This window comes from Nocardioides marmoraquaticus (genome assembly GCF_054777915.1).
Genome location: NZ_BAAHAA010000021.1, coordinates 1 through 57,671 on the forward strand (window position 1 = coordinate 1; position 57,671 = coordinate 57,671).

Below are 57,671 nucleotides of genomic sequence, written 5' to 3' on the forward strand. Positions count from 1 at the left end.
CAAGCTCACCCCGATCGAGTTTGAGACCATCTACACGGCCGCTGACGCGGCCTGAAACCACACACCCCAAGTGACAACCAGACCTTCAGCAGTCCCGGTGGTAGTGCCGGGATTGGTGTCGGTGGTGCGGCCGGACATGAGGTCGAGGGCGTGCTGCGGGTCGGCCAGGATCCCCACGGCGGTCGCGCGTCGTTCGTCGCGGGTCGAGGTGTCGCCGAGGTCCCTGAGGTCGGCTGCGATCCGGGAGACGGTGGCGTCGAGGAGATCGGCGTCGTCGGCGTCGAGGGTCATGTTCACGTCGACCACCCCGGGGGCGCGGTGGTCGCGCCGCAGCCACACGCCACGCCGGGTGGCGGCGGCTTCCTCGTCCGCGACGGCGCGGTCGGGGTCGGCGGTCAGCCGGGCTTCGTGCACGAGGCGGGCGGCGTCGACGGCTGCGATCTTCTGCGGGACGGCGGTGACGAGCCGGTCGGCGTGCAGCGCGGCGTCGTAGGTCAGGTCGTGGGTCTCCCGGCTGATCTGCCGGGCCAGCCACACCGGCACCCGACCCTCCTGGGTCAGCGCCCACAGCCGTGGCAGCCGGAACGCCAGCTCGAGGGCGTCGCCGATGAGCTGGCGGGCGTGGTCGTGGGACCGGTCGAGCGCCGCACCGAGCTCGAGCGGCGCGAGCGGGTGCACCAGGGGTGCGCCGGGGCCGGCGATCGGGATGAGCACTCGCGACTGGTCGGTGGCGAGCAGGCCGGGCTCACCCCAGCCCGCGTAGTCAGCCACGACGCCGTCGGCGTCGACCTCGGCCGGGTGAGCGAGCGCCCACTGCACCGCCATCCACACCTGCCGCACCTCGGCTGCATGCACCTGCGCGCGGGCGGTCAGGAGCTCGTCGATGATCGCCGCCCGCACGTCGACGTGTGCCGCGGCAGCGGCCTCGTCGATGCCGGGCAGGGGTGCGATCTCCATGACTGGAGTCTACCGTCAGGCACTGACAATCGAACAGGTGATCGACAGGATCTGGACGGGTGAGAGGGCGTGCGAACGCGGGTACGTCGCGCGGTCTCGCGGCTCGTCGCTGGCGCTCCTCGCACCTCGCACCTCGACCAACCCAGGTCGGTCGGCGCTCCTCGCACCTCGACCAGCCGAGGGCGGTCGGCGCTCCTCGCACCTCGACCAGCCGAGGGCGGCCGGCGCTCCTCGCACCTCGACCAGCCGAGGGCGGTCGGCGCTCCTCGCACCTCGACCAGCCGAGGGCGGCCGGCGCTCCTCGCACCTCGACCAGCCCTGTGGCTGCTCCTCGCACCTCGACCAGCCGAGGGCGGCCGGCGCTCCTCGCACCTCGACCAGCCCTGTGGCTGCTCCTCGCACCTCGACCACCCCAGGGCGGCCGGCACTCCTCGCACCTCGAACAGCCCGGGTCCGCCGGGCGCCGGGCCTCCCAGACGGGGGCTGGGCGGCACCCGGCCCGGGGGAGCGGAGGGCCCTCGCTAGGGTTGACGCTCGCCGTCGGCACCCAGCCGTCGGATCGCGACCCACCCCCAGGAGCTGACTCCCCGTGGCCAAGCCGCCCCCCTCGACCGTCGACCACGTCGTCTCGCTGGCCAAGCGCCGCGGGTTCGTCTACCCGTGCGGCGAGATCTACGGCGGCACCCGCTCGGCGTGGGACTACGGCCCGCTGGGCGTGGAGCTGAAGGAGAACATCAAGCGGCAGTGGTGGCGCCAGGTGGTGCAGGCGCGGGAGGACGTCGTCGGGCTCGACTCCTCGGTGATCCTGCCGCGGCAGACGTGGGAGGCGTCGGGGCACGTCTCGACGTTCACCGACCCGCTGACCGAGTGCCAGTCGTGCCACAAGCGCTTCCGCGCCGACCACCTGCAGGAGGAGGCGGCCGAGAAGGCGTCCAAGAAGGGCGACGACGTCGACCCCGACGACGTCGACCTCGCGACGCTGGCGTGCCCCAACTGCGGCACCCGCGGCGCCTGGACCGAGCCGCGCCAGTTCTCCGGGCTGCTCAAGACCTATCTCGGCGTCGTCGAGGACGAGTCGGGCCTGCACTACCTGCGTCCCGAGACCGCGCAGGGCATCTTCCTCAACTTCACCAACGTCGTGACCAGCGCGCGCCGCAAGCCGCCGTTCGGCATCGCCCAGATCGGCAAGAGCTTCCGCAACGAGATCACGCCGGGAAACTTCATCTTCCGGACCCGCGAGTTCGAGCAGATGGAGATGGAGTTCTTCGTCAAGCCGGGCGAGGACGAGGAGTGGCACCAGTACTGGATCGACGAGCGCACCCGCTGGTACGTCGACCTGGGCATCGACAAGGACAACCTGCGGCACTTCGAGCACCCGCAGGAGAAGCTGTCTCACTACTCCAAGCGCACCGTCGACATCGAGTACCGCTTCCGCTTCGCCGGCTCCGAGTGGGGCGAGCTCGAGGGCATCGCCAACCGCACCGACTTCGACCTGTCGACCCACGCGCAGCACTCCGGGCAGGACCTGTCGTACTTCGACCAGGCCGCGGGCGAGCGCTACGTCCCCTACGTCATCGAGCCGGCGGCGGGCCTCTCGCGCAGCCTGATGACCTTCCTCGTCGACGCCTTCACCGAGGACGAGGCGCCCAACACCAAGGGCGGCGTCGACAAGCGCACGGTCCTCAAGCTCGACCGCCGGCTCGCGCCGGTCAAGGTCGCCGTGCTGCCGCTGTCGCGCAACGAGGCGCTGACCCCCAAGGCCAAGGATCTCGCCGCCGAGCTGCGCCAGGTCTGGAACGTCGAGTTCGACGACGCGGGCGCGATCGGCCGTCGCTACCGCCGCCAGGACGAGATCGGCACGCCGTACTGCGTCACCGTCGACTTCGACACCCTCGAGGACGGCGCGGTCACCGTGCGCGAGCGCGACACGATGGACCAGGAGCGCATCAGCATCGAGGGCCTGCGCCGCTGGCTCGGCGAGCAGCTCGTCGGCTGCTGACCCCGCCGGGGTAGGTGTTTCCGGCCGCGGCGGGGCTCCGCGTCGGCCATGATGTGCGCGTGACGACGTACGCCGCCCGCCTGCTCGCCCCGGTCCTCGTGCTCGCGCTGACCACGGCGGCCTGCGGGGGCGACGACACCTCGGAGCGCCCGAGCGAGGCGGAGAGCTCGCCCAGCGTGGCCCTGCCGACCGGCGACGTCGAGGTGCCCGAGGGCGTCGACCTCACGCCGTCCGGCACGGCGCTCGACTTCGGCGACACCGCGACCGTCGCCTACGAGGCCGGCCGCGACCGCGGCTCGGTGCTCGAGCTCACCGTGCTCGGCGCGACCAAGGGGCGGGTGCGCGACCTGTCGGCCTTCCAGCTCGACGACGCGACGCGGGCCTCGACGCCGTACTACGTGCGGGTGCGGGTCGCCAACGCCGGCCCCGACGACCTCGGCGGTGCCGCGGTGCCGCTGTTCGCCGTCGACGGCCGCGACACCCTCGTGCAGCCGTCGTCGTTCACCGCCGAGTTCGAGCGCTGCCCCTCCACCCCGCTGCCCGAGAAGTTCGTCGCCGACGCGAAGGCGACCCGCTGCCTGGTCTACCTGTTGCCCGATAAGGGCACCCTCGAGGCCGTCAGCTACCGCCCGCTGCAGAGCTTCGAGGCGATCACCTGGACCGGAGACGTGGCCCGTCCCCGACGGTGAGCGCGCCGGGCCGTCTCGGCCCGACTTGAGCGCGCCCCGGTGCGCCACGGACACTGGCGGACGTGACGTTGCGACTGGGTGCACTCGAGGTGGCGGTGCCGGTGGTGCTGGCACCGATGGCCGGCGTCACCAACGCGGCCTACCGCACGCTGTGCGCCGAGCAGGGCGCCGGGCTCTACGTCTGCGAGATGATCACCAGCCGCGGGCTGGTCGAGGGCGACGAGACCACGCTGCGGATGCTGCGCTTCGACGACACCGAGACGGTGCGTTCGGTGCAGCTCTACGGCACCGACCCGGCGTACGTCGGCAAGGCGACCGAGATCCTCGCGACCGAGCACGGCGTGGCCCACGTCGACCTCAACTTCGGCTGCCCGGTGCCCAAGGTCACCCGCAAGGGCGGCGGTGCCGCCCTGCCGTGGAAGCGCCGGCTGCTGGCCGAGGTGCTCGAGGCCGCCGTGGCCGCGGGGGAGCGTCACGGCGTGCCCGTGACCATGAAGACGCGCAAGGGCATCGACGACGACCACCTGACCTACCTCGACGCCGGTCGCATCGCCCAGGAGAGCGGCGCCGCCGCAATCGCGCTGCACGGGCGCACGGCGATCCAGGGCTACAGCGGCGAGGCCGACTGGGACGCCATCGCCAGCCTCGTCGAGCACGTCGACATCCCGGTGCTCGGCAACGGCGACGTCTGGGAGGCCGACGACGCCCTGCGCATGGTCGAGCGGACCGGGGCGGCCGGTGTGGTCGTCGGGCGGGGTTGCCTGGGGCGGCCGTGGCTCTTCCGCGACCTCGCCGCCGCCTTCCGCGGCGAGCAGGTCGCGACCCTGCCCACGCTCGGCGAGGTCGCGGCGATGATGCGCCGCCACGCCGAGCTGCTGGTGCGCTTCGTCGGCGACGAGCTGGGCGGCTGCCAGGAGTTCCGCAAGCACGTCGCGTGGTACCTCAAGGGCTTTCCCGCCGGGGGCGACCTGCGCCGCTCGCTCGCGCTGGTCGAGACGCTCGACGGCCTCGACGTGCTGCTCGCCGAGCTCGACGCCGACGCGCCCTTCCCGGTGCAGGAGCTGGGCAAGCCCCGCGGCCGTCAGGGAGGCCCGCGCAAGTCCGTCGCGCTGCCCGACGGGTGGCTCGCCGACACCGACGGCGGCACCCTCGGCGGCACCCTGCTCGAGGACGCCGGGGAGACGAGCGGCGGCTGACCGGGCCCTGAGAGGTCCGTCACGCCGGTTTGGGCCCCGCCCGCCACCTGTGGCAGGGTCGATGCCCGGTCGGGCGGACCGGATCTCGGGGGAACCGCCGCGTCGCACGCCTCGCGTGAAGCCGACCGTGCCCTGCTCCCGACGTACAGGACCCTCCACGTGCCCCGTCCCACCCGCACGCACCTGCTCGCCACCGGCGGCGCGGCCCTCACCACCGCCGGCGCGGTCGCGCTCGGCGTCCTGGTGACCGCGCCCGCCTCGACCGCCGACCGCACGAGTGCCGCCTCGGTCTCCGACGCCGCCGCGGTCGCCGACCTCGTCGGCGACGAGGAGCGCACCATCGGCACCTCGCGCTCCACCGAGCGCGCCCCCGCGCTGCAGCTGCGGGTCCCCGACGTCGAGCGCACGCTGTGGACGACCGCCCCGCTGAAGCTGCGCGTGCAGCCGCGCGAGCAGGCGCGCAGCGCCGGCACCTTCGACGACGTCAAGAGGATCGGCGTCACCGGCAAGCGCACCAACGGCTACGCCGAGGTCGTCGTCGACGACACGGTGCGCTGGGTCAGCGCCCGCTACCTCGCCGCGAAGAAGCCGAAGCCCGAGCCCGCCACCGGTGCCGCCGCCGGCGTCGACACCTCGCCCTGCGGCAAGTCCGCCTCCGGCGGGCTGCAGCCGAGCGCCCAGCTGGTGATGAACGCCGTGTGCCACGCCTTCCCCGACATCACCACGTACGGCGGAGCGGCCGGTCGCGGCGAGCACGGCACCGGCCTGGCCATCGACATCATGGTGAGCGGCGCGCGGGGCGAGCAGGTCAAGCAGTTCCTCTACGCCAACGCCTCGCAGTTCAACCTGTCGAACATCATCTGGGCGCAGACCATCTGGTCGGCGGAGCGCTCGGGCGAGGGCTTCCGCGGCATGGAGGACCGGGGCTCGACCACGGCCAACCACTACGACCACGTGCACGTCCTGGTCAACGGCTGAGCCGGTGACCGAGGCCGCCCGCCACTAGGAGCCGAGCGACTCCCGCAGCCGCGCGACCGCGTCGGGCGGACCGTCGAGGTCGGCCCGGTGCTCGCGGCGCCCCGACAGCGCCAGCGCCAGCTCGGCGGGGTCGCCGCTGACGACCACGGGGTCGGCGCCGCGGGCGAGCGTGGTACGCCGCTCGCCCCAGCGCGCCTCGACCGGCACGCCCGCGGGCCGCACGGCGGCCTTGCCGAGCGCCCCGAGCTGGCGCCACAGCGAGCGCAGCTCGGCCTCGGGCAGCTCTCGCGGCGACCAGCCCGGCTGGGCCCGGCGCAGGTCCTCGTGGTGGATGAAGTGCTCGAGCCCGTTGGCGAGCCGGTCGACCGGCGGCAGCACGAACGGCGACCACACCGGCGGGCCGGTGCGGACCCGCTCGACGAGCGCGGTGAAGTCCTGCTGGGCGAGCTTGCGTGACTTGCGGCGGGTCAGGCCCGACAGCGGGGCGACGGCGATGCCGACCGCCGCGATGGGGTCGCGCTCGCGCACGAGCAGGTGCACCACCAGGTCGGTGACGTCCCAGCCCTCGCACAGCGTCGGCGCGTCGGGACCGAGCTCGAGCGCGGTGTTGCACAGGGCGGCGCGCTCGGCGCGCGACAGCGGCGGCATGCCCCGACAGTAGGACCTCGCCCCGCCGGGCGGAACCGGCTCGTGCCCGCGGGGAGCGTGTGCCTACGCTGGGGTCGTCGTGCCGAGTCAACCACCGCCCCGTCGTGTGACCTCGAGCCTCGGCGACGGGTTCCGCGTCCTCGGCGCGGGCATCCGTCGCGAGCCCTGGGTCTTCACCCTGTCCACCCTCGGCAGCGTGCTGTTCGGCGCGCTGACGGTCGCCGACGCCTGGGTGCTCGGGTGGGCGACCGACGAGGTGCTGATCCCCGCCTTCGACACCGGCACCACCACGGTGCGCGCGCTGCTGGCCATCCTGGGGCTCTTCGTGGCCGTGGCGATCCTGCGCGCCGTCGGCATCGTCGCCCGCCGGCTCGGCGCCGGGATCATGCAGTACCGCGTGATGGCGGCGTACCGCCGCGAGGTCACCCGGCAGTACCTCTCGCTGCCGATGTCGTGGCACGCTCGCCACCCGACCGGCGAGCTGCTGTCCAACGCCAACTCCGACGTCGAGGCGGCCTGGGCGCCGATCGCGCCGCTGCCGATGGCCGTCGGCACGCTGGCGATGATGCTCATCGCCGTCGTGCAGATGTTCCTCACCGACGTCGTGATGGCGCTGGTCGGCCTGCTGGTCTTCCCGGCCGTGATGCTGGCCAACCTGGTCTTCCAGCGCATCTCCTCCCCGATCTTCACCCGCATCCAGGCGCTGCGCGCCGAGCTGAGCGAGGTCGCCCACGAGTCCTTCGACGGGGCGCAGGTCGTCAAGACCCTCGGGCGCGAGCAGGAGGAGACCGACCGGTTCCGGGCCAAGGCCCACCAGCTGCGCGACGAGGCCGTCCACGCCGGTCGGGTGCGCGCGGCGTTCGACCCGCTGCTCGAGGGCCTGCCCAACCTGGGTGTGCTCGCGGTGCTCGGCGTCGGCGTGGCCCGGGTCGGCACCGGTGCCGCCGACCCCGGTGACGTCGTCGTCATCGCCTACCTGCTGACCATCGTGGCGTTCCCCATCCGCTCCATCGGCTGGGTGCTGGGCGAGTTCCCCCGCTCGGTCGTCGGCTACGAGCGGGTCCACCGGGTGCTCGACGAGACCGTCCGCACCGACTACGGCGAGCAGCGGCTGCCGGCACCGCGCGACCGCGGAGCGCTGCTGCGCGTCGAGGGCCTCCGCTTCGGCTACGACCCCGACCACCGGGTGCTCGACGACCTCGAGCTCGACCTCGCGCCCGGTCGCACCGTGGCGGTCGTGGGGGCGACCGCGTCCGGCAAGAGCACCCTGACCTCGCTGGTCACCCGGCTGGTCGACCCCGACGAGGGCCGGCTCACCCTCGACGGCACCGACCTGCGCGAGCTGGCGCAGGGCGAGCTGGCCGAGCACGTGGCGCTGGTGCCGCAGAGCGCGTTCCTCTTCGACGACACGGTGCGCGACAACGTCACCCTCGGCGCCGACGTGCCCGACGAGGAGGTCTGGGAGGCGCTGCGCACCGCCCAGGCCGACGGCTTCGTCGCCGCGCTGCCGCGCGGGCTCGACAGCCGGCTGGGGGAGCGTGGCACGTCGCTGTCCGGCGGGCAGCGGCAGCGGCTGTCGCTGGCCCGCGCGCTGCTGCACCGGCCCCGCCTGCTCGTCCTCGACGACGCCACCTCCGCGGTCGACCCGGAGGTCGAGGCCCGCATCCTCGAGGGCGTCCGGCACCGCTCCGGCGAGACCACGATGCTGCTCGTCGCCTACCGCAAGGCGACCATCGCCCTGGCCGACGAGGTGCTGTTCCTCGCCGACGGCCGGATCGTCGACCGCGGACCCCACGCCGACCTGCTCGTGCGCCGCCCCGACTACGCGCTGCTCGTCAACGCCTACGACACCGAGGACGTGGTCTCGTGAGCACGACGACCGGCCCTGCCGGCACCAGCGTCGACAGCGGGGAGGAGATCGGCGGCTGGGAGACCCTGCGCCGCGGCATCGCCCACTCCCCGGAGCTGGCCGACGGGTTCAGGCTCACCCTGCTGCTCGCCCTCGTCGGCACCGCCGGCCGCGTCGTCGTGCCGATCGCCGTGCAGCAGACGCTCGACAAGGGCCTCGGCGCGCCGGGCGGCATCGACTACTCGTTCGTCGGGCTGATGGCGGGGGTCGCCGCTCTCGCCATCGTGCTGACGGGCGCGTCGTCGTACCTCATGACCACGCGGCTGTTCACCTCCGCCGAGCGCGGCCTCGCGACGCTGCGCACCAAGGCCTTCCGCCACGTCCACGACCTGCCGCTGCTGACGCAGGACACCGAGCGCCGCGGCGCCCTGGTCTCCCGCGTCACCAGCGACGTCGACCAGGTCTCGCAGTTCCTCGTCTTCGGCGGCGTCTTCGGCATCGTCAGCGTCGGCCAGGTGCTGCTCGCCACCGTGGTGATGCTCTTCTACTCCTGGCAGCTGACGATCCTCGTCTGGGTCGCCTTCGCGCCGCTGTTCCTCTCGCTGCGCTTCTTCCAGCGCCGGCTCTCGGTGTCGTACGGCGTGGTGCGGCGCTCGGTGGGCAGCATGCTGTCGGCCATCTCGGAGCCGGTCGTCGGTGCGGTGACGGTGCGCACCTACGCCGTCGAGGACCGCACCCAGCGCCGCATCGACGAGGCCATCCGCGCCAACCAGGTCGCCGCGACCCGCGCGCAGGGCCTGACCGCCTTCTCGTTCTCGCTCGGCGGCCTCTCCGCCGGCCTCGCCAACGCCGGCGTGCTCATCCTCGGCATCCTGCTCGGCATCGACGGCCAGGTCACCGCGGGCCAGGTCGTCGGCTTCGCGTTCCTCGTGACCCTCTTCGTCGGGCCGGTGCAGATGGGCACCCAGGTGCTCACCGACGCGCAGAACGCCATCGCCAGCTGGCGCCGCGTCATCGGCATCCTCGACACCCCCGCCGACGTCACCGACCCCGGGCCCGACGGCCGTGAGCTGCCCCGCGGCGCGGTCTCGGTCGACTTCGACCACGTCGACTTCGCCTACCCCGACGGGCCGCTCGTGCTGCGCGACGTGCACGAGCACGTCGAGGCGGGCCGCCGCGTGGCGGTGGTCGGCGAGACCGGCTCCGGCAAGACGACCTTCGCCAAGCTGCTCACCCGGCTGATGGACCCCACCGCCGGGGCCGTGCGACTCGACGGCGTCGACCTGCGCGAGGTGACCTTCGCCTCGCTGCGACGACGCGTCGTGCTGGTGCCCCAGGAGGGCTTCCTCTTCGACGACACGCTGCTCGTCAACGCGCGGTACGGCGACCTCGCGGCCTCCCGCGCCGACGTGCGCCGTGCGGCCGAGGAGCTGGGCCTCGGCGACTGGCTGGCCGGGCTGCCCCACGGCCTCGACACCCGCGTCGGCCAGCGTGGCGAGTCGCTCTCGGCGGGGGAGCGGCAGCTGGTCGCGCTGCTCCGCGCGCACCTGGCGGACCCCGACCTGCTCGTGCTCGACGAGGCCACCTCGGCGGTCGACCCGGCGCTGGAGATGCGGATCGGCCGGGCCCTCGAGCAGCTGATGCGCGGCCGCACCAGCATCACCATCGCCCACCGGCTCTCCACCGCCGAGCAGGCCGACGAGGTCGTCGTGATGGACCGTGGCCGCGTCGTGCAGCGAGGCCCCCACGCCGCCCTGGTGCAGCAGCGCGGCGACGACGGGGAGCCGTCGGTCTACCAGCGGCTGCACGCGTCGTGGGTGGCCCAGCGGGTGCTGTGAGCGGCTGGGACACTGGTGGGGTGAGCCCGCTCGACCCCGCCATCGCCGCCCGCCTCAAGCGCGACCCCGCGGGGCTGGTCCCCGCCGTCGTGCAGCAGCACGGCAGCGGCGAGGTGCTGATGCTCGGCTGGATGGACGACGAGGCCCTCCACCGCACGCTCACCACCCGGCGCGGCACCTACTGGTCGCGCTCGCGCCAGGAGTACTGGGTCAAGGGCGAGACCTCCGGTCATGTCCAGCGCGTCGTCGAGGTCCGCCTCGACTGCGACGGCGACACCGTGCTGCTGAGCGTCGACCAGACCGGCCCGGCCTGCCACACCGGCGACGCGACCTGCTTCGACGCCGACGTCCTGCTCGCGGCCGATGGCTGACCCCACGACCGCGACCCGCGCGCGGACCCGCATGGGCCCCGTCGTGCTCGCCGGTCTCGCCACCGCCGGTCTGACGGCGGTCGCGTCCACGCGCCCCTGGGTCGACCTCGGCGACGCCGCCCCACCCGGCCTGTCCGGCGGGGCGATGCCGGGCACCTCGTCAGGGGCCGCGGACCCCACCACCTTCCCGCTCGGCTCGGCGCTGAGCCTCGTCCTGCTCGCCTGCTGGGGCGTGCTGCTCGTGACCCGCGGCCGGGTGCGCCGCGCCTTCGCGGTGCTGGCCGCGCTGACCGCGGTCGGCCTCGTCGCGGCCGTCGCGACCGCCGCCGCCACGCTCCCGGAGAGCGCCGTCGAGTCGGTCACCACCGCCGGCGGCCCCACGGCCGAGGCGTTCTTCACCGCCTGGTTCGTGGTCGCCGCCGTCGGCGCCCTCGCCGCCGTGCTGCCCGCCGTGCTCGCCGTCCGCCTCGCCCCCACCTGGCCCGAGATGGGCGGCCGGTACGACGCCCCGGCCGCCGCGTCCGAGCGGGCCGAGCAGGTCGTCGCTGACCCCGAGGCGGGCGGCGGCGCGGCCACCGAGCGCGACCTGTGGCGCGCGCTCGACGAGGGGCTCGACCCGACCGACCGCTCCCGCCGCGACCAGGACCCCTAGGATTGCCCCGACTCGTCACCGCACCACACCCGAGGAGCCACCTTGTCGGACAACCACGGCAACACCCCGGCCGCCTGGACCACGGTCACGCTGGTCCTCCTGGCGTTCGTGGTCGGTGGCATCGGCCTGATGATCTACAGCTGGCCCGTGTTCTGGATCGGCGTGGCGCTGGCCCCGATCGGCGTCGTCGCCGGCCTCGTCCTCGCCAAGCTGGGCCACGGGGGCGGTGGCGGTCGTCGCCTGCACACCCCCGAGGAGGCCCAGGAGGCCCGTCGGCGGGCGCGCGACGTCCCCTCGTCCTGACCGGCTCCTGAGCGACTCCTGACCTGGGGTCCCGCTCGCCCGTGTGAGAACCTGGGGGGAGCCTGACGACCCTCGGGAGGGGTGTTCCATGTCCGTGCTCGACGACATCGTCGCGGGCGTCCGCGAGGACCTCGCGACCCGTCGTTCGGCCACTCCCGAGGCCGCCGTCGCCGAGGCGGCCGCCGCCCGGCCCGCCGCGCTCGACCCGATGCCCGCGTTCGCCGCGCCGGGGCTCTCGGTCATCGCCGAGGTCAAGCGCCGCTCGCCCAGTAAGGGCCACCTCGCCGAGATCCCCGACCCCGCCGCCCTCGCCTCCGCCTACGCCGCCGGCGGCGCCGACGCCATCTCGGTGCTGACCGAGGAGCGACGCTTCGGCGGCAGCCTCGATGACCTGCGCACGGTGCGCGCAGCTGTGCCGACGCCGCTGCTCCGCAAGGACTTCGTGGTCGACGGCTACCAGCTGCTCGAGGCCCGCGCGGCCGGAGCCGACCTGGTGCTGCTCATCGTCGCGGCGCTCGACGACGTCCGGCTGCGCGACCTGCACCAGCAGGCCGACGAGCTCGGCCTGACCGTGCTGACCGAGGTGCACGACGAGGTAGAAGTGGAGCGTGCGCTGGCCGTCGGTGCCCGCCTCGTCGGCGTCAACGCCCGCAACCTCAAGACCCTCGAGGTCCACCCCGACACCTTCGCGCGCCTCGCCGCGCTGCTGCCCGACGGCGTCGTGCCCGTCGCCGAGTCCGGCATCGCCGGGCCCGACGACGCGGCCGCCTACGCCGAGCAGGGCGCCAGGGTCGTGCTCGTCGGCGAGGCCCTCGTCAAGGACGGCGACCCCGCCGCCGCCGTCGCCGCGATGCGTGCCATCACCACCACCCCCACCCCCTCGTCCGGAGGACGACGATGAGCCTGACCGACGACCGACCCACCACCGCTGCCGGCGCCACCGACATCGGCCCCGACGCCGAGGGTCGCTTCGGCGACTTCGGCGGCCGGTTCATGCCCGAGGCGCTGATGGCCGCCCTCGACGAGCTGACCGCGGCGTGGCGCGAGGCGATGGACGACGAGGCGTTCACCGCCGAGTTCACCCACCTGCTGCGCGACTACGCCGGCACGCCCAGCCGGCTCTACGACGCGACCAAGCTCGGCGAGCGGGCCGGCGCCCGCATCCTGCTCAAGCGCGAGGACCTCAACCACACCGGCGCCCACAAGATCCGCAACGTGCTCGGCCAGGCGCTGCTCACCAAGCGCATGGGCAAGACCCGCATGATCGCCGAGACCGGGGCGGGCCAGCACGGCGTCGCCACCGCGACCGCAGCGGCGTACCTCGGCCTGGAGTGCACCGTCTACATGGGCGAGGTCGACACCGAGCGCCAGGCGCTCAACGTCGCCCGCATGCAGCTGCTCGGCGCCGAGGTGGTGCCGGTGCGCTCGGGCTCGCGCACCCTCAAGGACGCCATCAACGAGGCCATCCGCGACTGGGTCGCCAGCGTCGACCACACCGCCTACTGCTTCGGCACGGCGGCCGGTCCGCACCCGTTCCCCGCGATGGTGCGCGACTTCTGCCGCAGCATCGGCGACGAGGCCCGCGAGCAGGTGCTCGACCTCACCGGCGCGCTGCCCGACTCCGTGGTCGCCTGCGTCGGCGGCGGCTCCAACGCCATCGGCATCTTCACCGCCTTCCTGGGCGACACCGACGTCGAGCTGGTCGGCGTCGAGGCCGGCGGCGAGGGCGTGAGCACGCCGCGCCACGCCGCCACCATCGGCGGTGGGCGCCCCGGCGTCCTCCACGGCGCCCGCACCTACGTGCTGCAGGACGAGGACGGCCAGACCAGTGAGTCGCACTCCATCTCCGCGGGGCTCGACTACCCCGGTGTCGGCCCGCAGCACGCCCACCTCGCCCACACCGGCCGCGCGCGCTACGTCGCCGCCACCGACGCCGAGGCGATGGAGGCGATGGCGCTGCTGGCCCGCACCGAGGGCATCATCCCGGCCATCGAGACCGCCCACGCCGTCGCCGGCGCGCTGAAGCTGGCCGGGGAGCAGCCGGGCTCGACCATCCTGGTCAACCTCTCCGGTCGCGGCGACAAGGACATGGGCACCGCGATCGAGTACTTCGGCCTCGGCCGGGTCGACTCTGACGGCCGCCCCTCCCGCGCCACCACCGAGGAGATCGGCGAGGGCGCGAAGTGACGGCGTCGACGGGCGTGCACAGCACCTCCGGCGCCTTCGAGAAGGCCGCCGCCGACGGGCGCAGCGTGCTCGTCGGCTACCTGCCCGCCGGGTTCCCCGACCGCGACCGCTGCGTCGAGGCGGTGCGCGTCATGGTCGAGCACGGGTGCGACGTCATCGAGGTCGGCCTGCCCTACAGCGACCCGGTCATGGACGGGCCGACCATCCAGGCCGCTGCCCAGCAGGCCCTCGAGGGCGGCTTCCGCACCGCCGACGTCATGCGCACCGTCGAGGCGGTCGCCTCGACCGGGGTGCCGACGCTCGTCATGACCTACTGGAACCCCGTCGAGCAGTACGGCGTCGAGCGCTTCGCCGCCGACCTCGCCTCGGCCGGGGGAGCGGGCCTGATCACGCCCGACCTCACCCCCGACGCGACGGCGGGGGCCGACCGCTGGATCGCGTCGGCCGACGAGCACGGCCTCGACAAGGTCTTCCTCGTGGCGCCGTCCTCCACCGAGACGCGGCTCGCCGCCACCACCGCCGCGTGCCGCGGCTTCGTCTACGCGACCGCGGTGATGGGCGTGACCGGGGCCCGGGCCGCGACCTCCGACCTCGCCGGCCCGCTCGTCGGCCGCACCAAGGCCGTCACCGACCTGCCCGTCGGGGTCGGCCTCGGCGTCTCCGACGGGGCGCAGGCCGCCGAGGTGGCGGCGTTCGCCGACGCGGTGATCGTGGGCTCGGCGTTCGTGCGCGCCCTGCTCGACCACGACGGCACCGCGGCCACGCGGGCGCTGGCCGACCTCACCGACGACCTCGCCGCAGGCGTGCGGGGGGAGCGGGCGTGAGCCTCCCCGACCTCGCGCTGCTGCCGCTGTCGATCCCCAGCCCGTCGCAGGGCGTGTGGTATCTCGGTCCGGTCCCGCTGCGGGCCTACGCCCTGGGCATCATCCTCGGCGTGGTCGCGGCCGTCTGGCTCGGCGGGCGTCGCTGGGAGGCGCGCGGCGGTCGTCGCGAGGACGTCGCCGACGTCGCGCTGTGGGCGGTGCCGGCCGGTGTCATCGGGGCCCGCATCTACCACGTCGCCACCGACCACCAGCTCTACTTCGGCGAGGGCCGCAACCCCCTGGGTGCGCTGGAGATCTGGAACGGCGGACTCGGCATCTGGGGCGCGATCAGCGGCGGGTTCCTCGGGGCGTGGTTCGCGTGCCGCCGCCGCGGCATCCGGATCCTGCCCTTCGCCGACGCGCTCGCCCCCGGCCTGCTCCTGGCGCAGGCCATCGGCCGCCTCGGCAACTACTTCAACCAGGAGCTCTTCGGGCGGCCCACCACGTTGCCCTGGGGCCTGGAGATCTCGCCCGCCAACCGACCGGCGGGCTACGAGCAGTTCGCGACCTTCCACCCGACGTTCCTCTACGAGCTGGTGTGGAACCTCGCGGGCGTGGCGCTGATCATCGCCCTCGACCGACGCCTCCGGCTCGACCACGGCCGGGTCTTCGCGCTTTACGTCATGGTCTACACGGCCGGCCGCGGCTGGATCGAGATGCTGCGCATCGACAGCATCGAGCTCGACGACGTGCTCGGCCTGCGCTGGGGCGTGTGGATGTCGATCGCGCTCTTCGCCCTCGCGGCGGCCTGCTTCGTCGTGGCCGGTCGACGGCACCGCGGCCAGGACGCCCGCGCCGACGTCTACCGCGAGGGCCGCCGACCCGAGCCGGAGCCCGCCGACACCTCCCACGCCTAGAGCTCATCGCTCCGAGGCGCCCTTCGTGACGCCTCATGGAGCGGTCGTCGCGCCCAGAGCTCCTCCGCTCCCTGAGGTGCGAGCGGAGCGAGCCACGAAGGGGCGGCGCCTCAGCGGGTCGGCAGGGGCTTGCTGCGGGCCTGCTCCAGCGCCTCGTCGAACCCCGCGCCCCGCACGAGCAGGGGCCGGAACTTCATCACCCGGCCGGCCACGTCGCGGCCCAGGACGCCCGTCAGGGCGTCGCCGCGTCCGTAGAGCACCAGCCAGGGGCCGTCGGCGGCGCCGAGCACCTCGGTGCGGTCGGCGTCGCGGGCGGTGCCGAGCAGCTGCACCTTGGCGTCGTGCACGTCGGACCAGACGTAGGGGACGGTGACGTGGTCGCGCAGCGGCTCCTCGCGAGCGGCCGCGACCACGTTGGCGCCGACCAGCAGTCCCTGCTCGTGGGCGTTGGTCCAGTGCTCGACGCGACGGGTGCCGTCGGCGTCGCGCACCCGGGCGACGTCGCCGGCGGCCCACACGCGGGGGTCGCTGGTGCGCAGGGTGGGGTCGACGACGACGCCGTCGTCGAGCGCGAGCCCGCTGCCCTCGAGCCAGCCGGTCGCCGGGGCCGCCCCGACGCCGACGACCACGAGGCCGGCGTCGACGACCGTCCCGTCGTCCAGCTGTACGCCGCTCACGCGGCCGCCGCGGGTGGCGAACCCGCTCACGGTGACACCGGTGCGCAGGTCGACGCCGCTGTCACGCGTCAGGGCCACGAGCAGCTCGGCCGCCTCCGGTCCCACCGACCGCGCGAGCGGCCGGGGGGAGGCCTCGAGCACGACGACCTCGGCGCCGCGGGCCCGCACCGCGCTCGCGACCTCGAGGCCGACGAAGCCGGCCCCGACCACGACGACGCGCTCGCCCTCGTCGAGCGCCGAGCGCACCGCGACCGCGTCGTCACGGGTGCGCAGCACCACGACGCCGGGGGCGTCGGCACCCTCGAGGTCGAGGGTGCGGGCGTGCGCGCCGGTGGCGACGACGAGGTCGTCGTACGGCGCGTCGTCGTCCCCGACGCGCACCGTGCGCGCGGCGAGGTCGACGCCGGTGGCGGGGGAGCCGAGCCGGAGCGTCACCCCGAGCTCGGCCAGCGCGGCCTCGTCACGGTAGGGGCGCAGCGCCGTCCCGGGGTCGCCGTCGGGGGCCAGCAGCTGCTTGGACAGCGGCGGCCGGTCGTAGGGCAGGTGCGGCTCGGCGCCGACGAGGGTGACCGGGCCGTCGTGCCCGGCGCGGCGGGCGCCCTCGACGGCGCGGAGCCCGGCCAGCGAGGCCCCGACGATGACGAGGTGGCGCCCGGTCACCTCAGCCCTCGACGGTGAGCGCGGAGTTGGGGCAGGCCTCGCAGGCCGCGACGATCTCGGCGCGGCGGGACTCGTCGGGGGACTCCTCGTGGATCTGCAGGTAGCCGTCGTCGTCGAGCTCGAAGACATCGGGCGCGAGCGACTCGCACATGCCGATGGAGGTGCAGGCCGAGGTGTCGAGCAGGATCTTCACGGTGGTCTCCCGGGCTGGTGGGCGAAGGACCAGTTTGACATCCGACCGCGGGATGTAAAGCGGGCGTGACCGGCGACACACCGGCCCCGTCCCGCGGTCGGGCCCCGGTGGCCGGCAGGACGGGCGACCCCCGTGCCTGGGATAGGCTGACCCGGCACGGGCCAACGTCGTCCCAGCACCAGCATGCGTACAACACCGCCGCACGCGTCGACGAGGCGTCCGGAGCCCCGGCACCATCTCGGGTCCGGCACCGGGAACCCGCTCCTCGTCGTGTGCACGAACCACGTTGGGAGGAGCGCGCGTGACGGCCTCACCTATGTCTTCCGCACCGGCGCCCCAGGGGCTCTACGACGGTCAGCACGAGCACGACGCCTGTGGCGTCGCCTTCGTCGCGACCATGTCCGGCGAGCCGAGCCACGCGATCGTCGCGCAGGCGCTGACCGCGTTGCGCAACCTCGAGCACCGGGGCGCCGCGGGCGCCGAGGCCAACTCGGGCGACGGCGCGGGCATCCTGATGCAGGTTCCCGACCGGTTCCTGCGCGAGGTCTGCGCCGAGGCCGGCTTCGAGCTCCCGCAGCGCGGGTCCTACGCCGTCGGCACCGCGTTCCTGCCCGGCGACGCCGACGCGGTCGCGAAGACGCGCACCCGCATCGAGGAGATCGCCGCCGAGGAGGGCCTCACCGTCGTGGGCTGGCGCGAGCTGCCCACCGACCCGAGCTCGCTGGGCCGCACCGCGGTCGACTGCATGCCGAGCTTCAGCCAGCTCTTCGTCTCCGCCACCGGCACCCGCCTCCTGGGCATGGGCCTCGAGCGACTGGCCTTCTGCCTGCGCAAGCGCGCCGAGCGCGAGACCGACGTCTACTTCCCGTCGCTGTCGAGCCGCACCATCGCCTACAAGGGCATGCTCACCACCGACCAGCTCGACCACGTCTTCCCCGACCTCGTCGACGAGCGCGTCGAGTCGGCGATCGCGGTCGTGCACTCGCGGTTCTCGACCAACACCTTCCCGAGCTGGCCGCTGTCGCACCCGTTCCGGTTCATCGCCCACAACGGCGAGATCAACACCGTCATGGGCAACCGCAACTGGATGCGGGCGCGGGAGGCGCTGCTGGCCTCCGACCTCATCCCGGGCGACCTCGACCGGCTGTTCCCGATCTGCACCCCGGGCGCGAGCGACTCGGCGTCCTTCGACGAGGTGCTCGAGCTGCTGCACCTCGGCGGGCGCAGCCTGCCGCACTCGGTGCTGATGATGATCCCGGAGGCCTGGGAGAACCACACCGAGATGGACCCCGCCCGGCGGGCCTTCTACCGCTTCCACTCCTCGCTGATGGAGCCGTGGGACGGCCCCGCCTGCGTCGTGTTCACCGACGGCACCCAGGTCGGCGCCGTGCTCGACCGCAACGGCCTGCGTCCTTCGCGCTACTGGGTCACCGACGACGGCCTCGTCGTGCTCGCCAGCGAGGTCGGCGTGCTCGACATCGCCCCCGACAAGATCGTGCGCAAGGGTCGGCTGCAGCCGGGCCGGATGTTCCTGGTCGACACCGACGAGCACCGCATCGTCGAGGACGAGGAGATCAAGTCCGGCCTCGCCGCCGAGCACCCGTACGACGAGTGGCTGCACGCCGGCCTCATCGACCTGCCCGACCTGCCCGACCGCGAGCACGTCATCCACTCCCACGCCTCGGTCACGCGGCGTCAGCAGATCTTCGGCTACACCGAGGAGGAGCTGCGTGTCCTGCTGACCCCGATGGCCAACACCGGCGCCGAGCCGATCGGCTCCATGGGCACCGACACCCCGGTCGCGGTGCTCTCGAGCCGGCCGCGGTTGCTCTTCGACTACTTCGTCCAGCTCTTCGCGCAGGTGACCAACCCGCCGCTCGACGCGATCCGCGAGGAGCTGGTCACCAGCCTGAGCGGCGCGATCGGGCCGGAGTCCAACCTGCTCGCGCCCTCGCCGGCCTCGTGCCGCCAGGTGGTGCTGCCCTTCCCGGTCATCACCAACGACGAGCTGGTCAAGATCCGCCACATCAACCGCGACGGCGACATGCCGGGCTTCATCGCCCACGTCTCGCGCGGACTGTACGACGTCGAGGGCGGCGGCGAGGCGCTGGAGGCCCGGCTGGCCGAGATCTGCTCCGAGGTCAGCGCCGCCATCGCCGACGGCGCCCGCGTCATCGTGCTCTCCGACCGCCACTCCGACGCCACCAAGGCGCCGATCCCGTCGCTGCTGCTCACCGCGGCGGTGCACCACCACCTGGTGCGCGAGAAGACGCGCACCCAGGTCGGCCTGGTGGTCGAGGCCGGCGACGTGCGCGAGGTGCACCACGTCGCGCTGCTCGTCGGCTACGGCGCGGCCGCGGTCAACCCCTACCTCGCGATGGAGTCCGTCGAGGACCTCGCCCGTGACGGCTACTACGTCACCGCCGAGCCCGAGAAGGCCGTGGCCAACCTGGTCAAGAGCCTGGGCAAGGGCGTGCTCAAGGTGATGTCGAAGATGGGCGTCAGCACCGTCGCCTCCTACACGGGTGCCCAGATCTTCGAGGCGCTCGGGCTCTCGCAGGAGCTCGTCGACGCCTACTTCACCGGCACCACCTCCAAGCTGGGCGGCATCGGGCTCGACGTGGTGGCCGAGGAGGTCGCCCGCCGGCACCGCACGGCGTACCCCGTCGGCGGCATCGCCCCGGCGCACCGCTCGCTCGAGGTGGGCGGCGAGTACCAGTGGCGCCGCGAGGGCGAGCCGCACCTGTTCGACCCCGAGACCGTCTTCCGGCTGCAGCACGCCACCCGCGCCGGCAAGTACGAGGTGTTCAAGCAGTACACCTCGCGGGTCAACGAGCAGTCCGAGCGGCTGATGACGCTGCGCGGCCTGTTCCGGTTCAAGGACGCCTCGGTGACCGGCCGCGAGCCGATCGACGTCTCCGAGGTCGAGCCCGTGGAGTCGATCGTCAAGCGCTTCTCCACCGGTGCGATGTCCTACGGGTCGATCTCGGGCGAGGCGCACGAGACGCTCGCGATCGCGATGAACCGCCTCGGCGCGAAGTCCAACACCGGCGAGGGCGGCGAGGACGCCGACCGGCTCTACGACCCCGAGCGCCGCAGCGCGATCAAGCAGGTCGCCTCGGGCCGCTTCGGGGTGACGTCGGAGTACCTCACCAACGCCGACGACATCCAGATCAAGATGGCGCAGGGTGCCAAGCCCGGCGAGGGCGGCCAGCTGCCCGGGCACAAGGTCTACCCGTGGGTGGCCAAGACCCGGCACTCCACGCCCGGCGTGGGCCTGATCAGCCCCCCGCCGCACCACGACATCTACTCGATCGAGGACCTCGCCCAGCTGATCCACGACCTCAAGAACGCCAACCCGTCGGCGCGCGTGCACGTCAAGCTCGTCGCCGAGGTCGGGGTCGGCACGGTCGCGGCCGGCGTCTCCAAGGCGCACGCCGACGTGGTGCTCATCTCGGGCCACGACGGCGGCACCGGTGCCTCGCCGCTGACGTCGCTCAAGCACGCGGGCGGGCCGTGGGAGCTCGGCCTGGCCGAGACGCAGCAGACCCTGCTGCTCAACGGCCTGCGCGACCGGATCGTCGTGCAGACCGACGGCCAGCTCAAGACCGGCCGCGACGTCGTCGTGGCGGCGCTCCTCGGCGCCGAGGAGTACGGCTTCTCGACCGCGCCGCTGGTGGTCTCGGGCTGCATCATGATGCGGGTCTGCCACCTCGACACCTGTCCGGTCGGCGTCGCCACCCAGAACCCCGTGCTGCGCGAGCGCTACTCCGGCAAGGCCGAGTACGTCGTCAACTTCTTCACCTACATCGCCGAGGAGGTGCGCGAGCTGCTCGCCGAGCTCGGCTTCCGCACCCTCGACGAGGCGATCGGCCACGCCGACGTCCTCGACGCCACCGAGGCGGTCGACCACTGGAAGGCGGCCGGCCTCGACATCGCGCCGGTCTTCCACGTGCCCGAGCTGCACGAGGACTCCGCGCGGCGCCAGGTCCGCGGCCAGGACCACGGCCTCGACAAGGCGCTCGACAACGAGCTGATCGCCCTCAGCGAGCCCGCCCTCGAGCGCGGCGAGCCGGTGCGCGCCCAGCTGACGATCCGCAACGTCAACCGCACCGTCGGCACGATGCTCGGTCACGAGGTCACCAAGCGGCACCGCGCCGAGGGCCTGCCCGAGGGCACGATCGACACGACCTTCACCGGCTCCGCCGGCCAGTCGTTCGGCGCCTTCGTGCCGCGCGGCGTCACGCTGCGCCTCGAGGGCGACGCCAACGACTACGTCGGCAAGGGGCTCTCGGGCGGCCGGCTCGTGGTGCGGCCCGATCGCGACGCGACGTTCGCGGCCAACGAGCACATCATCGCCGGCAACACGCTGGCGTACGGCGCCACGTCGGGCGAGATCTTCGTGCGCGGCGGGGTCGGCGAGCGGTGCGCCGTGCGCAACTCCGGCGCGCACCTGGTCACCGAGGGCGTGGGCGACCACGGCTGCGAGTACATGACCGGCGGCCGCGTGGTCGTGCTCGGCAAGACCGGGCGCAACTTCGCCGCCGGCATGAGCGGCGGTGTCGCCTGGGTGCTCGACCTGAAGGACTTCCGCGTCAACAAGGAGCTCGTCGAGCTCGGTCCCGTCACCGACGAGGCCGCCGAGGAGCTGCACGCGCTGGTCCGGGCCCACGCCGAGGAGACCGGGTCGGTCGTGGCCACCGAGCTGCTGGCCGACTGGGAGACCTCGCTGACCCGCTTCACCGAGATCATCCCGCGTGACTACCGCGTCGTGATGGACGCCAAGGCCAAGGCCGAGGCCGACGGGCTCGACGACCGCGAGGTGGCGAACAAGATGATGGAGGCCCTCCATGGCTGAGTCGCTGACGCACCGCACCGACCACGAGGGAGGTCACCGTGGCTGATCCGAAGGGGTTCCTCAAGCACGGCCGCGAGGTCGCCGACCGGCGCCCGGTCGAGGAGCGCAAGCAGGACTGGAACGAGGTCTACCCGGGTGGGCCCGGGCGCGCCCTGCTGCCGATCATCCGCACCCAGGCCTCGCGCTGCATGGACTGCGGCATCCCGTTCTGCCACCAGGGCTGCCCGCTGGGCAACCTCATCCCCGAGTGGAACGACCTCGTCTACCGCGAGGACTGGGACGCCGCGATCGAGCGGCTGCACGCGACCAACAACTTCCCGGAGTTCACCGGGCGGCTGTGCCCGGCGCCGTGCGAGACCGCCTGCGTGCTCGGGATCAACCAGGACCCGGTGACGATCAAGAACGTCGAGGTCTCGATCATCGACCGCGCCTGGGAGTCCGGCGCAGTGCGTCCGCAGCCGCCGGAGTGGCTCACCGGCCGCACCGTCGCGGTCGTCGGCTCGGGTCCGGCCGGTCTCGCCGCCGCCCAGCAGCTGACGCGTGCGGGTCACACGGTCGCGGTCTACGAGCGTGCCGACAAGATCGGCGGGCTGCTGCGCTACGGCATCCCCGAGTTCAAGATGGAGAAGCAGGTCCTCGACCGGCGGCTCGACCAGATGCGTCGCGAGGGCACGGTCTTCCGGGCCGGCGTCGCGGTGGGGGAGACCCTGACCGGCGACCAGCTGCGCGAGCGCTACGACGCCGTCGTGCTCGCGATGGGCGCGACCGCGGCGCGCGACCTCGACGTACCGGGGCGTGAGCTCGCCGGCATCCACCAGGCGATGGACTACCTGCCGCAGTCCAACCGGGTCTCGGTCGGCGAGCAGGTCGACGACCAGGTCCGTGCCGACGGCCTCGACGTGGTCATCATCGGCGGTGGCGACACCGGTGCCGACTGCCTCGGCACCGCCATCCGCCAGGGCGCCCGGTCGATCACCCAGCTCGAGATCATGGGCAAGCCGGGCGACGACCGCCCCGCCAACCAGCCGTGGCCGACGTACCCGATGCTCTACCGCGTCGCGTCGGCGCACGAGGAGGGCGGCGAGCGGGTCTACTCGGTCTCCACCAAGCAGTTCCTCGGCGACGACGAGGGCCGCGTGCGGGCCCTGCAGCTGGTCGAGGTGCGCTTCGTCGACGGCAAGCTCGAGGAGGTGCCGGGCACCGAGCAGGAGATCCCGGCTCAGCTGGTGCTCTTCGCGATGGGCTTCGTCGGTCCGGAGAAGCCGGGGCTCGTCGAGCAGCTCGGTGTCGACCTCGACCCGCGCGGCAACGTCGCGCGCGACCAGGGCTACCAGACCTCCGTCGAGGGTGTCTTCGCCGCGGGTGACGTGGGCCGGGGGCAGTCGCTGATCGTGTGGGCGATCGCCGAGGGGCGCGCCGCGGCCGCCGCGGTCGACACCTTCCTCAGCGGCTCGACCACCCTGCCGGCGCCGATCCCGCCGACGGAGCGCCCGCTCACCGCCTGACGTCGTTCACCCGGCGGTCGCCGTACGGTTTGGATCGATCAAACCCCGAAGCGCTAGGGTCGGGGGGTGCGTAGAGCCAAGATCGTCTGCACCCTCGGCCCAGCCACCTCCAGCCTCGAGCAGGTGCGAGAGCTCGTCGCCGCCGGCATGGACGTCGCCCGGATGAACCTCTCCCACGGCGACCACGCCGACCACGAGGATGTCTACCGCAACGTGCGGCAGGCCTCCGACGAGTCGGGGCACGGCGTCGGCATCTTCGTCGACCTCCAGGGGCCGAAGATCCGCCTCGCGACCTTCCGCGAGGGCTCGGCCCGGATCCACGCGGGCCAGGCGTTCACCATCACCACCCGCGAGGTCCCGGGCGACAACGAGGTCGCAGGCACGACGTACGCCGGTCTGCCCGGCGACGTGGGCCCGGGCGACCAGATCCTCATCGACGACGGCAAGGTCCGGCTCCGCGTCAGCGAGGTCGACGGCCAGGACGTGCACACCGTCGTGGTCGTCGGTGGGCGCATCAGCAACCACAAGGGCATCAACCTGCCCGGCGTGCCGGTGAGCGTGCCGGCGATGTCGGAGAAGGACATCGCCGACCTGCGCTGGGGGCTGCACCTCGGCGTCGACTTCGTCGCGCTGTCCTTCGTCCGCAACGCCCGTGACGCCGAGGACGTGCGCGACGTGATGCGCGAGGAGGACATCCTCGTGCCCGTCATCGCCAAGATCGAGAAGCCGCAGGCCATCGACAACCTCGACGAGGTCGTCAAGGCCTTCGACGGCTTCATGGTCGCGCGCGGCGACCTCGGCGTGGAGTGCCCGCTCGAGGACGTGCCGTTCCTGCAGAAGCGCGTGGTGGAGAAGGCGCGGCGCAACGCCAAGCCCGTCATCGTCGCCACCCAGATGCTCGAGTCGATGATCAGCGCGCCGGCCCCGACCCGTGCCGAGGCCTCCGACGTCGCCAACGCCGTGCTCGACGGCGCCGACGCGGTGATGCTCTCGGGCGAGACCAGCGTGGGGGAGTACCCCGTCGAGGCCGTGCTGACGATGGCCCGCATCATCAGCTCCACCGAGGACCACGCGCTGCACAGCATGGCCGCGATCGACTGGCAGCCGCGCACCAAGGGCGGTGTCATCGCCAAGGCCGCGGCCGAGGTCGCCGAGCGCGTGGGCGCGAAGTACCTCGTCGCCTTCACCCAGAGCGGCGACTCCGCCAAGCGGCTCTCGCGCTACCGCGGGCCGGTCCCGGTGCTGGCCTTCACCCCCGAGTCGCAGGTGCGCTCGCAGCTCTCGCTCACGTGGGGGGTGGAGACCTTCCAGACCGCGGCGGTCGAGCACACCGACGAGATGGTGCGCCAGGTCGACGAACAGCTGCTCGCCATCGGCCGCGTCACCGAGGGCGACCTCGTCGTCATCATCGCCGGCAGCCCGCCCGGCATCCCCGGCTCCACCAACGCGCTGCGCGTGCACCGCATGGGCGACGCCATCAACGAGACGGCGCCCGCCTACCGCCGCTGAGCCGACGTCGTCGGGGGCGCGGCACGAGTGCCCCGGGTGGGACTCGAACCCACACTGGACGGTGTTTGAGACCGCTTCCTCTGCCGTTGGGATACCGGGGCCACGGGCGCTGCTGGCAGGGCGGCGGACACGCTATCCCACGCCCACTACGCTGCTCCCCGTGACCGTCCCCCCTGCGTCGTCTGGCTCGCCCGTGCGCCGTGTCGTCGTCGCCGACGACGAGGGCCTGATCCGTCTCGACCTGGTCGAGATGCTGGGCGAGCTGGGCTACGAGGTGGTCGGCGAGGCCGCCGACGGCGAGCGCGCGGTCGAGCTGGTCCAGTCCGAGCGACCCGACCTCGTGCTGATGGACGTGCGCATGCCGCGCCTCGACGGCATCGCGGCGGCCGAGCGGATCGCACGCGACCGGCTGGCGCCGGTGGTCATGCTGACGGCCTTCTCGCAGCGCGACCTGGTCGAGCGTGCGCGCGACGCCGGGGCGATGGCGTACCTCGTCAAGCCGTTCTCGCGCGACGACCTGGTGCCCGCCATCGAGATGGCCGTGAGCCGGTTTGCCGAGGTCACGCAGCTGGAGGCGGAGGTCGCCGACCTCCAGGACCGGCTCGAGACGCGCAAGGCGCTCGACCGGGCCAAGAGCGTGCTGCAGGAGCAGCTCGGCGTCAGCGAGCCGGAGGCGTTCCGCTGGATCCAGAAGACCGCGATGGACCTGCGGCTGAGCATGCGACAGGTGGCCGAGGGGGTCGTCGAGCACGGTCCCGCCCTCCGCGGGAGCTGAGTCGTAGGTCACGAATCGGCAACGACGCGAGTCGTGACCATCTCGTGCTCCCGGCGACGGTCGTGCAGCGGATAACTTGCGTCCCGCAGAACACTTGCCCGGACGTCGTCCGGACCGACCTAGTGAGCCCGGAGGCCACATGACCCGCACATCCCGTGCCATCCGCCTGGGAGCCCCGCTCGCCACGGCGCTGCTCGTCCTGTCCGCCTGCGGCTCGGGCGGCAGCGGCGACGGTGGCTCCGACAGCCCCGACGCCGGTGCGTCGGAGTCGGCGAGCAGCGACTTCGAGCAGGGTGACGGCACCCTGACCGTCGGATCGCTGCTGCCGCAGACCGGTGACCTCGCCTTCCTCGGCCCGCCGGAGTTCGCCGGCGTCGACCTCGCGATCCAGGACATCAACGAGGCCGGCGGCGTGCTCGGCCAGGACGTCGTGGGCGTCAAGTCCGACTCCGGCGACGGCACCCCCGACATCGCGAGCGCCTCGGTCGACGAGCTCTTCGCCAAGAACGTCGACGTCATCGTCGGCGCCGCGGCCTCGGGCGTCTCGGTCAGCGTCATCGACAAGATCACCGGCAACGGCACCGTCCACTTCTCCCCGGCCAACACCGCGGCGGGCTTCGACACCTACGAGGACAACGGGCTCTACTTCCGCACCGCCCCCTCCGACGCCCTCCAGGGCAAGGTGCTGGCGCAGACCGCGATCGAGGACGGCTTCAGCAACGTCGCGATCATGGCCCGCCAGGACTTCTACGGCGAGGGTCTCGCGAACCAGGCCGAGTCGTCCCTCGAGGAGGGCGGCGCGACCGTCGCCGACAAGGTGCTCTACTCCGCCGACGCGCAGAACTTCACCGCCGAGGTCAACCAGATCGCGGCCACGAGTCCCGACGCGCTGATCCTGGTGGGCTTCGAGGAGACCACCAAGATCGTCCCGCAGCTGATCTCCAAGGGGATCGGTCCCCAGGACATCCAGATCTACTTCGTCGACGGCAACCTCGCGGACTACTCCGACGAGAACTTCGACCTGAGCGGTGTCAAGGGCACGGTGCCCGTCGCGGCCGACCCCGACCCCGGCTTCACCGACCGCCTGCTGGAGATCGACCCCAAGCTCAAGGACTTCAGCTACGGCCCGCAGTCCTACGACGCCGTCATCATCAGCGCGCTGGCGGCCGTCGCGGCTGGCAACGACAACGGCGAGGCCGTCGGCTCGGAGATCATCAACGTCACCAAGGACGGCACCGAGTGCACCGAGTACGGTGAGTGCGCCCAGCTGCTCGAGGACGGCGAGGACATCGACTACCAGGGTGCCTCCGGTCCGACCGACATGAACGACACCGGCAGCCCCGCCGCCGGCACGATCGGCATCAACGAGTACAAGAAGGGCAACACCTACGAGCAGATCGACACGGTCTCCGGCACCACCGACTGAGTCGAGCACCCGCTCGCAGCCCTGCTGAGACGAGCCCCCCGGCCCCACGTGGGCCGGGGGGCTTCGTCGTGCAGAGGCAGCGGCGGCGGGGGCAGCGGCGGCGGGGGCAGCGGTGGTGGGGCCGGGGACGACGAGAGCCCCCGTCCGGGTGGGACGGGGGCTGTCGGCGTCGTGGAGCGGGTGACTACTCCTGGCCGAGCGTGCCGAGGTAGAGCTCGATGACCTTGGGGTCGTTGGCGAGGCCCTGGCCGGTGCCGGTGTAGGCGTTGCGGCCCTGGTCGAGCACGTAGCCGCGGTCGCAGATCTGCAGGCAGCGCTTGGCGTTCTGCTCGACCATGACCACGGAGACGCCGGCGCGGTTGATGTGGCGGGTCTGCACGAAGACCTCGTCCTGCATGACCGGCGACAGGCCGGCGGAGGGCTCGTCGAGCAGCAGCACCGAGGGGTTCATCATCAGCGCGCGGCCCATCGCGACCATCTGCCGCTCACCGCCCGAGAGCGACCCGGCGCGCTGCGCGCGGCGGTCGTGCAGGGCGGGGAACAGGCTGCCGACGAACTCGAAGCGCTCCTTGAACGACGAGGGTCGCTGGTAGGCACCCATCTCGAGGTTCTCCTGGATGGTGAGGGAGGGGAAGACGTTGTTGGTCTGCGGCACGAAGCCGATCCCCTTGGTCACCAGGGCGTCGGCACGCTGGTTGGTGATGTCCTCGCCCTTGAGCGTCACCGAGCCGGTCTTGACCTTGACCAGGCCGAAGAGCGCCTTGAGCAGCGTCGACTTGCCGGCGCCGTTGGGGCCGATGATGCCGACGAGCTCGCCCTCCTTGCAGTAGAGGTCGGCGCCGTTGAGGATGTTGACGCCCGGCAGGTAGCCGGCGATCAGCTCGTCGGCGCGCAGCACGGCGCCCTCGGCGGCCTCGACGTGGGCGCTGCGGTCGACGGCGGGTGCCTCGGTCACGGGGTCTCCTCGGTGTGCTCGGCCTCGATCTCGGCCTGGGCCTCGGCCCGGATGCGGTCCTCGACGTCCTCGCTGAGGTCCTGGTCGTGGTGCGAGCCGAGGTAGGCGTCGATGACGCGCTGGTCGCTCATCACCGCGTCGGGCGGGCCCTCCGCGACGACCTTGCCCTGCGCCATGACGATGACCCAGTCGGAGATGTCGCGGACCATGTCCATGTCGTGCTCGACGAAGAGCACCGAGCGACCCTCGTCGCGCAGCGACTTCACGTGGCCGAGCAGCGACTGCTTGAGCGCAGGGTTCACGCCGGCCATCGGCTCGTCGAGCATGACGAGCTCCGGGTCGGCCATCAGCGCGCGCGCCATCTCGAGCAGCTTGCGCTGGCCGCCGGACAGAGAGCCAGCGAAGTCCTCGCGCTTCTTGTGCAGCAGGAAGCGCTCGAGCAGGTCGTCGGCGCGCTCGGTGTTGGCGGCCTCCTGCCTCGCCCACAGCGGTCGGAACATGGCCGAGAACAGGCCCTCGCCCTTCTGGCCGGTGGCGCCGACGCGCATGTTCTCGATGACGGTCAGGCGCGAGAGCACCTTGGTCAGCTGGAAGGTGCGCACCATGCCGCGCCGGGCGATCTTGTACGCCGCCACCTTGTTGAGGTCGCGGCCGTTGAACGACCAGGTCCCCTCGTTGGGCCGGTCGAAGCCGGTCAGCAGGTTGAAGAAGGTGGTCTTGCCGGCGCCGTTGGGGCCGATCAGGGCGGTGATGACGCCGCGCTGCACCTCGACGTGCTCGACGTCGACGGCGGTGAGGCCGCCGAACTGCCGCTTGATGCCGTGGGCGACGAGGATCGGGTCGGGCTTGGACGCGCCCGGCTCGTGCTCGACGTCCTTGAGCGCCGCGCGCGCGGCCTGGGTGGTGCCGGTACCTGTCTCAGCGGGCATCGATGGCCAGCTCCCTCCGGTCGCCGAAGATTCCCTGGGGTCGGAAGATCATCAGCAGCATCAGTCCCAGGCCGAGGAAGATGAAGCGCATCAGGCTCGCCTGGTTGGGGTCCATGATCGCGTTCGGGATCAAGGGGTCGGTGCCCGACGTCGCCTGGGAGAAGAAGCCGCCCAGCAGGCTGATCAGGAACCAGAAGATGACCGCGCCCGCGACCGGGCCGAGCACCCGGGCCGCACCACCGATGAGGAGCACGGTGTAGGCGAAGAAGGTGACGTCGGTGGCGAAGAACGACGGGCCGACCGCCGCGGAGCGCAGCGCGACGGCGAAGCCTGCGAGCGCACCGAAGACACCACCGATGACGAGCGACTGCATCTTGTAGGCGTAGACGTTCTTGCCGAGCGATCGCACGGCGTCCTCGTCCTCGCGGATCGACTTCAGCACGCGGCCCCACGGGCTGCGCATCAGCAGCCAGACTATGACGCAGCTGACGGCGACCATCAGCCAGCCGACGGTCATCACCCACAGCGTGTAGGCGTCCCAGCGGAACATGCCGGGGATGCCGATGCCGTCGGAGTACGGGTTGGCCTGGCGGAAGCCGCGGATGAAGTCGGTCAGGCCGTCCTGGCCGCCGAAGGTGCCGGAGAACGTCGCCGCGCTCACGGTCTGCCGGATCACCTCGGCCGCCGCGATGGTGACGATGGCGAGGTAGTCGGCTCGCAGCCGCAGCGTCGGGACGCCGAGCAGCAGTGCCAGCAGGACGGCCAGGATGATGCCGACCACGACGCCTGCCCACAGCGAGGTGGAGAAGATCGTGACGGCTCCGGCGACGGAGTAGCCGGCGACCATCATGAAGCCGGCCTGGCCGAAGTTGAGCAGTCCGGTGTAGCCGAAGTGCACGTTGAGGCCGATGGCGGCGAGGCAGTAGATGATCGCCGTCGGCCCGAGGGCTTGCTGGATCGCGCTGCCGAGCAGGCTCAAGAAGTCCATGTGTCTCTCTCCCTCAGCCGATCCGCTGAGCCTTGCCGAGGAGGCCCTGCGGACGGAACAGCAGGACCACGATGAGCACCAGCAGGGCACCGACGAACTTGAACTCCGCCGGGATCACCAGCGTGGTCAGCTCGGTGAAGAGCCCGATGATGAAGGCGCCGAGGATGGCGCCCCAGATGGTGCCGAGACCGCCGAGGACGACCGCGGCGAACACGAGCAGCAGGATCTTGAAGCCGATCTGGTAGTCGAAGCCCTGCGTCAGGCCGAGCAGGGCGCCGGACAGGCCCGCCAGCGCGGCCCCACCGATCCAGACCAGGTTGATGACGCGCTCGACGTTGATGCCGGTCGCGCTCGAGAGCGCCGGGTTGTCGGAGACCGCGCGGGTCGCCTTGCCGACGCGGGTGTAGCGCAGGAACGCCGTCGCGCCCACGAGCGTCAGCATCGCCACCACGAAGACGATCAGCTCCTTGGGCGTCACGAGCACGGGCCCGATCTCCCACGGCGTGACGCTGGCGTACTGCGAGTAGTTGCGGCTCTGCGCGCCGGCGAAGTACTGGTAGAGGTTCCGCAGGAAGATCGACAGACCGATGCTGACGATCATCATGGCGATGACGCCCGTGCCGCGGCTGCGCAGCGGACGCCACAGCGCCGCGTCGTTGAGCCAGCCGAAGGCCCCGGACACCAGGAACGCGACGACCACGGCGACGACCACGGTGATGTTGGCGCCGCCGATCGAGATCTGGCCCGGCAGCCGGTCGACGGCGAAGGCGACCAGGGCCCCGAAGGTGATCAGCTCGCCGTGGGCGAAGTTGGTCAGCCCCGTGGTGCCGAAGATCATCGACAGGCCCAGAGCAGCCATCGCGAGCAGCGCCGAGAAGACGAGGCCGCCGACGGCCAGCTGCAGCGCCCGGACGCCGACGCTGCCCTGGCCGGGCAGCGGGTCACCGATGGGGAAGGTGACGGTCTGGTCCTGGTCGGTCGAGATGCTGACGGTCAGCTCGACCTGCTCGGGGTTGCGGAGCGCGGCGCCGTCGGGCAGCGAGTCCTCGTCGATGGCGACGGTGAACTCCTTGCCGAGGGCGCTGATCGGGTCGCCGGGGATGGCGATGTCGAAGACGCCGGACTCGTCGGTCTCGACCGAGTCGACCTCGGCGCCGCCGACCTCGGTGACGGTGACCGTCACGCCCGGCACGGGGGCGGGCGGGTCCTCGCGGGTGTCGCGCAGGCAGCCCCGGATATGGATGGAGTCGTCGGACTCGTCCTTCTCCGGGTACTGGCAGGCCTGCCCGGCGGCGGCCGCCACCGGCGCCACCGACGCGGGTGTCGCGGGCGACGCGGCGTGCGCGGTCAGGGGGGCGAGCACGGCGAGCGCCGTGACGAGCAGCGCCCCGACCACCCCGAGGAGGTGCCTGAGGGGTCGAGATCGTGGGGAGTGCAATGTTCCTCCGTTCGACACCGAACCGGGGTCTGCCGGTCAGTCCGGTGCTGGACAATACAGAGCGCGACCGCCGTTGCCGCCCGCCCGAGCGCCCCCGTTGCCAGAGCGTTACCTACAGGGCGGAGGTCAACCAGACCAGCAGCGGCGCGACCACCAGCGCGGGCAGCAGGTCGGCTACCTTCACCTGCTTCAGGTCGAGCAGCCGCATCGCGACGCCGACGAGCAGCAGACCGCCCGTGGCGGTCAGGGCCGCGAGGTGGGCGTCGGGGACGACGTCGCCCAGTGCCGCGCCGACCAGTGTGAGCCCGCCCTGCACCACCACCAGGGCGAGCACCGAGGCGGCCACGCCCCAGCCGAACGCCGCGGCGAACGCGATCGAGGCGAAGCCGTCGAGCGCCGACTTCAGCAGCAGCTGCTCGGCGCCGCCGCCGAGGCCCTCCTCGATCGAGCCGAGGATGGTCAGCGGGCCGACGCAGAAGACCAGCGAGGCGACCACGAAGCCCTGCACGAAGCGGGCGCGCGCCGCGTCGGCCCCGGTGCCTGCTGCGGTGTCGGGGGCGGTGTCGGGGGCGATGTCGGGGGCCGGCGCACGGGTGAGGCGGCGCTGGAGGACGACGCCGAGGTGCTCGAGCCGGTCCTCGAGGCGCAGCAGCGAGCCCACGATGCCGCCCAGGAGCACGGCACCGAGAACGACCAGCACCGGGGCGCTGTCACCGACCGCCTCCGCGAGGGCGGGGTCGCCGACGGCCAGCGCCGAGGAGGCGGCGATCAGCAGCGTCACCAGCCCGAGGCCGTCGGTCACGACGGTGCGCGTACGCTCGGGAAGGCGGTCGCCCGCGAGGGCCCCGATCGTGGTGCCCACCAGCACGGTGGCCACGTTGACGACGGTGCCGATCCCCGGGAACAATCGATCTCCTTGATCCTGCAACTACAGCGTTGCGCCCCCCAACTCTCCCTCACCACCGCCCTGACCGTCATGGCGGCCCGTCACCGCCGAGGAGGCCCCGGTGCGCCAGGCGCCTTCCGTGCGTGAGGCCGAGCCCGACGACGCGACCGCCCTGCTGCTGCTCTGGTCGAGCGTGGCCCCGGCGACCGAGACGGGGGAGCAGGCAGTGGTCGACGCGGCCCGGGCGCTGGCCAACCTCGCCGCCAACCCCGACGAGCGCCTGCTCGTCGCGGAGGAGGGTGAGGAGATCGTCGCCGCCCTGCACCTCCAGCGCGGCACCATCTCCCCGCTGTCGCTCGAGACCGCGGTGCACACCAGCTACCTGCTGGTGCGGCCCGACTGCCGGCGCCACGGCCACGCCCACGCCCTGATGGAGGCGGCGGTCTCGTGGGCGGAGGAGAAGGATGTCGCCCAGGTCACGGCCTTCACCGACGGCAGCCGCGAGAACAACCGGTTCCTGGCACGCCTGGGCCTGGCCACGGTGGCCACCGTGCGGCTGTCGAGCACGGGCGGGCTGCGCAAGAAGCTCGCCAGCGACCGGGCCGGCGCCGCCCGTCCCGGCAACCGCCACCTGGTCGAGGTGCTGGCCGCCCGGCGCAGCGCGCGCCGACGGCAGGGCAGCGCCTGACACGCGCGCGGAGGGCTGTCGCAACCCGGCGTTAGGGTCGCCACGTGGTCCCCCCAGCACCCGCCTCCTCGTCCTCTGCCGAGCGTCCGCGCCTGCTCCTGCTCGACGGCCACTCGCTGGCCTACCGCGCGTTCTTCGCGCTGCCGGTGGAGAACTTCTCGACCGCCTCGGGACAGCACACCAACGCGGTCTACGGCTTCACCTCGATGCTGGTCAACGTGCTGCGCGACGAGCAGCCGACGCACGTCGTCGTGGCCTTCGACCGCTCGCGGCAGACCTTCCGGCTCGAGGAGTACGCCGACTACAAGGCCAAGCGCAACAAGACGCCCGACGAGTTCAGCAGCCAGCTCTCCATCCTGCGCCAGCTGCTCGACACCTTCGCGATCCGCCACCTCAGCCACGCGGGCTACGAGGCCGACGACATCATCGCGACCCTCACCACCGAGGCCCTCGACGACGGCTTCGAGGTGCTGATCCTCACCGGCGACCGCGACTCGCTGCAGCTGGTCACCCCCGACTCCACGGTGCTCTACCCGATGCGGGGCGTCTCCGAGCTCGCCCGCATGACCCCCGAGGCGGTCGAGACCAAGTACGGCGTCCCGCCGCACCGCTACCCCGAGCTCGCCGCGCTCGTCGGCGAGGACGCCGACAACCTCCCGGGGATCCCGGGCGTCGGCCCCAAGACCGCCGCCAAGTGGATCGACACCTACGACGGTCTCGACAACCTGCTCGCCCGCGCCGAGGAGGTCAAGGGCAAGGCCGGCGACAACCTGCGGGCGCACCTCGACGACGTCATGCGCAACCGTCGCCTCAACGCCCTGGTCCGCGACCTCTCCCTCGAGCTCGGCACCGACGACCTCGGCCGTCAGGAGTGGGACCGGCAGGCGGCCCTCGCGCTGCTCGACGAGCTGGAGTTCCGCGGCGAGCTGCGCACCCGCATCCTCGACACGCTGGCACCCGAGCAGGAGCCGGTCGCCGAGGAGGGCTTCGAGCTGGTCGGCCGCACCGTGCCGGCGGGCGAGGTGGCAGGCTTCCTCGAGGGTCTCGACCGCGAGCCGGTGGGCCTGCACGTCCGGGGTGCGTGGGGCGCCGGCACGGGCCGGGTCGACGGTCTGGCGCTCGCCCTGCCCGGCGGCGAGGCGGCGTACGTCGACCTCGCGGGGCTGACCCCCGACGACGACGCCGCGCTGGGGGCGTGGCTCGCCGACGTCGAGCGGCCCAAGGTGCTGCACGACGCCAACGGCGCGCTGCTCGCGATGGGCGGCCAGGGCCTGGTGCTCCGCGGCCTGGCGACCGACACCGCGCTCATGGCCTACCTCGTGGCGCCCGACCAGCGCGCCTACGCCCTGGCCGACCTGACGCTGCGCTACCTCAAGCGCGAGCTGCGCCAGGAGTCGACCGAGCAGCAAGACGCGTTGTTCGAGACCGGCGACGAGGTCGCCGAGACCGCCATGCTCCATGCCCGCGCGACGCTCGACCTGGCCGAGGTGCTGCGCGAGGAGCTCGACGCCCGCGGGGGGTCGACGCTGCTCGCCGACATCGAGCTGCCGCTGGTCGAGGTGCTCGTCGACCTCGAGCGGGTCGGCATCGCGGTCGACGCCGACTTCCTCGCCGGTCTCGAGTCCGACTTCGGCGACGGGGTCCGCGAGGCCGCCGAGGCGGCGTACGAGGTGATCGGGCGCGAGATCAACCTGGGCTCGCCCAAGCAGCTGCAGGTGGTGCTCTTCGACGAGCTCGCCATGCCGAAGACCAAGCGCACCAAGACCGGCTGGACGACCGACGCCGACGCGCTGGCCACGCTCTACGAGAAGACCGAGCACCCGTTCCTGCAGCACCTGCTGCGCCACCGTGACGTGATCCGGCTGCGCCAGACCGTCGAGGGCCTGCTCAAGACCGTGGCGGGCGACGGCCGCATCCACACCACCTACAACCAGACCATCGCCGCGACCGGCCGGCTGTCGTCGACCGACCCCAACCTGCAGAACATCCCCGTGCGCACCGAGGCGGGGCGACGCATCCGCGAGGGCTTCGTGGTGGGGGAGGGCTACGAGTCGCTGCTGACCGCCGACTACTCGCAGATCGAGATGCGGATCATGGCGCACCTGTCCGAGGACGCCGGCATCATCGAGGCCTTCCGCTCCGGGCACGACTTCCACTCGGTCACCGCCGCCCGGGTCTTCGACACCGAGCCCGACGCGGTCACTGGCGAGATGCGCGCCAAGATCAAGGCGATGAACTACGGCCTCGCCTACGGGTTGTCGGCCTTCGGCCTCTCCCAGCAGCTGCGCATCGACACCTCCGAGGCCCGCGGGCTGATGGACGAGTACTTCGAGACCTTCGGCGGGGTGCGCGACTACCTCGCCGGCGTGGTCGACGAGGCGCGCCGCTCCGGGTTCACCGAGACCATCTTCGGCCGGCGCCGCTACCTGCCCGACCTCACCAGCGACAACCGGCAGCGGCGCGAGACCGCCGAGCGCATGGCGCTCAACGCCCCGATCCAGGGCTCGGCCGCCGACATCATCAAGGTCGCGATGCTGCGGGTGCACGAGGCGCTGCAGGCCGAGGGCCTGCGCTCACGCACGCTGCTGCAGGTGCACGACGAGCTCGTGCTCGAGGTCGCGCCGGGCGAGCGCGAGCCGCTCGAGGCGCTGGTGCGGGCGCAGATGGCCTCGGCGGCCGAGCTGACCGTGCCGCTCGACGTCTCGGTCGGCTTCGGCCGGTCGTGGCACGAGGCCGCCCACTAGCGCGCTACGGGCGCCGGGCGGGCTCGGCCTGCGGCTCGACGACCTCGGCGGTCGTCTCGGTGTCGCGTCGCAGACCGGCGACCAGCAGCACCGCCAGCACCACGGAGTCGACGGCCAGCACGACCAGGGCGAGGTCGGTCGCGTCGCCGACCCCGCGGGAGAGCGCGACGACGGCCACCAGCCCGGCCCACACGGCGTACACCGCTCTGCGTGCCTGGCGTGCCACGACTCCGTAGACGAGCAGCTGCAGCATCGCGAGCACGGTGCCGAGGATGGCGAAGAGCCACAGGCGGTCCTGGATCTCGACGTACTGCGGACCGCCGACGAAGACGAGCGCGACCCGGCTCAGCAGCCACGACGCCAGCACGCTGCCCGCGCCCAGCACCAGGATCAGGGCGAGGCTGCGCAGCAGGGCCCCGCGGCGCTCCTCGTCCTCCGACATGGTCGGGAACGCCACGATGACGACGAACTGCGGCAGGAACAGCACCGCCTTGACCAGGATCAGCCCACCGGCGTAGAGGCCGGCGTCGTGGGCGTCGAGCACGTCGCGCGCCACGATGATGTCGGCGTTCGACAGCGCCAGGAACGCCAGCAGCGCGTGGGAGTTGCGGAAGGTCTCGCGCAGCACCTGGCCCGCGGAGTGGTCTCCCGTCGAGGTCGGGACGCGGCGGTGCGCGGAGCGGCGCAGCGCCCACCACCCGACCAGCACGGGGGCCCAGAAGGCGACCGCGACGCCGAGGGTGGCCATCGACTCCGACGGCTCCACCAGCAGCAGCAGGGTGCCGATCACGAGCCGGGGCAGCCCGGCCGCGACGTAGAGCAGCGCGAGGGAGGTCCAGCGTCGCTCGCCCTGCAGGATGCCGGCCTGCCCGCCCATCAGGGTCATCGGGAACGCCGTCACCGCGACGAGCAGCGCGGTGGGCAGGCTGCCGAGCCGCAGCAGCCCGTCGATCAGCGGCGAGAACGCCAGGCACACCACGGTGAGCACCGCCGAGGCCCCCACCGAGACCCGGACGACGCTGCGCTCGACGGCGGCCACCGAGCCCGGCTCGGCCGCGACCCGGCGGGCGCCGGTGGTCTGGAGGCCGAGCTGCAGGACGCTCAGCACGAGCAACAGGCCCATGACCGCGGCGAAGGCCCCGTACGGGCCCGGGCCCAGCAGCCGGGCGGCCACCATGGTGTAGCCGTAGGTGGAGACGTTCATGACCACCAGGGCCACGGCCATCACGGTGCCCGTCGCGTACCACGGGGCGCGGGCCCCTGCGGTCGTGCTGTCGGACCTCGTCACACCCGGAGCCTACGGGCACCATGTCTCCCGTGCTGTCGGAGCGGGGACGTGAGGTCGTGGTCGGCGCCTGGGTCCTGCTGCTCTGCGCGCTGCTCCTCGGACCAGCGCTCGCACCGGGCTTCCTGCTGACCTTCGACATGGTCTGGGTGCCCGACCTGGCCCTGACCCGCGACGCGGTGGGGGTCGGCAGCGCGCTGCCCCGGGCCGTGCCGTCCGACGCCGTCGTCGCGGTGATCGACCAGGTCGTCCCGGGCTCGCTGCTGCAGAAGGTCGTGCTCCTCGGCGCGCTGGTCGGGGGCGGCGTCGGCGTGGCCCGGCTGCTCCGGCCCGAGCTGCTCCTGGCCCGCCTCGTCGCCGCCGCGGCGTACGTCTGGAACCCGCTCGTGGTCGAGCGCCTCGTGATGGGCCACTGGCCGCTGCTGGTCGCGCTGGGGGTCGCCCCGTGGCTGTGGGTCTGCCTGCGCTCCTGGCGCTCCGGTCCGCCGCCCGCGGCACTGTGGTGGCTCGTGCCGCTGGGCAGCCTCGCGGCGAGCTCGGGGCTGACCACGGCACTGCTCGTGGCCGCCGCGACGCCGTGGCGGCGAGCCCGGGCCGTCGGCCTGCTGCTCCTGGTGGGCAACCTGCCGTGGATCGTCACCGGGCTGCTACATGCCGGCAGCGCCACGACCGACCCAGCGGCCGCGGCTCGGTTCGCGCTCGCCGAGGAGGGTGTCGTCCCCGGGCCGGTCGCGGCGCTGACCCTGGGTGGGATCTGGAACTCCGAGGTGGTGCCGGGGTCCCGTGAGGGCGCGCTGGCCTGGCTGGTCCCGGTCGTGGTGCTCCCGCTCGCCGTGGTGGGGCTCCGGTCCCTCGCGGCGGAGCTCGACCGGCGCACGTGGTGGGCCCTGGTCGGGTGCTGGGCGGTCGGGTGGGTGGGCGCGACCCTGACCTGGGCGGCCCCGAGCGTCACGGCGACCGTCGCCTCCGCCGTCCCGGGCGGCGGCGTGCTGCGCGACGGCGGCCGGCTGCTGGTGCTGTGCGCCCCGCTGCTGGCGCTCGCGCTCGGGCGCGGCGCCCAGGCCGTCGTCCTCGCGCTGCCCTCGGCGGCGCGGGTCGGCGCCGGGCTCGGCCTGCTCGCGCTCCCGGTCGCCCTGCTGCCGGGGGTGGCCTGGGGTGCGGGCGCGGGCCTGCGGGCGGTGTCCTACCCCGCGGACCACGAGGCCGCCCGGGCCGTGGTGGCCGACGTGGAGCGGCGGGGCGACACCGTCCTGCTCCCGTTCACGTCCTACCGTGCGCCGAGCTGGAACGGAGGTCGTAAGGTCCTGGACCCCACCGGTCGCTACCTCGGGGTCGACGTCGTCCAGGACGACGTCCTGGCGATCGACGGCGAGCCGCTGGCGGGGGAGGACCCGCGGGCCGCGACGGTGCGGGCCGCCCTCGAGGACGCCGCCGACCCGGTCTCCCGCCGTGCGGCCCTCGAGCGGCTGGGCATCGGGGTCGCGGTGACCGACCTCGGCGCGGGCGCGCCACCGGACGTCGAGGGGACGGTCCTGCTCGACGGCGACACGCTGCTGGTGCAGCGTCTGCCCGGTGCCGTCGCGCCTCCCGGACCGCCGCGGTGGTGGTGGCCGCCCGTCCTGGTGGCCTGGGCGGCGTACGCCGCCGGGCTCGCGGTGCCGCTGGCGCGGGCGGCCAGACGCGGGTGGCGCAGGCACCTCGGGCACGAGGTCTAGACAGCGGTGGAGGTCGGGAAAGGATCGGCCGCGCCGGATGCGGCGCGTGCTCGTACCCGGTGGTAACGTCCCCGGCTGAGTCCCAGGGAGGGAAATCACCGTGTTCACGTCAGTCCTCACCACTGTCGGCAGTGTCATCGCAGGTGGCGCGATCGCCGCCGTCGGCGTCGTCGGTCTCGTCAACAGCCAGACGTCCGCGCCCGAGCAGTCGCCGACCAACGTCGACCAGCCCGTCGTCGTCGACTACGGCTCCAACTGACGCACGGGGCCCCCGCCCCGGCCTCGTCATGAGCCCGTCGTCCACGGCGCCGCTCGACCACTCCCGTCACGACCTCGACGGCACCCAGGTGGTCTTCCTCAGCTGGCGTGACACCCGCAACCCCGAGGGTGGGGGAGCCGAGCGCTACCTCGAGCAGGTCGCCCGTGGGCTGGCCGCCCGCGGGGTCCGCGTGACCGTGTTCTGCGCCGCCCACGAGCAGGCGCCGGGCGACGAGGTCGTCGACGGCGTCCGCTTCGTGCGCCGCGGCAGCAAGACCAGCGTCTACGCCGCCGGGGTGCGCGCCCTGCGTCGTGGTGAGCTCGGCGAGCCGGACCTCGTCGTCGACGTCCAGAACGGCATGCCGTTCTTCTCGCGGCTCGGCACCCGCGCGCCGGTGACGGTGCTCGTGCACCACGTGCACCGCGAGCAGTGGCCCGTCGTCTACCCCGGCCTGGTCGGTCGCGTCGGCTGGTGGCTCGAGCGGCGGGTCGCCCCACGCTTCTACCGCCGCAGCCAGTACGTCGCCGTGTCGCGGGCGACCCGCCACGAGCTCACCCGGCTCGGCGTCGACCACCACCGGGTCGCCGTCGTGCACAACGGCACCGACCCGGCCCTGCCGGTGGCGACCGCCCGCTCGTCCAGCCCGACGCTGGTGACCGTGGGCAGGCTCGTGCCGCACAAGCAGGTCGAGCACGCGATCGACACCGCCGTCGCGCTGCGACCGCGCCACCCGGGCCTCCGCCTGCACGTGGTCGGCGGCGGCTGGTGGGAGGAGCAGCTGCGCGAGCACGCCTCCCGGGTCGACCCCGCGGGCGACGTCGTCGTCTTCGAGGGCGAGGTCGACGAGCAGCGCAAGCACGAGCTCTACGCCCAGGCGTGGCTGCAGCTGCTGCCGTCGCTCAAGGAGGGGTGGGGCCTGGTCGTCGGCGAGGCCGGCATGCACGCCACCCCCACCGTCGCCTACACCTCGGCGGGCGGCACCCGCGAGTCGGTCGAGCACGACGTCTCCGGGCTGCTGGTCGACGACCAGGACGAGCTCACCGCCGCGGTCGACGGCCTGCTGGGCGACCCCGAGCGGCTCGAGAAGCTGTCCGACGGTGCGGTGCGGGTCAGCCACACCTTCACCTGGGAGCACACCCAGGAGTCCTTCGCCCGGGTGCTGGGCGAGACGCTCGCCGGCCGCTACGTCGCGGAGCAGGACCCCGCGCTGTGACCCGGGTCCGGACCCGGGCGACGCTGCGTCGCTCGGTCCACCTCCTCACCGAGTTCCGGCACGAGCAGGACGACCCGGCGCGCTTCTACGGCGCGCTCGCCCGCGACTCCGCCGACCAGCTCGCCGGGGTCGTCGACCTCGACGGGGCGCTGATGCTCGACGTGGGCGGCGGCCCGGGCTACTTCCGCGACGCCTTCACCGCGCGGGGGGCGTCGTACGTCGCCCTCGACGCGGACGCCGGTGAGCTGGCGGGCCAGGGCGACATCCACCGGGGCACCGTCGTCGGCAGCGGGATGCAGCTGCCCTTCCGCGACGACGTGGTCGACGTCTGCTACTCCAGCAACGTGCTCGAGCACGTGCCCGACCCGTGGCGGATGGCCGAGGAGATGGTCCGGGTGACCCGACCGGGCGGCACCGTCTTCCTCAGCTGGACCGTCTGGTGGGGCCCGCACGGGGGCCACGAGACCGCGCCCTGGCACTACCTCGGGGGCCGCCGGGCCCGCCGTCGCTACCGCCGCCGGCACGGCCACGAGCCCAAGAACCGCTTCGGCGAGAGCCTGTTCCGCGTCACCGTGCGCGACGGGCTGCGCTGGGCGCGCACGCAGCAGGGCGCCGACGTCGTCGCCGTGCTGCCGCGCTACCACCCCTGGTGGGCCTGGTGGGTGGTGCGGGTGCCGGTGCTGCGCGAGGTGGTGACGTGGAACCTCGTCCTGGTGCTGCGACGACGCTGACCACGCCCGAGGACTCCCCGCGCCGGATCACGGCGTGGCGCCTCGTGGCGGCCTGCGGGCTACTCGTGGGGCTCGCCTTCGTGCAGGACGCGGGACTCGTGGTCCCCGACACCAAGCTCGACCTCGTCCTCGACCCCGGGCGCTTCCTCGAGCGGGCGCTCCACCTCTGGGACCCGGCGAGCGCCCTCGGGCAGCTGCAGAACCAGGCCTACGGCTACCTGTGGCCGATGGGCCCGTTCTTCTGGTTCGGCGACCTGGTCGGGGCCCCTGGGTGGGCGGTCCAGCGCGGCTGGTGGGCGCTGGTGCTCTGCACCGCGTTCCTCGGAGCTGCCCTGGTGACGCGGGCCCTCGGGGTCCGCTCCGACGTGGCGGTCGTGGCCGCCGGGCTGGCCTACGCGCTGTCGCCCCGCCTGCTGACGGTGCTCGGGCCCATCTCGATCGAGGGCTGGCCCAGCGCCCTGGCGCCCTGGGTGCTGCTCCCGCTCGTCGTGGGCTCGACCCGCGGTGATCCCCGTCGCGCGGCCGCCCTGTCGGGCCTCGCCGTCGCCATGGTCGGCGGGGTCAACGCGGCGGCCACCGCGGCGGTGCTGCCCCTGGGGGTGCTGTGGTTGCTCACGCGCGAGCGTGGTCCCCGGCGCACCGCGCTGATGGTGTGGTGGCCCGTCTTCACCGCCCTCGGCACGTTGTGGTGGCTGGTGCCGCTGTTCACCCTCGGGGCCTACAGCCCGCCCTTCCTCGACTTCATCGAGAGCGCGTCGATCACGACCTTCCCGACGACCGTCTTCGACGCCCTGCGGGGCACCTCCAACTGGGTCCCGTACGTCAGCGGCTCCTCACGGGCGGGCAACGACCTGCTCGTCCAGGGCAGCCTCGCCGTGATGAGCGCCGTGGTGGTGGCGCTGGGCCTGGTCGGCCTGCTCGACCGGCGCCAGCCGCACCGGTGGTTCCTCGGTCTCGGCCTGCTGGCGGGGCTGCTGCTCGTCACCATGGGACACCTCGGCTCGGTGCAGGGTCTGCTGGCCCAACCGTTGCACGCGGCGCTCGACGGTGCCCTCGCCCCGCTGCGCAACGTGCACAAGTTCGACCCGGTCGTGCGCCTGCCCCTGGTGGTGGGTCTCGGGTGGGCGGTGCAGCGGCTGCTCTCGGCCCGGTCGCGCGACGGCGCTGTCGTGCTGGCGACGGGCGCCCTCGCCCTGGCGCTCGCGGTGTCCCCCGCGCTGGTGGGTCGCCTCGCGCCGGGCGGCGCGTTCGCGGAGGTGCCCGGGTACTGGAGCGAGGCAGCCGCCTGGCTGGCGCAGGAGGGTGGCGAGCCGGACACGACGCTGCTGCTGCCCGGCACCGCGTTCGGCGACTACCTGTGGGGTCGTCCGCAGGACGAGCCGATGCAGTCCCTGGCGCGCTCCGACTGGGCGGTGCGCAACCAGATCCCCCTGACACCTCCGGGGGGGATCCGCGCCCTCGACCGGGTCGAGGGCGCGATCGCGCGGGGCGAGGGGTCGGCCTCGCTCACGGCAGCCCTGCACCGACTCGGCGTGGACCGGCTGCTCGTGCGCAACGACGTCCGCCCGGACCCCGACGTGCCCGAGCCGGCGCTGGTCAGGCAGGCGCTGCTGGGCTCCCCGGGCATCCGGCTCGAGCGCTCGTTCGGACCCGAGGTCGGGGGGGCGGCGTACCTCTACGACGGAGGCACGCGGGTGCTGGTCGACGGTGGGCGGCGCGAGCAGCGTCGGGCCCTCGAGGTGTGGCGCGTCGACCCGGTGGGCCCGGCCGCCCAGGCGGACGTCGCCACGACCGGACGACCCGCGGTCGTCGTCGGTGGCCCGGAGGACGTGATGGACCTCGAGGAGCTCCGCGTCGTGCCGCCTGGTGCCGGCACCGTGCTGGCGCCCGACGTGCCCGGGCGAGACCTGGAGGGGGCCTGGGACGGCCTGCTCGCCGACGCCCCGCTCGTCCTGACCGACGGGCTGCGAGCGCGCGAGCGTGACTTCGCCCGGGTCCACGACGGCTACGGGCCCGTGCGCGTCCCGGGAGAAGCACGCCGTACGAGCAACCCGACGGCCGACTACCTCCTGCCGTCGCAGGTGCCGTGGACGACGCGGGCCCGGCTCACCGGCGTCGCCGCGGTCGAGGCGTCGTCGAGCGCGTCGGACCCGACCGCCCTCGGGGGCGCCGACCGGGGCCGGTTGCCCTTCGCCGCCGTCGACGGTGACGCCGGCACCCAGTGGAGCGCCGACCGGGGGTCGACGCAGGCCGACCGGTGGACCGTCAGGCTGACGTCGCCGCGAGAGCTGGGCAGCGTCTCGCTGACCGCCGGCAGCGCGGCGGCGGCGCGCCAGCGCGTCCGGGTCAGCACGCCGACGTGGACGAGCGACCCGGTCGCCCTCGGTCCGGGACGCACCGCGGTCGTGCCCGTCGGCGGTCGCGCGGCCTCCGAGGTCACGGTCAGCCTGGTCGGCAGCCTCGGGACCCTCGCGCTCGGCGAGGTGGAGCTGCCCGGCGTGCAGGCGGGGAGGCGGCTCGACCTGCCGCGACTGCCCGCCGAGTGGGGTGACCCCGACGTCGTCGTGCTGCGCTCCGACCTGGACACCCGTCGCGGCTGCGTCGAGGTCGGCACGGCCGTGCGCTGCTCCCCGACCCTCGTGCGCGACGGCGAGGAGGCCGCCGGGACCGTTCGGCGGCTGGTGCTGCGGGAGGGCGGGGAGCACCGGGCTGACCTGCGGGTCCGTCCGCGTCCGGGGCCCGGTCTGACCGCCCTGCTCGTCGGTGCGCAGCCGGTCAACGCGCTGGCGTCGTCGGTCGGCGTGCCCGATCCGCGGGCGTCCGCGCTGGCCGCCGTCGACGGCGACCCGGGCTCGGCCTGGCTCGCGTCGTCCGAGGACCTCCGCCCGACGCTCCGGCTGTCGTGGCTGCGTCCCCAGGACGTCACCGGGGTGCGGCTCGTGGTGCCCGACGCCACGCCCGTCGCCCGCCCGAGCGAGGTGGTGGTCCGGTGGGACGGCGGCGAGGCCGCCGTCACGCTGGACGGCGACGGCGCCGCGGAGCTGCCCGCCTTCAGCAGCACCTACGTCGAGGTCGAGGTGACCTCCTCCGAGCCCGCGGTCGACCTCGCCGGCCAGGCCGGTGCCGACCTGCCCGTCGGGATCGCGGAGCTGTCGGTCGAGGGTGCTGCGTCGTTGCCGTTGGTGCCGTCCACGCGGGTCCGGACGCGACCCTGCGGCACCGGGCCCACGGTGGAGCTGCAGGGCGTCGCGCTGCAGAGCTCCGTGACGGCCTCCGACGCGCAGCTGCTGGCCGGTGACGCGGTCGACGCCGACCTGTGCGACCCCGAGGACGTCACCTCCGTGGACCTCGAGGGGGGCGTGGTCGACGTCGTCGCCCGCCCCTCCGAGGCCTTCGACCTCGACAGCCTGGTGCTCACGCGGTCCGCCGGCACGGAGGCCCAGGGCGTCGTCCGCGCGACGCTGGACCGCCGGGGCCCGTCCGACGCCACGGTCGCGATGCCGGGGGCCGGACTGCTGGCGCTGCCCCACAACGCGAACCCGGGCTGGACCGCCCGGACCCCCGACGGGAGCGCTCCGGCAGCCGTCGTCGACGGGTGGCGGCAGGGATTCGTGCTCGGCTCCGGCCGTGACGTGCAGCTCCGGTTCGCCCCCGACACGGTCTACCGCTGGGGTCTCGGCGCCGGGCTCCTGCTCCTGGCGGCGACAGCGGGGCTGGCGCTGTGGCCCGGCCGGCGGGCCCGCCACCGCCGCGACCTCGCCGCGGTGGCGTCGGCCGGTCCGTCGTACCTGCTCGCGGGAGCGACCGCCGTCGCCGCCGGGCTCCTGGTCGCCGGGTGGCCGGGGCTGGCGCTCGCGGTGCCGGTCGCGCTGGTCGCCCGCCGCCTGCCGCAGGCCGGGGCGTACGGCGTCGCGGGGACCGTGCTCGTCGCCGGCGCCGCCTACCTGGTCCGGCCCTGGACCGACCCCGCCGGCTGGGCGGGTGAGCTGGCCTGGCCGGCCTACCTCGCGCTGGCGCCGGTGCTCGTGGCGCTGGCCCTCGCGGGGGAGCGATCCACCCGGCGCCCGGGCCAGCCGCGCAACCGCATGGCCGGAAGCTCGACCAGGCGGTAGGAGAGCTCGGCCGCGACGAGGCTCACCACGACGGTGGCGAGCCAGATCTGGGGCAGCCGACCCTCGAAGAGGCTCCAGCCGGTCACCCACATCACGCCGTGCAGGACCGGCAGGTGCAGGCAGAAGACGCCGAAGGAGATGACCCCGAGGTGCCGGCACCAGGGGTGCTGCAGGACGGCGTGGTAACGCCCGGCCGGGTCGGTGGACAGCGCGCTGAGCACGACGAGGCCGCCGACGACCGCGTAGGCCACGTGCTTGACCAGCGTCTCGCCGGCCGTCGGCAGCACGAGCAGGGTGGGGCCCGCGAGTGGCGTGGCCGAGACCAGCAGCGCGCCGCCGGCCAGCGCCCAGCACACCCCGGGTTGGCGTCCGAGGGCCAGCACGGCCACGCTCACGCGACCGGCGCGGCCCGACGTGTGCAGCACGTGCACGAGCGCGAGGGCGAGGCCGACCGCGAACCAGCTGAGGTAGCCGGGCAGCCACTGACCGGGCAGGCCAGGGAGGTCGGCGTCCGTCGCCGGCACGACGAGGTGCCAGGCGACCGAGACGGCGACCATGACGCCGAGGACCACGGCGCACCGCCCGGTCCGGAGACCCCCCGGCCCCCGTGCGGACCGGCCACGCCCGACCGCGAGCAGCATGACGAGCGGGAGCAGCAGGTAGAAGGCCACCTCGACCGAGAGGCTCCACATCTGCGTGAGCCCGGCGGGGAGCGCGTCGGCCACGTAGGTGTCGAGCATGAGCAGCGTCGTCAGCCACTTCAGCGGCCCCCGAGAGGGGTCCTGGGTGACGAAGGTCAGGGCCAGCACCACGGTCACGACGTACAGAGGCACGATGCGCAGCACGCGGTGCCACAGGTAGCGGCCCGTCGCCGGGCGGGGTCCGCCGCGCTGGGCCGCCGCGAACCAGGGCCGGGAGAGCAGGAACCCCGACAGCACGAAGAAGATGGCCACGCCCACGTCGAGGCGGGCCAGGACGACCCCCCACACCCCCTGGGCGGTGTACGACCCCGCCCAGAAGGCGACGTGGGTCGTCAGCACGGCCAGCGCCCCGACCCCGCGCACGGTGTCGAGCCCGGGCAGGTAGGCAGGGCGAGGCGCTCGGGACGCCTCGGCGGTGGCGGGTGGACTGCTCATGGCACCGGCCAGCCTAGGCGCGGGCCGCGGTCGGTGACCTGCGTCCGTCATGGAGCCGCCCCCGCCACGAGGTCGCCGACCTCCGCGCGGTCGACGCACACGTCGGAGGACCCGTCGACGACATCGACGGTCACGGCCTCGAGGTCGCCCCCCTGCAGCAGGAACAGGCTGCCGACGCCGGCGCGGAGTCGTTCGCGCACGATCGTCCCGCCCGCCTCGACCTGGACCTCGGCGTCGCTGCCGGCGAGGTAGGCCACGCGCATCCAGGCGGCCCCGGGGGCGACCGCTCGCTCGAACGGCAGGGTCACCGGCTCGCCCGGCCGCGCGGCCCACCCGCACCCGGCCACCGGACCGGGTCGCGTGGCGGCGGTGGCGGCGAGTGCCGCCTCGTGCACCGAGCCGTCGTCGTCCACGACGTAGAGGTCGGTCGACACGGTCGACAGCTCGGCCGGACCGTCGAGGGCGTCGACCAGGGTGCGGGTGTTGTTGCGCGGGAACACGAGCGGGTCGAGCACGGCACGGGGGGTCCGCGTCTCTGCGAGGTCGACCGGCCCGAGAGCGGCCAGGTCGAGGGCGAGACGGCTCACGTAGGGCTCGCTGGCGTTGTCGTGGTGCCAGTAGCGGGCGTAGCCCGCGGTGCTGGCGACGCCCCCGACGAGCACGGCGGCGGTCGCGACGACCACGAGCAGCCGGGACGGACCACGGACCCGGGGTCCCGGTCGCGGGGCGCTGCCGCCGGAGGCACCGGGCAGCGGCATCAGGGCGAGGGCGAGCGCCAGGCACAGCAGGCCCCCCGACTCGACGAGGAAGCGGTACTCGCGGCCCGCGGCCGTGCCGACCTCGCCGCGGGTGCCCGCGACCAGCACGACCAGCACGGCTGCGTGGGCCAGGGCGATGCCCCACCCACGCAGGGTGTCCGTGCGCCGGGCGGCCACCCAGGCCACGACGCCACCGAGCAGCACCCAGGCGAGCACGACGCCGAGCGGGCCGACGTCGGCCAGTGCGGTCGGCGGTGCCTCGTCGGTCCAGCGCCAGGGTCCGCCGACCGCCCCGAGCGGCAGGGTGGCGCCCAGGGCGAGGGCGAGCAGCGTCGCGGCCTCGCCGGGCTGCGGCCACGCCGTCACCTGCTCGACCTGCGTCACGTAGTAGGCGGTGTAGGCGGCGCCGAGCACGACCAGCGACAGGGCGGGGAGGGCGTGGCCCCGCAGCAGTGCCACCACCCGCTGCACGGGACGCCCGGTGGCGAAGTAGGCGAAGGAGATCGCCGCGAGCACGGGCAGCGTCAACACCGCGCGCACGTCGAAGGCCAGGCCGACGCCGACGGCCACCACCGTCGCGCCCAGCCACCCAGCCCTGCGGGTGCGCATCGTCTCGACCCAGCAGGCGATGGCGCAGAACAGCGCGGCCTGGACGGCGACGAGGTTGATGGCCGCGGCCCACCAGACCAGGGCCGGGAGGGTGGTCGCGGTCGTGAGGAAGACCGCGAGCGGCACCAGCACGCCGGCGCGGGCGCCGAAGAGGCGCAGCAGCATCCACGCGAAGCTCGCCGAGGCCACCGCCTGGAGGCCGAGCGAGGTGGTCGCCGCCGCGCGCCAGCTCGCGGGGCCCTGCTCCGCGACCCACCAGATCAGCGCCCGGGCCCCTGGCATCAGGTGGCCGTTGTAGGGGGTCAGCAGCCAGGAGGCGTCGAGGGAGGCCGAACGGGCGTCGCTGAGGTAGACGTAGTCGTCGAGGAAGAAGTACGCCGGGACGACCACCCAGGCGCGCAGCGCCATCGACAGCGTGACCATGACCGCTGCGCAGACCACCACCTCGACCGGCTGCCAGGGGTGTTCCCAGGCCCGGTCGAGGCTCCCGCGGACCCGGGCGACGGCGCGGCGCGCCGGACCGTGCGCCGCGTGCTCACGGTGGTGCGGACCCGGCTCCGGGACCGGCCCCGGACCGGAGGCCCGGGCGCCCTGCCGAGTCGTCGCGCCCTCCACGTCGCGCAGTCTCGCACGGGGTGGGGCGCGTCCGAGGCGTACGCCTCGGTGGGTGGTCGAGACCAGTAGGAGCCCCACGCGGGGCCGATTGCGCCCTGATGTTACCGATGGGTTAACGTGCCCGCCGTCACACGTTCTGGGGAGGACATGCACATGCGCAAGCTCGCGCCCGTTCTGGTCGGTCTAGGGGCGTTCCTGCTCGTCGCAGGACTCGTCGCCGCGCTGTGGGCGCCCGGCGTCGTCAAGAAGACGCCGCTCGACGTCGACAGCCTGACGCTGCTCGAGGGCCAGGCGGCCCGGCTCGACTCCGCGACCGGCGAGCTGGCCGACCCTCGGCCCATCGTGGCCCGCAGCGTCAGCCAGGTCGACTCCGAGGCCTCCGACTCGGAGTTCGTCGTCTTCACCAGCAGCCAGTGCGCGTTCTTCGCCGAGGGCGACACCAGCGAGTGCGCCGGGCCGCAGGACGACCGCGCCCTCAGCCTGACCGACGACGTCTTCGCGACCGACCGCGTCACCGCGCTGTCCACGAACGACGCTCCCGGACTGCCCGACGACGCGGAGCCGCACGAGGGCGTAGTCAACAAGTGGCCCTTCGACGCCGAGCAGAAGACCTACCCCTACTGGGACGGCACCGCGGGCCAGGCGGTCGACGCCGTCTTCGACCGCACCGAGGACGTCGACGGGCTGGAGGTCAACGTCTACTCCGTGGTCGTCGACGAGGCCCCGATCGAGATCCTCGAGGGCACGACCGGCACCTACAGCTCCGACAAGGAGGTCTGGGTCGACCCGACCACGGGCTCGATCATCAACCAGATCGACTCCCAGCAGCGCTTCCTCGACGACGGCACGCAGGTGCTCGACCTCGACATCGCCTTCACCGACGAGCAGGTCGCCGACAACGTCGCCTCCGCCGAGGACAGCATCTCCTCGCTGCGCCTGATCACCTTCTGGGTGCCGGTCATCGGCATCGTGGGCGGCGGCCTGCTGCTGCTCGCCGGCATCGTCCTGACGCTCCGCGCACGACGTCGTGCTGCCGGCGAGTACGTCGAGGACACCCGCGTCGAGCAGACCGTCTGACGCTCAGCGGTCCTTGCGCGTCACGAACAGCGCCGTGCCCGGGGTCAGCAGGCCCCGGGTACGGCTCCACCCGCCCCAGACGTAGTCGTGGTCGTCGGGCCACTGCGGCTCGTGCAGGTCGAGCACCGTGAACCCCGACCGCGACAGGGCGCCCACCCAGTCACCGAGCGTGCGGTGGTGCTCGACGTACCTCGTGGCGCCGGTCTCGGCGTCGACCTCGACGTAGGGCGTGCGGTCCCAGTACGACTGCGTCGCCGTCAGGCCGTCCTGGCCCGGGTCGTCGGGGAAGGACCACCGCGTCGGGTGGGTGACGGAGAACGCGAACCGACCACCTGGACGCAGCACCCGTGCCACGTCGTGCACGAGCGCCGGTGCGTCGGCGACGAACTGCAGGGCGCCGAAGGCCGAGAACACGACGTCGAAGGCGGCGTCGCGCACGGGCAGCGCCGCGCCCGACGCGCACAGCGTCGGTACCCGCACGCCGTGCTCCTCGTCGAGGCGGCGGCTGTGCTGCAGCTGGCGCATCGACACGTCGACCCCGACCGGCCTGCCGCCGCGCTGCAGCACCCAGCGCGAGCACTGCCCGGCGCCGGAGCCGATCTCGAGCACGTCGCGGTCGCGGACGTCGCCCAGCGCTCCGACGGTGTCCTCCCGAAGCCCCTCGGGACCCCACAGGAAACCCGTGTCGCCGAGGAACTCGCCATGGGTCGACTGGTACTCGTCGGCGTAGGCGTCCCAGTCGGCGCGGTTGGCCAGCAGCGACTCGGTCTCGTCGACCGGCCGGCGCTCGGGGCGTACGGCGCTCACCCGACGAGGCTAGTGCCCGGGGCGTGACAGGGTGGCGCGGTGCCCGCCCAGCCCGACCCGCAGCCCGACCCGCAGCCGGACCTGGTGCCCGAGCTGCGGCCGCTCGAGGGCGGCTGGAGCGGCGAGACCTTCGCGGCCGAGGTGGCGGGGGAGCGCACGGTGGTGAGGGTGTACGCCGGCCGCTCGGCCGCGCGGGGACCGCTCGCCCCGGAGGTCGACGCCGCCCTGCTGCAGCTGGTCGCCCCGGTGCTGCCGGTCCCACGGGTGCTGGAGGCGCGTCGCGGCGACCCGGTCCACGACCTGCCCGGTCTGCTGGTGACCTCCTGGGTGGCGGGGGAGCGGCTCGACGACCTCCTCCCGCGGCTCGACGCCGCCGCCCACGCGGTCGTCGGGCGTCACGTCGGCACGCTGCTGGGTCGCCTGGGCCTCGTGCTGCAGCCGCGCGCCGGCTTCTTCGCCGACGCGTCCCTCGTCGCCTCCGGCACGCTGGCGGAGCTGCCCGAGTGGGTCGAAGGGCACCGCGACCGACTGCCCGCCGACGCGCGCGAGGGTCTCGACGACCTCGTCGTCGAGGCCGACGACCTGCTGGCCGAGGACCCCCGCCGGGTGCTCGTGCACGGCGACCTGAACCCGAAGAACGTCCTCGTCGACCCCGCGACGCTCGCGGTCACCGGGCTGCTCGACTGGGAGCTCGCCCACGCCGGCCACCCGTGGGCCGACCTCGGCAACCTGCTGCGCCACCTCGAGCCCGACGAGCGCGGTCGCTCGCTCGTCCGCACGGCCCTGGCGTCGTACGCCGCCCTGGTGCCGGAGGTGCCCCGCGACGTGCTGGCGCGTGCCGAGGCGGCCGACGTGCCGGCCCTCGTCGAGCTGGCCGCGCGGCCGGACGCGACCCCGCCCGTCGACCTGGCGCGGCACCGGCTGCGGGGCCTGCTGGAGAGCGTGGGCGGGGGCCGCGGCCTCGGTTGGACCTGGCGCGAGACGGGCGCGTAGACTCGCATACTGCGCCAGAGGTCTGCGTGTGTCTCGGACAGAGCAGGCTCTCGCTCGCTGTTGCTCGTTGCTCCGGCCGCTCGTCGGTCGGGGATCTTCTCGTGATGGTGAAACGGACCTCGGGGCGTGCCCGCACGACTCCACCCATCCGAAGGCCCCACTTACTCCATGACGATCACCCCCACGATCACTGACGCACCCCAGGTCGCCGTCAACGACATCGGCTCGGCCGAGGAGTTCCTCGCCGCGATCGACGCGACCATCAAGTACTTCAACGACGGCGACATCGTCGACGGCACCATCGTCAAGGTCGACCGTGACGAGGTCCTCCTCGACATCGGCTACAAGACCGAGGGCGTCATCCCCTCGCGCGAGCTGTCCATCAAGCACGACGTCGACCCCCACGAGGTCGTCGAGGTCGGCGACAAGGTCGAGGCGCTCGTCCTCCAGAAGGAGGACAAGGAGGGTCGCCTGATCCTGTCCAAGAAGCGCGCCCAGTACGAGCGCGCCTGGGGCACGATCGAGCAGGTCAAGGAGGAGGACGGCGTCGTCGAGGGCACCGTCATCGAGGTCGTCAAGGGCGGCCTGATCCTCGACATCGGGCTGCGCGGCTTCCTGCCCGCCTCGCTCGTCGAGATGCGCCGCGTGCGCGACCTGCAGCCCTACGTGGGCCAGACGCTCGAGGCCAAGATCATCGAGCTCGACAAGAACCGCAACAACGTGGTGCTCAGCCGCCGCGCCTGGCTGGAGCAGACCCAGTCCGAGGTGCGCCACGGCTTCCTGACCCAGCTGCAGAAGGGCCAGATCCGCAAGGGCGTCGTCTCCTCGATCGTCAACTTCGGTGCCTTCGTCGACCTCGGCGGGGTCGACGGCCTGGTGCACGTCTCCGAGCTGTCGTGGAAGCACATCGACCACCCGAGCGAGGTCGTCACCGTCGGTGACGAGGTCACCGTCGAGGTGCTCGACGTCGACATGGAGCGCGAGCGGGTCTCGCTGTCGCTCAAGGCGACGCAGGAGGACCCCTGGCAGCACTTCGCCCGCACCCACCAGATCGGCCAGATCGTGCCGGGCAAGGTCACCAAGCTGGTGCCCTTCGGCTCGTTCGTCCGCGTCGAGGAGGGCATCGAGGGCCTGGTGCACATCTCCGAGCTCGCCGAGCGTCACGTCGAGATCCCGGAGCAGGTCGTCCAGGTCAACGACGACGTCATGGTCAAGATCATCGACATCGACCTGGAGCGTCGTCGGATCTCGCTCTCGCTCAAGCAGGCCAACGAGACGGCCGTCTCCACCGACGCGGAGGAGTTCGACCCGACCCTCTACGGCATGAGCGCCACCTACGACGACCAGGGCAACTACATCTACCCCGAGGGCTTCGACCCCGAGACCGGTGAGTGGCTCGAGGGCTTCGAGGACCAGCGCAAGACCTGGGAGGACGAGTACGCCCAGGCCCGCGCCCGCTGGGAGGCCCACGTCAAGCAGCAGGCCGAGGCCAAGCAGGCCGAGATCGAGGCCGGCCAGGCGACGTCGTACTCCAGCGGCGGCAGCGACGACACCGGTGCGCAGAGCGACACCGGTGGCTCGCTGGCCAGCGACGAGGCGCTGCAGGCGCTCCGCGAGAAGCTGACCGGCGGCCAGTAGGGCGTCAGACGCGACGTAGGCCCGCTCCCGACTCGGTCGGAGGCGGGCCTTCGTCGTACGTCGGCGGTGGTCACGGACGGGCGGGCGTTCAGGCGGCGGTGTCGTACCACGCCCGGGGCGCGTGCTCGGCGTGGTGGCTGCGCGGCGGGGCGAAGCCGTGGGAGCGCGGGTCGTGGCGCAGGACGTGCACGAGGGCGTATCCCCAGACGACGGTGGACAGGACGGCGAGGAGGACGAGAAGGGTCATGGCAGTAATCATGCGCTCGTCCAGATCCTGCCACCAGTGGCAGGCTTGCCCCTCTACGTTGATTTCCTGCCACACGCGAGGCATCCTGGGGTCGTGCTGACGAACGTGGCGGTCGTGGTGGCCGACGGCGTGACCGCCTTCGAGCTGGGGCTGGTGTGCGAGGCCTTCGGCGTCGACCGCGCCGACGACGGCGTGCCGCCCGTCGACTTCGCCGTCTGCGGCGAGGGGCGTCGTCCCGTGAGGTCGTCGGGCGGCTTCACCCTGGTGCCCGACCACGACCTCGACCGGGTCGCCGCTGCAGACCTCGTGGTCGTCCCGGCCTTCGACGCCGCAGTGCCCACCGGGCTGCTCGAGGTCCTGCGTGCCGCGCACGCGCGCGGGGCGAGGCTGCTGTCGGTGTGCTCGGGTGCCTTCGTCCTCGGCGCGGCCGGTCTGCTCGACGGCGTGGCCTGCACGACCCACTGGCGCCACACCGAGGAGCTGGCGCAGCGCTTCCCCCTGGCCGAGGTCGTGCCAGAGGTGCTCTACGTCGACGCTGGTCAGGTGGTCACCAGCGCCGGCACGGCCGCGGGGCTCGACGCCTGCCTGCACCTGTGGCGCCAGGCCCACGGAGCTGCGGTCGCCAGCGCCGTCGCCCGTCGCATGGTGGTGCCGCTGCAGCGCGAGGGCGGTCAGGCGCAGTACGTCGCCCGTCCCGTCGCCGAGTGCGAGGCCGACACCCTCGCCCCGGTGCTCGCGTGGGCCAGCGAGCACCTGGCCGACGACCTCGGCGTCGAGGAGCTCGCCCGACGGGCGCTGCTCTCGCCGCGCACCTTCGCGCGACGCTTCCGCGACGAGACCGGCACCACCCCGCACGCCTGGGTCACCTCGCAGCGGGTCGCCGAGGCCGAGCGGCTGCTCGAGACCACCGACCGGTCGGTCGAGCAGGTCGCCCACGACGTCGGCTTCGCCGGCGCCGCGACGCTGCGCCACCAGTTCCAGCGGGCCCGCGGCGTCAGCCCCCAGTCCTACCGGCGCACCTTCCGGTGCGCCGAGCCGGCCTAGCCGGCGGCTCGGCGTCGCTCACGGACCGATGACGCCCGCGGCGCGGCCGACCTCGGCGTAGGCCTCGGCCAGCGTCGCCACCGTCTCGTGGGCGTTGAGGCCGCTGGGGTTGGGCACCACCCACAGCTCGGCCCCGGCGAGGGGCTCGGGCTGGCGCCCCTGCTGCGCCGTACGCCGGGCGAAGGCCTGCCGGTAGGCGGTGACGCCGGCGACCGCGACCACGGTCGGTCGCCGCTCGGCGACGAGCCGCTCGAGGCGCAGCCCGCCCTCGCGCAGCTCGGTGGTGGTCAGCTCGGACGCCTTGGCCGTGGCGCGCGGCGCGAGGTTGGTGATGCCGAGGCCCCGGTCGGTGAAGCGCGCCCGGTCGGCGTCGGTCATGCCGGCCGCCGGGTCGACGGGCTCGAGGAGCACGCCCGCGCGGAGCAGGGCGGGGTAGAACCGGTTGCCCGGGTGGGCGAAGTGCGTCTGGACGGCCGCCGTCCACAGCCCGGGGTTGATGCCGACGAAGAGCAGCCGCAGGGGCCGGTCCGCCGGTGGCAGCAGGTCGGGAACCTCGCGGTCGCGGTGGGCCTCCAGCTCGGCGCGGGTGGGGCTCATCGCGGCTCCAGCAGGTCCGGCAGGTCGAGGCGCCTGACCTTGCCGGTCGGGGTGCGGGGCAGGGAGTGGAGGTGGTGGTACTCCTGGGGGCGCTTGGCCGGCGCGAGGTGCTCCTCGGCGTGGGCGCGCAGCCCGGCCTCGTCGGCCGCGCCGACGACCGCGGCGCAGACCCGCTGTCCCCACCGCTCGTCGGGCACGCCGAAGACGGCGACGTCGGCCACGCCGTCGAGCTCGGCCAGCACCCGCTCGACCTCGGCGGGGTAGACGTTGACGCCGCCGCTGATGACGAGGTCCTCGCGTCGGCCGTCGAGCCAGACGTGTCCGTCGTCGTCGATGCGTCCGAGGTCACCCACGCTGAACGCCGGCCCGGACGGGGTGTCGCGCCACGCCGCCGCCGTCTTGTCCGGAGCGCCGAGGTAGGTGAAGCGCGCGTGCTCCGGCACCACGCACCACAGTCGGCCGTCGGGGTCGGCGAGCATCGTCCGTCCGGGCCTCGCCCTGCCGAGCGTGCCGGGGCGCTCCAGCCAGTCCTCGCTGCGGCAGGCGGTGAACTGCCCCTCGGTGGAGCCGTAGAACTCCCAGGTCGAGCCCGCGGGGAACTGCTCGACCAGGCGTCGCTTGACCCACTCGGGGCAGGGCGCCCCGGCGTGGGCGACGAGCCGGAAGCAGTCGAGGTCGGGGGCACCGTGCTCGTCCCAGTGCACGAAGAGGCGCTGCAGGTGGGCCGGAACGCAGAACACCGTGGTCGGGCGCTCGCGCACGATCGAGCGGGTGACCCGCTCCGGGTCGAACGGGCCGGGCACGACCACCCGGCCGCCTGCCAGGTGGGTGCCCATCGCGAAGCGGAGCGGCGCGGAGTGGTGGATCGGGCTGAGCACGAGGAAGGTGTCGTCGGGGGAGAACGACCACAGCTCACGCTCCTCGGCCAGCAGGGCCTCGGCCTGGTCGTCGGGGAGCAGTCCCGACCAGACTCCCTTGGGGCGACCGGTGGTGCCGCTGGTGAGGTGGATCGGCCGGCCGCGCGGCGGCCCGAGCGCCGGGTCGTCAGGGTACGCCGCCAGCAGCTCCGGCACCTGAGCGGGGTCGGTGACGACCAGGACGGGCTGGAGGTCGGCCAGCAGCCCCTCGCGCTCCGAGGGCCGCAGCGCGACGTCCATCGGCACCGGGAAGACCCCGCGGCGCAGCAGGGCGGCGACCAGGGCGACGTACGCCGCCGAGCCGGGCACGAGCAGCACGACCCGGTCGCCGGCGGTCAGGGGCGGCGTCATGCGTCCGATCCTGCCAAGAACCGAGGGGTTCCTGCGCCGGGTCCGCGAGCGCGCCGAGGAGCAGCGGCGCCGCCACCGCGAGGACCGGTTGCGCCGCGAGCGTGAGGAACGGGGAGAGACGTCGGGGGGATGAGGCCCCCGCGGGGCGGGTACGTTCGAACACATGAGCGAAGCACCTCACGACCAGACGTCCGACGACCAGGCCACCCGCGACCCCGCCGGTGAGACCCTCGGCAGCAGCACCCCGGAGGCGGGTGCCGAGCGCGACCCCCAGGAGTGGGTCACCGGAGACGAGCCCATGACCGGGCCGCAGCGCAGCTACCTCGACAACCTCGCCCGGCAGGCGGGCGAGGAGCTGCCCGCCGACCTCACCAAGGCCGAGGCGAGCGAGCACATCGAGCGCCTCCAGGCCAAGACCGGCGGCGGGGGCGACGGCCAGCAGCAGGCATGATGCCCGCATGCGAACCGTGCGCTGCGGCCTGACCGGAGGGGTGGCGTCGGGCAAGAGCACCGCGTCCGTCGCGTTCGTCGACCTCGGGGCGGTGCTCGTCGACGCCGACGTGATCGCCCGCGAGGTCGTCGCCGCCGGCACCCCCGGTCTGGCGGCCGTCGTGGACGGCTTCGGCGACGCGCTGCTCACCCCCGACGGCGAGCTCGACCGGCCCGCGATGGGTGCGCTCGTGTTCGCGGACGAGTCGGCGCGCCGTCGCCTCGAGGCGATCGTGCACCCGCTGGTCTACGAGCGCGTCGCCGAGCTCGAGGCGCAGGCGCCGGAGGGATCGGTCGTGGTGCACGACATCCCGCTCCTCGTCGAGAACGACCGCGCCGGCGACTTCGACGCCGTCGTGGTCGTCGACGTGCCCGCCGAGGTGCAGCTCGACCGCATGGTACGGCTGCGCGGCTGGAGCGAGGCCGACGCTCGCGCGCGCCTCGGGGCCCAGGCGACCCGCGAGCAGCGGCTCGCCGTCGCGACGCACGTCGTCGACAACACCGGCACCCGCGACGACCTCCGCGAGCGCGTCGCAGAGGTGTGGGCCGAGCTCGAGGCGCTGGTCTCAGCGGGTCCCGGGACGGCCGGATGACCAGGCCGGGCTCCGGGACCCGCTGAGCGGTCTGGAGGTGCTCAGGCCGCCAGGTCGGGGTCGGCGATCTTGCGCAGCTTGTTGATCGCCTCGCGCTCGAGCTGGCGCACGCGCTCGGCGGAGATGCCGTGACGCGCGCCGATGTCGGCCAGCTTGTGCTGACGGCCGTCGACCAGGCCGTAGCGCGAGCGCACGATGTCGGCCGAGCGGTCGTCGAGCAGGCCGACCAGGGTGTTGAGGCGGTCGCGGGACTCGGTGTCGAGCACCGTGAGGTCGGGACCCGGCGCGCTCTCCTGGGCGATCAGGTCGCCGAGCGAGGTGTCGCCGTCCTCGTCGACCGGCGTGTCGAGGCTGACGTGGTCGCGGCCCCAGGACAGCAGGTCGAGGACGCGGTCGATGTCCATGCCGAGCTCGGAGGCGATCTCCTCGGGCTCGGGGTCGCGGCCCAGCTGGCGCTCGAGCGTGCGGCGCGCGGAGCCGACCTGGTTGAGCTCCTCCACGACGTGCACCGGCAGCCGCACGACGCGGGCCTGCTGGGCGATGCCGCGGGTGATGGCCTGCCGGACCCACCAGGTGGCGTAGGTCGAGAACTTGTAGCCCTTGGCGTAGTCGAACTTCTCGACCGCGCGGATCAGGCCGGTGTTGCCCTCCTGGATCAGGTCGAGCATCGGCATCTGGCTGCGGCCGTACTTGCGTGCGATCGAGACGACGAGGCGGAGGTTGGCGTTGATGAAGCGCTGCATCGCACGCTCGCCCTCCTCGACCAGCCACTCCAGCTCGGCCTGGTTGGCCTGCTTGGGGGCGCCACCCTTGCGACGTCCGACACGGCCCTGCTCGAGCAGCTTGGCGGCGAGCATGCCGGCCTCG

49 protein-coding genes and 1 tRNA gene (1 of these 50 running past the window's edge) are annotated in these 57,671 nt (G+C 73.4%); 32 read left to right on the forward strand and 18 right to left on the reverse strand.

What is annotated here, in order from left to right; all coding sequences use genetic code 11:
* Positions 1-30: 30 nt before the first annotated feature.
* Positions 31-957 (reverse strand): hypothetical protein, encoded by a 927-nt coding sequence (locus ACYU8I_RS14675; protein ID WP_460842152.1) that lies wholly within the window; start codon positions 955-957, stop codon positions 31-33.
* Between the two features lie 589 nt (positions 958-1,546).
* Here ACYU8I_RS14675 and ACYU8I_RS14680 point away from each other — a divergent pair.
* The 4 genes from ACYU8I_RS14680 to ACYU8I_RS14695 all read left to right on the forward strand — a co-directional run bounded on the left by ACYU8I_RS14680 (position 1,547) and on the right by ACYU8I_RS14695 (position 5,819).
* Positions 1,547-2,956: a glycine--tRNA ligase gene (locus ACYU8I_RS14680; protein WP_460842155.1), complete on the forward strand. Its 1,410-nt coding sequence runs from the start codon at positions 1,547-1,549 to the stop codon at positions 2,954-2,956.
* A gap of 59 nt (positions 2,957-3,015) precedes the next feature.
* Positions 3,016-3,645 (forward strand): hypothetical protein, encoded by a 630-nt coding sequence (locus ACYU8I_RS14685; RefSeq protein WP_460842157.1) that lies wholly within the window; start codon positions 3,016-3,018, stop codon positions 3,643-3,645.
* A 62-nt stretch (positions 3,646-3,707) separates the two neighbouring features.
* The gene (gene dusB, locus ACYU8I_RS14690; protein WP_460842158.1) at positions 3,708-4,841 is read left to right on the forward strand and encodes a tRNA dihydrouridine synthase DusB; all 1,134 of its coding nucleotides are present in this window, start codon (positions 3,708-3,710) and stop codon (positions 4,839-4,841) included.
* A gap of 159 nt (positions 4,842-5,000) precedes the next feature.
* Positions 5,001-5,819, forward strand: coding sequence for a M15 family metallopeptidase domain-containing protein (locus ACYU8I_RS14695; protein ID WP_460842160.1), 819 nt, complete (start codon positions 5,001-5,003; stop codon positions 5,817-5,819).
* Between the two features lie 24 nt (positions 5,820-5,843).
* Here ACYU8I_RS14695 and ACYU8I_RS14700 read toward each other — a convergent pair whose 3' ends face one another.
* Positions 5,844-6,467: a TIGR03085 family metal-binding protein gene (locus ACYU8I_RS14700; protein WP_460842161.1), complete on the reverse strand. Its 624-nt coding sequence runs from the start codon at positions 6,465-6,467 to the stop codon at positions 5,844-5,846.
* A 106-nt stretch (positions 6,468-6,573) separates the two neighbouring features.
* Between ACYU8I_RS14700 and ACYU8I_RS14705 the strand changes: the two genes are divergently transcribed.
* The 9 genes from ACYU8I_RS14705 (at position 6,574) to lgt (ending at position 15,387) form a co-directional block, all read left to right on the forward strand.
* Complete coding sequence (locus ACYU8I_RS14705) at positions 6,574-8,337, forward strand: ABC transporter ATP-binding protein (RefSeq protein WP_460842163.1); 1,764 nt, start codon at positions 6,574-6,576, stop codon at positions 8,335-8,337.
* On the forward strand, positions 8,334-10,154 hold the full coding sequence (locus ACYU8I_RS14710) for an ABC transporter ATP-binding protein (RefSeq protein ID WP_460842164.1): 1,821 nt from the start codon (positions 8,334-8,336) through the stop codon (positions 10,152-10,154). The genes ACYU8I_RS14705 and ACYU8I_RS14710 overlap by 4 nt, the downstream gene beginning before the upstream one ends.
* 20 nt (positions 10,155-10,174) lie before the next feature.
* Positions 10,175-10,525 (forward strand): phosphoribosyl-AMP cyclohydrolase, encoded by a 351-nt coding sequence (gene hisI / locus ACYU8I_RS14715; protein ID WP_460842167.1) that lies wholly within the window; start codon positions 10,175-10,177, stop codon positions 10,523-10,525.
* On the forward strand, positions 10,518-11,177 hold the full coding sequence (locus ACYU8I_RS14720; RefSeq protein ID WP_460842169.1) for a Trp biosynthesis-associated membrane protein: 660 nt from the start codon (positions 10,518-10,520) through the stop codon (positions 11,175-11,177). Before hisI ends, ACYU8I_RS14720 begins: the two co-directional genes overlap by 8 nt.
* 42 nt (positions 11,178-11,219) lie before the next feature.
* The gene (locus ACYU8I_RS14725) at positions 11,220-11,480 is read left to right on the forward strand and encodes an HGxxPAAW family protein (protein ID WP_460842171.1); all 261 of its coding nucleotides are present in this window, start codon (positions 11,220-11,222) and stop codon (positions 11,478-11,480) included.
* 88 nt (positions 11,481-11,568) lie between these two features.
* Positions 11,569-12,381 (forward strand): indole-3-glycerol phosphate synthase TrpC, encoded by an 813-nt coding sequence (trpC, locus tag ACYU8I_RS14730; protein WP_460842173.1) that lies wholly within the window; start codon positions 11,569-11,571, stop codon positions 12,379-12,381.
* Positions 12,378-13,667 (forward strand): tryptophan synthase subunit beta, encoded by a 1,290-nt coding sequence (gene trpB, locus ACYU8I_RS14735; RefSeq protein ID WP_460842175.1) that lies wholly within the window; start codon positions 12,378-12,380, stop codon positions 13,665-13,667. Before trpC ends, trpB begins: the two co-directional genes overlap by 4 nt.
* Complete coding sequence (gene trpA, locus ACYU8I_RS14740) at positions 13,664-14,491, forward strand: tryptophan synthase subunit alpha (protein WP_460842177.1); 828 nt, start codon at positions 13,664-13,666, stop codon at positions 14,489-14,491. The genes trpB and trpA overlap by 4 nt, the downstream gene beginning before the upstream one ends.
* Complete coding sequence (gene lgt, locus ACYU8I_RS14745) at positions 14,488-15,387, forward strand: prolipoprotein diacylglyceryl transferase (RefSeq protein WP_460842180.1); 900 nt, start codon at positions 14,488-14,490, stop codon at positions 15,385-15,387. Before trpA ends, lgt begins: the two co-directional genes overlap by 4 nt.
* A 110-nt stretch (positions 15,388-15,497) precedes the next feature.
* Here lgt and ACYU8I_RS14750 read toward each other — a convergent pair whose 3' ends face one another.
* A complete protein-coding gene (locus ACYU8I_RS14750; RefSeq protein WP_460842182.1) occupies positions 15,498-16,724 on the reverse strand; it encodes an NAD(P)/FAD-dependent oxidoreductase in 1,227 nt (408 codons plus the stop codon).
* Between the two features lies 1 nt (position 16,725).
* On the reverse strand, positions 16,726-16,917 hold the full coding sequence (locus tag ACYU8I_RS14755; RefSeq protein ID WP_460842184.1) for a ferredoxin: 192 nt from the start codon (positions 16,915-16,917) through the stop codon (positions 16,726-16,728).
* Positions 16,918-17,233: 316 nt separating this feature from the next.
* Here ACYU8I_RS14755 and gltB point away from each other — a divergent pair, with 316 nt between their 5' ends.
* The 3 genes from gltB to pyk all read left to right on the forward strand — a co-directional run bounded on the left by gltB (position 17,234) and on the right by pyk (position 24,789).
* Complete coding sequence (gene gltB, locus ACYU8I_RS14760; protein ID WP_460842281.1) at positions 17,234-21,775, forward strand: glutamate synthase large subunit; 4,542 nt, start codon at positions 17,234-17,236, stop codon at positions 21,773-21,775.
* Between the two features lie 38 nt (positions 21,776-21,813).
* Positions 21,814-23,280, forward strand: coding sequence for a glutamate synthase subunit beta (locus tag ACYU8I_RS14765; protein WP_460842188.1), 1,467 nt, complete (start codon positions 21,814-21,816; stop codon positions 23,278-23,280).
* Positions 23,281-23,346: 66 nt separating this feature from the next.
* Positions 23,347-24,789, forward strand: a complete 1,443-nt coding sequence (gene pyk / locus ACYU8I_RS14770) for a pyruvate kinase (protein ID WP_460842190.1) — start codon at positions 23,347-23,349, stop codon at positions 24,787-24,789.
* A 28-nt stretch (positions 24,790-24,817) separates the two neighbouring features.
* On the opposite strand, the gene ACYU8I_RS14775 is transcribed toward pyk, so the two are convergent.
* Positions 24,818-24,890, reverse strand: a tRNA-Leu gene (locus ACYU8I_RS14775).
* Between the two features lie 59 nt (positions 24,891-24,949).
* Here ACYU8I_RS14775 and ACYU8I_RS14780 point away from each other — a divergent pair.
* Both ACYU8I_RS14780 and ACYU8I_RS14785 read left to right on the forward strand, forming a co-directional pair.
* A complete protein-coding gene (locus ACYU8I_RS14780) occupies positions 24,950-25,564 on the forward strand; it encodes an ANTAR domain-containing response regulator (RefSeq protein ID WP_460842192.1) in 615 nt (204 codons plus the stop codon).
* Positions 25,565-25,703: 139 nt separating this feature from the next.
* The gene (locus tag ACYU8I_RS14785) at positions 25,704-26,990 is read left to right on the forward strand and encodes an ABC transporter substrate-binding protein (RefSeq protein WP_460842195.1); all 1,287 of its coding nucleotides are present in this window, start codon (positions 25,704-25,706) and stop codon (positions 26,988-26,990) included.
* Between the two features lie 184 nt (positions 26,991-27,174).
* Here ACYU8I_RS14785 and ACYU8I_RS14790 read toward each other — a convergent pair whose 3' ends face one another.
* From ACYU8I_RS14790 to ACYU8I_RS14810, 5 genes are all read right to left on the reverse strand, one after another.
* Positions 27,175-27,945 carry an ABC transporter ATP-binding protein gene (locus tag ACYU8I_RS14790; protein ID WP_460842197.1) on the reverse strand — a complete coding sequence of 257 codons (771 nt, stop codon included), beginning with the start codon at positions 27,943-27,945 and terminating at the stop codon, positions 27,175-27,177.
* On the reverse strand, positions 27,942-28,874 hold the full coding sequence (locus ACYU8I_RS14795; protein ID WP_460842199.1) for an ABC transporter ATP-binding protein: 933 nt from the start codon (positions 28,872-28,874) through the stop codon (positions 27,942-27,944). The genes ACYU8I_RS14790 and ACYU8I_RS14795 overlap by 4 nt, the downstream gene beginning before the upstream one ends.
* Positions 28,864-29,862, reverse strand: a complete 999-nt coding sequence (locus ACYU8I_RS14800; RefSeq protein ID WP_460842201.1) for a branched-chain amino acid ABC transporter permease — start codon at positions 29,860-29,862, stop codon at positions 28,864-28,866. Before ACYU8I_RS14800 ends, ACYU8I_RS14795 begins: the two co-directional genes overlap by 11 nt.
* A gap of 13 nt (positions 29,863-29,875) precedes the next feature.
* On the reverse strand, positions 29,876-31,258 hold the full coding sequence (locus ACYU8I_RS14805) for a branched-chain amino acid ABC transporter permease (RefSeq protein ID WP_460842203.1): 1,383 nt from the start codon (positions 31,256-31,258) through the stop codon (positions 29,876-29,878).
* A 154-nt stretch (positions 31,259-31,412) separates the two neighbouring features.
* A complete protein-coding gene (locus ACYU8I_RS14810; RefSeq protein WP_460842205.1) occupies positions 31,413-32,207 on the reverse strand; it encodes a DUF554 domain-containing protein in 795 nt (264 codons plus the stop codon).
* A 100-nt stretch (positions 32,208-32,307) separates the two neighbouring features.
* Here ACYU8I_RS14810 and ACYU8I_RS14815 point away from each other — a divergent pair, with 100 nt between their 5' ends.
* Both ACYU8I_RS14815 and polA read left to right on the forward strand, forming a co-directional pair.
* Entirely contained in the window at positions 32,308-32,874 is a 567-nt protein-coding gene (locus ACYU8I_RS14815) for a GNAT family N-acetyltransferase (RefSeq protein ID WP_460842207.1), read from the forward strand.
* 44 nt (positions 32,875-32,918) lie between these two features.
* Positions 32,919-35,618, forward strand: a complete 2,700-nt coding sequence (gene polA, locus ACYU8I_RS14820; protein WP_460842209.1) for a DNA polymerase I — start codon at positions 32,919-32,921, stop codon at positions 35,616-35,618.
* 4 nt (positions 35,619-35,622) lie between these two features.
* Here the strand turns inward: polA and ACYU8I_RS14825 are convergent, their stop codons facing one another.
* A complete protein-coding gene (locus ACYU8I_RS14825; RefSeq protein ID WP_460842211.1) occupies positions 35,623-36,906 on the reverse strand; it encodes a lipopolysaccharide biosynthesis protein in 1,284 nt (427 codons plus the stop codon).
* Between the two features lie 29 nt (positions 36,907-36,935).
* On the opposite strand from ACYU8I_RS14825, the gene ACYU8I_RS14830 reads away from it, so the two are divergent.
* The 5 genes from ACYU8I_RS14830 (at position 36,936) to ACYU8I_RS14850 (ending at position 44,933) form a co-directional block, all read left to right on the forward strand.
* Positions 36,936-38,618 carry a hypothetical protein gene (locus ACYU8I_RS14830; RefSeq protein WP_460842213.1) on the forward strand — a complete coding sequence of 561 codons (1,683 nt, stop codon included), beginning with the start codon at positions 36,936-36,938 and terminating at the stop codon, positions 38,616-38,618.
* Between the two features lie 100 nt (positions 38,619-38,718).
* Positions 38,719-38,877, forward strand: a complete 159-nt coding sequence (locus tag ACYU8I_RS14835; RefSeq protein ID WP_460842216.1) for a hypothetical protein — start codon at positions 38,719-38,721, stop codon at positions 38,875-38,877.
* A gap of 28 nt (positions 38,878-38,905) precedes the next feature.
* Positions 38,906-40,090 (forward strand): glycosyltransferase family 4 protein, encoded by a 1,185-nt coding sequence (locus ACYU8I_RS14840; RefSeq protein ID WP_460842218.1) that lies wholly within the window; start codon positions 38,906-38,908, stop codon positions 40,088-40,090.
* Complete coding sequence (locus tag ACYU8I_RS14845) at positions 40,087-40,821, forward strand: class I SAM-dependent methyltransferase (protein ID WP_460842220.1); 735 nt, start codon at positions 40,087-40,089, stop codon at positions 40,819-40,821. The genes ACYU8I_RS14840 and ACYU8I_RS14845 overlap by 4 nt, the downstream gene beginning before the upstream one ends.
* Positions 40,788-44,933, forward strand: a complete 4,146-nt coding sequence (locus tag ACYU8I_RS14850; protein ID WP_460842223.1) for an alpha-(1->3)-arabinofuranosyltransferase domain-containing protein — start codon at positions 40,788-40,790, stop codon at positions 44,931-44,933. The genes ACYU8I_RS14845 and ACYU8I_RS14850 overlap by 34 nt, the downstream gene beginning before the upstream one ends.
* Here the strand turns inward: ACYU8I_RS14850 and ACYU8I_RS14855 are convergent.
* Together ACYU8I_RS14855 and ACYU8I_RS14860 are read right to left on the reverse strand one after the other, a co-directional pair.
* Positions 44,822-46,069 carry an acyltransferase family protein gene (locus tag ACYU8I_RS14855; RefSeq protein WP_460842225.1) on the reverse strand — a complete coding sequence of 416 codons (1,248 nt, stop codon included), beginning with the start codon at positions 46,067-46,069 and terminating at the stop codon, positions 44,822-44,824. The genes ACYU8I_RS14850 and ACYU8I_RS14855 overlap by 112 nt on opposite strands.
* 47 nt (positions 46,070-46,116) lie before the next feature.
* Positions 46,117-48,051 (reverse strand): hypothetical protein, encoded by a 1,935-nt coding sequence (locus tag ACYU8I_RS14860; RefSeq protein WP_460842228.1) that lies wholly within the window; start codon positions 48,049-48,051, stop codon positions 46,117-46,119.
* 153 nt (positions 48,052-48,204) lie between these two features.
* Between ACYU8I_RS14860 and ACYU8I_RS14865 the strand changes: the two genes are divergently transcribed.
* Entirely contained in the window at positions 48,205-49,128 is a 924-nt protein-coding gene (locus ACYU8I_RS14865; RefSeq protein ID WP_460842230.1) for a PorA family protein, read from the forward strand.
* 3 nt (positions 49,129-49,131) lie between these two features.
* Here ACYU8I_RS14865 and ACYU8I_RS14870 read toward each other — a convergent pair whose 3' ends face one another.
* A complete protein-coding gene (locus ACYU8I_RS14870) occupies positions 49,132-49,935 on the reverse strand; it encodes a class I SAM-dependent methyltransferase (RefSeq protein WP_460842232.1) in 804 nt (267 codons plus the stop codon).
* A 39-nt stretch (positions 49,936-49,974) separates the two neighbouring features.
* On the opposite strand from ACYU8I_RS14870, the gene ACYU8I_RS14875 reads away from it, so the two are divergent.
* Positions 49,975-50,928, forward strand: a complete 954-nt coding sequence (locus ACYU8I_RS14875) for a phosphotransferase family protein (protein ID WP_460842234.1) — start codon at positions 49,975-49,977, stop codon at positions 50,926-50,928.
* Between the two features lie 168 nt (positions 50,929-51,096).
* Positions 51,097-52,566 carry a 30S ribosomal protein S1 gene (gene rpsA / locus ACYU8I_RS14880; protein WP_460842236.1) on the forward strand — a complete coding sequence of 490 codons (1,470 nt, stop codon included), beginning with the start codon at positions 51,097-51,099 and terminating at the stop codon, positions 52,564-52,566.
* Between the two features lie 88 nt (positions 52,567-52,654).
* Here rpsA and ACYU8I_RS14885 read toward each other — a convergent pair whose 3' ends face one another.
* On the reverse strand, positions 52,655-52,813 hold the full coding sequence (locus ACYU8I_RS14885) for a hypothetical protein (protein ID WP_460842238.1): 159 nt from the start codon (positions 52,811-52,813) through the stop codon (positions 52,655-52,657).
* A gap of 93 nt (positions 52,814-52,906) precedes the next feature.
* Between ACYU8I_RS14885 and ACYU8I_RS14890 the strand changes: the two genes are divergently transcribed.
* The gene (locus tag ACYU8I_RS14890; protein WP_460842240.1) at positions 52,907-53,857 is read left to right on the forward strand and encodes a helix-turn-helix domain-containing protein; all 951 of its coding nucleotides are present in this window, start codon (positions 52,907-52,909) and stop codon (positions 53,855-53,857) included.
* A gap of 18 nt (positions 53,858-53,875) precedes the next feature.
* Here the strand turns inward: ACYU8I_RS14890 and ACYU8I_RS14895 are convergent, their stop codons facing one another.
* Entirely contained in the window at positions 53,876-54,454 is a 579-nt protein-coding gene (locus ACYU8I_RS14895; RefSeq protein ID WP_460842242.1) for a mismatch-specific DNA-glycosylase, read from the reverse strand.
* Positions 54,451-55,722, reverse strand: a complete 1,272-nt coding sequence (locus tag ACYU8I_RS14900) for a class I adenylate-forming enzyme family protein (RefSeq protein WP_460842245.1) — start codon at positions 55,720-55,722, stop codon at positions 54,451-54,453. Before ACYU8I_RS14900 ends, ACYU8I_RS14895 begins: the two co-directional genes overlap by 4 nt.
* On the opposite strand from ACYU8I_RS14900, the gene ACYU8I_RS14905 reads away from it, so the two are divergent.
* Genes ACYU8I_RS14905 through coaE form a run of 3 tightly spaced genes read left to right on the forward strand, consistent with a single transcriptional unit; the run spans position 55,721 to position 56,804 of the window.
* Entirely contained in the window at positions 55,721-55,855 is a 135-nt protein-coding gene (locus tag ACYU8I_RS14905; RefSeq protein ID WP_460842247.1) for a hypothetical protein, read from the forward strand. The genes ACYU8I_RS14900 and ACYU8I_RS14905 overlap by 2 nt on opposite strands.
* 30 nt (positions 55,856-55,885) lie before the next feature.
* On the forward strand, positions 55,886-56,173 hold the full coding sequence (locus tag ACYU8I_RS14910; RefSeq protein ID WP_460842250.1) for a DUF3072 domain-containing protein: 288 nt from the start codon (positions 55,886-55,888) through the stop codon (positions 56,171-56,173).
* 7 nt (positions 56,174-56,180) lie between these two features.
* Positions 56,181-56,804, forward strand: coding sequence for a dephospho-CoA kinase (gene coaE / locus ACYU8I_RS14915; RefSeq protein WP_460842252.1), 624 nt, complete (start codon positions 56,181-56,183; stop codon positions 56,802-56,804).
* 41 nt (positions 56,805-56,845) lie between these two features.
* Here coaE and ACYU8I_RS14920 read toward each other — a convergent pair whose 3' ends face one another.
* Positions 56,846-57,671, reverse strand: the 3' portion of a protein-coding gene (locus ACYU8I_RS14920; RefSeq protein ID WP_460842254.1) for a sigma-70 family RNA polymerase sigma factor. It continues 131 nt past the right edge of the window; 826 of the gene's 957 nt are visible here — the last part of the coding sequence; the start codon falls outside the window, past its right edge — the gene reads right to left on this strand; its stop codon occupies positions 56,846-56,848.

Coding starts and splice junctions, on each gene's coding strand:
- ACYU8I_RS14675 (WP_460842152.1), bottom strand. CDS start 957: ATGGAGATCGCACCCCTGCCCGGCATCGACGAGGCCGCTGCCGCGGCA.
- ACYU8I_RS14700 (WP_460842161.1), bottom strand. CDS start 6,467: ATGCCGCCGCTGTCGCGCGCCGAGCGCGCCGCCCTGTGCAACACCGCG.
- ACYU8I_RS14720 (WP_460842169.1), top strand. CDS start 10,518: ATGGCTGACCCCACGACCGCGACCCGCGCGCGGACCCGCATGGGCCCC.
- trpC (WP_460842173.1), top strand. CDS start 11,569: ATGTCCGTGCTCGACGACATCGTCGCGGGCGTCCGCGAGGACCTCGCG.
- trpB (WP_460842175.1), top strand. CDS start 12,378: ATGAGCCTGACCGACGACCGACCCACCACCGCTGCCGGCGCCACCGAC.
- gltB (WP_460842281.1), top strand. CDS start 17,234: ATGTCTTCCGCACCGGCGCCCCAGGGGCTCTACGACGGTCAGCACGAG.
- ACYU8I_RS14785 (WP_460842195.1), top strand. CDS start 25,704: ATGACCCGCACATCCCGTGCCATCCGCCTGGGAGCCCCGCTCGCCACG.
- ACYU8I_RS14795 (WP_460842199.1), bottom strand. CDS start 28,874: ATGCCCGCTGAGACAGGTACCGGCACCACCCAGGCCGCGCGCGCGGCG.
- ACYU8I_RS14800 (WP_460842201.1), bottom strand. CDS start 29,862: ATGGACTTCTTGAGCCTGCTCGGCAGCGCGATCCAGCAAGCCCTCGGG.
- ACYU8I_RS14840 (WP_460842218.1), top strand. CDS start 38,906: ATGAGCCCGTCGTCCACGGCGCCGCTCGACCACTCCCGTCACGACCTC.
- ACYU8I_RS14855 (WP_460842225.1), bottom strand. CDS start 46,069: ATGAGCAGTCCACCCGCCACCGCCGAGGCGTCCCGAGCGCCTCGCCCT.
- ACYU8I_RS14865 (WP_460842230.1), top strand. CDS start 48,205: ATGCGCAAGCTCGCGCCCGTTCTGGTCGGTCTAGGGGCGTTCCTGCTC.
- rpsA (WP_460842236.1), top strand. CDS start 51,097: ATGACGATCACCCCCACGATCACTGACGCACCCCAGGTCGCCGTCAAC.
- ACYU8I_RS14885 (WP_460842238.1), bottom strand. CDS start 52,813: ATGACCCTTCTCGTCCTCCTCGCCGTCCTGTCCACCGTCGTCTGGGGA.
- ACYU8I_RS14895 (WP_460842242.1), bottom strand. CDS start 54,454: ATGAGCCCCACCCGCGCCGAGCTGGAGGCCCACCGCGACCGCGAGGTT.
- ACYU8I_RS14905 (WP_460842247.1), top strand. CDS start 55,721: ATGCGTCCGATCCTGCCAAGAACCGAGGGGTTCCTGCGCCGGGTCCGC.
- ACYU8I_RS14900 (WP_460842245.1), bottom strand. CDS start 55,722: ATGACGCCGCCCCTGACCGCCGGCGACCGGGTCGTGCTGCTCGTGCCC.
- ACYU8I_RS14910 (WP_460842250.1), top strand. CDS start 55,886: ATGAGCGAAGCACCTCACGACCAGACGTCCGACGACCAGGCCACCCGC.
- coaE (WP_460842252.1), top strand. CDS start 56,181: ATGCGAACCGTGCGCTGCGGCCTGACCGGAGGGGTGGCGTCGGGCAAG.